39 protein-coding genes and 4 pseudogenes are annotated in these 48555 nt (G+C 70.8%); 24 read left to right on the forward strand and 19 right to left on the reverse strand.

The annotated features are described in order from the left end of the window. A pseudogene (locus tag ACFWP7_RS35650) lies at positions 1-130 on the forward strand (aldo/keto reductase); the annotation flags it as partial. A gap of 108 nt (positions 131-238) precedes the next feature. Here the strand turns inward: ACFWP7_RS35650 and ACFWP7_RS35655 are convergent. The 3 genes and pseudogenes from ACFWP7_RS35655 to ACFWP7_RS35665 all read right to left on the reverse strand — a co-directional run. Further along, positions 239-364: pseudogene (locus ACFWP7_RS35655) on the reverse strand (aldo/keto reductase); the annotation flags it as partial. A 58-nt stretch (positions 365-422) separates the two neighbouring features. After that, a complete protein-coding gene (locus tag ACFWP7_RS35660; RefSeq protein WP_384390411.1) occupies positions 423-1013 on the reverse strand; it encodes a Uma2 family endonuclease in 591 nt (196 codons plus the stop codon). A gap of 160 nt (positions 1014-1173) precedes the next feature. Further along, positions 1174-1848: an SGNH/GDSL hydrolase family protein gene (locus tag ACFWP7_RS35665; protein ID WP_384390414.1), complete on the reverse strand. Its 675-nt coding sequence runs from the start codon at positions 1846-1848 to the stop codon at positions 1174-1176. Between the two features lie 175 nt (positions 1849-2023). Here ACFWP7_RS35665 and ACFWP7_RS35670 point away from each other — a divergent pair, with 175 nt between their 5' ends. Beyond that, positions 2024-2998: a WD40 repeat domain-containing protein gene (locus tag ACFWP7_RS35670; protein WP_384390417.1), complete on the forward strand. Its 975-nt coding sequence runs from the start codon at positions 2024-2026 to the stop codon at positions 2996-2998. 3 nt (positions 2999-3001) lie between these two features. Here ACFWP7_RS35670 and ACFWP7_RS35675 read toward each other — a convergent pair whose 3' ends face one another. Continuing rightward, entirely contained in the window at positions 3002-3760 is a 759-nt protein-coding gene (locus ACFWP7_RS35675) for a TetR/AcrR family transcriptional regulator (protein WP_384390420.1), read from the reverse strand. 97 nt (positions 3761-3857) lie between these two features. On the opposite strand from ACFWP7_RS35675, the gene ACFWP7_RS35680 reads away from it, so the two are divergent. Beyond that, a complete protein-coding gene (locus ACFWP7_RS35680; protein WP_384390423.1) occupies positions 3858-4832 on the forward strand; it encodes an ATP-binding cassette domain-containing protein in 975 nt (324 codons plus the stop codon). Next, entirely contained in the window at positions 4829-5650 is an 822-nt protein-coding gene (locus ACFWP7_RS35685; protein ID WP_384390425.1) for an ABC transporter permease, read from the forward strand. The genes ACFWP7_RS35680 and ACFWP7_RS35685 overlap by 4 nt, the downstream gene beginning before the upstream one ends. Positions 5651-5709: 59 nt before the next feature. On the opposite strand, the gene serC is transcribed toward ACFWP7_RS35685, so the two are convergent. The 6 genes and pseudogenes from serC to ACFWP7_RS35715 all read right to left on the reverse strand — a co-directional run bounded on the left by serC (position 5710) and on the right by ACFWP7_RS35715 (position 11024). Then, on the reverse strand, positions 5710-6828 hold the full coding sequence (gene serC, locus ACFWP7_RS35690) for a phosphoserine transaminase (protein WP_384390428.1): 1119 nt from the start codon (positions 6826-6828) through the stop codon (positions 5710-5712). A gap of 142 nt (positions 6829-6970) precedes the next feature. Continuing rightward, a complete protein-coding gene (locus ACFWP7_RS35695) occupies positions 6971-8323 on the reverse strand; it encodes a cytochrome P450 (protein ID WP_384390430.1) in 1353 nt (450 codons plus the stop codon). 89 nt (positions 8324-8412) lie between these two features. Beyond that, positions 8413-8568, reverse strand: a pseudogene (locus ACFWP7_RS35700) (ATP/GTP-binding protein); the annotation flags it as partial. Next, positions 8549-8896 (reverse strand): DUF742 domain-containing protein, encoded by a 348-nt coding sequence (locus ACFWP7_RS35705; RefSeq protein ID WP_384390432.1) that lies wholly within the window; start codon positions 8894-8896, stop codon positions 8549-8551. The gene ACFWP7_RS35705 and the pseudogene ACFWP7_RS35700, both read right to left, overlap by 20 nt. Next, complete coding sequence (locus ACFWP7_RS35710; protein ID WP_384390434.1) at positions 8893-9300, reverse strand: roadblock/LC7 domain-containing protein; 408 nt, start codon at positions 9298-9300, stop codon at positions 8893-8895. Before ACFWP7_RS35710 ends, ACFWP7_RS35705 begins: the two co-directional genes overlap by 4 nt. After that, positions 9297-11024, reverse strand: coding sequence for a sensor histidine kinase (locus tag ACFWP7_RS35715; protein WP_384390437.1), 1728 nt, complete (start codon positions 11022-11024; stop codon positions 9297-9299). Before ACFWP7_RS35715 ends, ACFWP7_RS35710 begins: the two co-directional genes overlap by 4 nt. 228 nt (positions 11025-11252) lie before the next feature. Here ACFWP7_RS35715 and ACFWP7_RS35720 point away from each other — a divergent pair, with 228 nt between their 5' ends. The 5 genes from ACFWP7_RS35720 to ACFWP7_RS35740 all read left to right on the forward strand — a co-directional run bounded on the left by ACFWP7_RS35720 (position 11253) and on the right by ACFWP7_RS35740 (position 18917). After that, entirely contained in the window at positions 11253-14360 is a 3108-nt protein-coding gene (locus ACFWP7_RS35720) for an FAD-binding and (Fe-S)-binding domain-containing protein (RefSeq protein ID WP_384390440.1), read from the forward strand. Positions 14361-14446: 86 nt separating this feature from the next. Next, entirely contained in the window at positions 14447-15016 is a 570-nt protein-coding gene (locus tag ACFWP7_RS35725; RefSeq protein ID WP_384390443.1) for a TetR/AcrR family transcriptional regulator, read from the forward strand. A gap of 121 nt (positions 15017-15137) precedes the next feature. Beyond that, complete coding sequence (locus ACFWP7_RS35730) at positions 15138-16328, forward strand: GDSL-type esterase/lipase family protein (protein WP_384390446.1); 1191 nt, start codon at positions 15138-15140, stop codon at positions 16326-16328. A 242-nt stretch (positions 16329-16570) separates the two neighbouring features. After that, the gene (locus tag ACFWP7_RS35735) at positions 16571-17695 is read left to right on the forward strand and encodes a lipid II:glycine glycyltransferase FemX (protein WP_384390449.1); all 1125 of its coding nucleotides are present in this window, start codon (positions 16571-16573) and stop codon (positions 17693-17695) included. 256 nt (positions 17696-17951) lie between these two features. Further along, positions 17952-18917 (forward strand): DMT family transporter, encoded by a 966-nt coding sequence (locus tag ACFWP7_RS35740; RefSeq protein WP_384390452.1) that lies wholly within the window; start codon positions 17952-17954, stop codon positions 18915-18917. A 78-nt stretch (positions 18918-18995) separates the two neighbouring features. Here ACFWP7_RS35740 and ACFWP7_RS35745 read toward each other — a convergent pair whose 3' ends face one another. Beyond that, a complete protein-coding gene (locus tag ACFWP7_RS35745) occupies positions 18996-19418 on the reverse strand; it encodes a nuclear transport factor 2 family protein (protein WP_384390454.1) in 423 nt (140 codons plus the stop codon). Positions 19419-19527: 109 nt separating this feature from the next. Between ACFWP7_RS35745 and ACFWP7_RS35750 the strand changes: the two genes are divergently transcribed. After that, positions 19528-20247 carry a TetR family transcriptional regulator gene (locus ACFWP7_RS35750; RefSeq protein WP_384390456.1) on the forward strand — a complete coding sequence of 240 codons (720 nt, stop codon included), beginning with the start codon at positions 19528-19530 and terminating at the stop codon, positions 20245-20247. Here ACFWP7_RS35750 and ACFWP7_RS35755 read toward each other — a convergent pair. Beyond that, the gene (locus tag ACFWP7_RS35755; protein ID WP_384390459.1) at positions 20177-20479 is read right to left on the reverse strand and encodes a DUF397 domain-containing protein; all 303 of its coding nucleotides are present in this window, start codon (positions 20477-20479) and stop codon (positions 20177-20179) included. The genes ACFWP7_RS35750 and ACFWP7_RS35755 overlap by 71 nt on opposite strands. Next, positions 20439-20879 (reverse strand): DUF5753 domain-containing protein, encoded by a 441-nt coding sequence (locus ACFWP7_RS35760; RefSeq protein ID WP_384390462.1) that lies wholly within the window; start codon positions 20877-20879, stop codon positions 20439-20441. The genes ACFWP7_RS35755 and ACFWP7_RS35760 overlap by 41 nt, the downstream gene beginning before the upstream one ends. Positions 20880-21170: 291 nt before the next feature. On the opposite strand from ACFWP7_RS35760, the gene ACFWP7_RS35765 reads away from it, so the two are divergent. From ACFWP7_RS35765 to ACFWP7_RS35800, 8 genes are all read left to right on the forward strand, one after another. Continuing rightward, positions 21171-22013 carry a TIGR03084 family metal-binding protein gene (locus ACFWP7_RS35765; RefSeq protein WP_384390465.1) on the forward strand — a complete coding sequence of 281 codons (843 nt, stop codon included), beginning with the start codon at positions 21171-21173 and terminating at the stop codon, positions 22011-22013. Further along, positions 22010-23818: an acyclic terpene utilization AtuA family protein gene (locus tag ACFWP7_RS35770; protein ID WP_384390468.1), complete on the forward strand. Its 1809-nt coding sequence runs from the start codon at positions 22010-22012 to the stop codon at positions 23816-23818. Before ACFWP7_RS35765 ends, ACFWP7_RS35770 begins: the two co-directional genes overlap by 4 nt. Continuing rightward, a complete protein-coding gene (locus tag ACFWP7_RS35775) occupies positions 23815-25413 on the forward strand; it encodes an acyl-CoA carboxylase subunit beta (RefSeq protein WP_384390471.1) in 1599 nt (532 codons plus the stop codon). The genes ACFWP7_RS35770 and ACFWP7_RS35775 overlap by 4 nt, the downstream gene beginning before the upstream one ends. 53 nt (positions 25414-25466) lie before the next feature. Beyond that, positions 25467-27320, forward strand: a complete 1854-nt coding sequence (locus ACFWP7_RS35780) for an acetyl/propionyl/methylcrotonyl-CoA carboxylase subunit alpha (protein ID WP_384390473.1) — start codon at positions 25467-25469, stop codon at positions 27318-27320. A 249-nt stretch (positions 27321-27569) separates the two neighbouring features. After that, a complete protein-coding gene (locus tag ACFWP7_RS35785; RefSeq protein ID WP_384390476.1) occupies positions 27570-28730 on the forward strand; it encodes an acyl-CoA dehydrogenase family protein in 1161 nt (386 codons plus the stop codon). A gap of 51 nt (positions 28731-28781) precedes the next feature. Beyond that, positions 28782-30347: a 4-coumarate--CoA ligase family protein gene (locus ACFWP7_RS35790; protein WP_384390479.1), complete on the forward strand. Its 1566-nt coding sequence runs from the start codon at positions 28782-28784 to the stop codon at positions 30345-30347. Next, the gene (locus ACFWP7_RS35795; protein WP_384390482.1) at positions 30344-31078 is read left to right on the forward strand and encodes an enoyl-CoA hydratase family protein; all 735 of its coding nucleotides are present in this window, start codon (positions 30344-30346) and stop codon (positions 31076-31078) included. Before ACFWP7_RS35790 ends, ACFWP7_RS35795 begins: the two co-directional genes overlap by 4 nt. Then, on the forward strand, positions 31066-31707 hold the full coding sequence (locus tag ACFWP7_RS35800; RefSeq protein ID WP_384390484.1) for a TetR/AcrR family transcriptional regulator: 642 nt from the start codon (positions 31066-31068) through the stop codon (positions 31705-31707). The genes ACFWP7_RS35795 and ACFWP7_RS35800 overlap by 13 nt, the downstream gene beginning before the upstream one ends. Before the next feature lie 6 nt (positions 31708-31713). Here ACFWP7_RS35800 and pdxH read toward each other — a convergent pair whose 3' ends face one another. Further along, positions 31714-32388: a pyridoxamine 5'-phosphate oxidase gene (pdxH, locus tag ACFWP7_RS35805; RefSeq protein ID WP_384390487.1), complete on the reverse strand. Its 675-nt coding sequence runs from the start codon at positions 32386-32388 to the stop codon at positions 31714-31716. Positions 32389-32710: 322 nt separating this feature from the next. Between pdxH and ACFWP7_RS35810 the strand changes: the two genes are divergently transcribed. After that, a complete protein-coding gene (locus tag ACFWP7_RS35810; protein ID WP_384390489.1) occupies positions 32711-33811 on the forward strand; it encodes a citrate synthase 2 in 1101 nt (366 codons plus the stop codon). Between the two features lie 329 nt (positions 33812-34140). Here ACFWP7_RS35810 and iscB read toward each other — a convergent pair. Continuing rightward, positions 34141-35798 (reverse strand): annotated as a pseudogene (gene iscB / locus ACFWP7_RS35815) (RNA-guided endonuclease IscB). A gap of 403 nt (positions 35799-36201) precedes the next feature. Between iscB and ACFWP7_RS35820 the strand changes: the two are divergent. Further along, the gene (locus tag ACFWP7_RS35820; protein WP_384390492.1) at positions 36202-37593 is read left to right on the forward strand and encodes a PAS domain-containing protein; all 1392 of its coding nucleotides are present in this window, start codon (positions 36202-36204) and stop codon (positions 37591-37593) included. A gap of 75 nt (positions 37594-37668) precedes the next feature. On the opposite strand, the gene ACFWP7_RS35825 is transcribed toward ACFWP7_RS35820, so the two are convergent. Continuing rightward, a complete protein-coding gene (locus ACFWP7_RS35825; RefSeq protein WP_384390495.1) occupies positions 37669-38424 on the reverse strand; it encodes an SIS domain-containing protein in 756 nt (251 codons plus the stop codon). Between the two features lie 419 nt (positions 38425-38843). On the opposite strand from ACFWP7_RS35825, the gene ACFWP7_RS35830 reads away from it, so the two are divergent. Continuing rightward, positions 38844-39536: a metal-dependent transcriptional regulator gene (locus tag ACFWP7_RS35830; protein ID WP_384390497.1), complete on the forward strand. Its 693-nt coding sequence runs from the start codon at positions 38844-38846 to the stop codon at positions 39534-39536. Positions 39537-40402: 866 nt separating this feature from the next. Then, positions 40403-41434, forward strand: coding sequence for an alpha/beta fold hydrolase (locus ACFWP7_RS35835; protein WP_384390513.1), 1032 nt, complete (start codon positions 40403-40405; stop codon positions 41432-41434). Between the two features lie 34 nt (positions 41435-41468). On the opposite strand, the gene ACFWP7_RS35840 is transcribed toward ACFWP7_RS35835, so the two are convergent. The 3 genes from ACFWP7_RS35840 to ACFWP7_RS35850 form a co-directional block, all read right to left on the reverse strand. Next, positions 41469-43082, reverse strand: coding sequence for a transporter (locus ACFWP7_RS35840; protein ID WP_384390500.1), 1614 nt, complete (start codon positions 43080-43082; stop codon positions 41469-41471). After that, positions 43079-43873: an ABC transporter ATP-binding protein gene (locus tag ACFWP7_RS35845; protein ID WP_384390502.1), complete on the reverse strand. Its 795-nt coding sequence runs from the start codon at positions 43871-43873 to the stop codon at positions 43079-43081. Before ACFWP7_RS35845 ends, ACFWP7_RS35840 begins: the two co-directional genes overlap by 4 nt. Positions 43874-43994: 121 nt before the next feature. Beyond that, entirely contained in the window at positions 43995-44663 is a 669-nt protein-coding gene (locus ACFWP7_RS35850; protein WP_384390505.1) for a bifunctional DNA primase/polymerase, read from the reverse strand. A gap of 348 nt (positions 44664-45011) precedes the next feature. Between ACFWP7_RS35850 and ACFWP7_RS35855 the strand changes: the two genes are divergently transcribed. After that, a complete protein-coding gene (locus ACFWP7_RS35855; protein ID WP_384390507.1) occupies positions 45012-46397 on the forward strand; it encodes a transcriptional regulator in 1386 nt (461 codons plus the stop codon). Between the two features lie 200 nt (positions 46398-46597). Then, a complete protein-coding gene (locus ACFWP7_RS35860) occupies positions 46598-48508 on the forward strand; it encodes a hypothetical protein (RefSeq protein ID WP_384390510.1) in 1911 nt (636 codons plus the stop codon). The last annotated feature ends 47 nt before the right edge of the window (positions 48509-48555 follow it).

The raw sequence follows: 48555 nt of genomic DNA on the forward strand, positions 1-48555 counted from the left end.
CCCGCGCACCGCCGAACAGCTTGAGTCCGCGCTGCGCGCCGTCGAGCTGGAGCTGTCGGACGAGGTGCTGGCCGGCCTTGACGAAATCTTCCCGGGCCCCGGTCCTTCCCCGGAGGCCTTCGCCTGGTGATCGGCAGGCTCTCCGAGCCCATGACCGCCGCTCCTCTGCGGGGCGGCGGTCATCGCACACCTAGGTGTATCAAAATGCCTGCTTGGCCGTGTTGAAGTAGTTGATTCACGCGTCCAGTGCCGCGTCCATGATGGCGTGGCTGTCGGCCTCACCGGACTGCGGACCGAAGTTCATGGTGCCGAGGACGAGCCGGCTGACCTTGAGTCCTGTGCGTCCGAGCTGCGTGTACTTCATGACTACCAAGCCAACGACGTGGAGTGCGCTCTGAGCAAGGGCAGCGGGTGGGGTGGGGTCAGTCGCGGGGGAAGTCTTTGGTTTTGAGGGTGAGGCCGACTGTGGTGGCGGTGAGGTCTACGTCGTCTCCGAAGGCGACCTTCGTCTCCGTTGCGTAGTCGCCGTCCTTGGGGTGGGTGTAGACGTGGCACCTGCCCTGGTACGGGTCGGCGACGAGGTAGACGGGGACCTCGGCGAGGGCGTACGCGGTCTTCTTGGGGCCGTAGTCGTTGGCGGCCGTCTTCTTGGAGATGACCTCGGCGACGAACTCGACGTCCTGGTGGCGCCAGTGACCTTCGGAGTCCTTGGTCGAGTTGTCGCGCAGCTTGGCGACGTCCGGGCAGAAGCCGTTCAGATGACCTGGAAAGTCGATGCGCACGTCCGAGAAGACCTTCACCTTCATGCCGAACGTGTCCTCCAATGCCCGTACGATCCAGCGGATGATCTCCCAGTGGATGTCTCGCTGCGGCGACATGAAGATGTTTCCCCCGACGATCTCGACCCTGTATCCCTCGGGGACGGGCATCCTCTCCAGCCACTCGAACATCATGTCGAGCGTGAGTTCGCCGCTGCTGTCGGCCATCTCGATCCTGTCTTCAAGGACGGTCATCGTGGCGCTCCTCCCCGGCCGCAACTCGGTCGAGCGCAGCCGCGCGGTACAACGATACGCACGGTGACTGGCTACGGCGCTTTTCAGTCGAGGGTGGGGAGTTGGCGGGGGCGGGTCGGGGGAAGAGTGCTTGCCGTCGTCGCGGGTGCGGTGGGCCCGGTCAGGTGGTGTAAGGCTCGCCCAGGTCCCAGGACTGGTACATCGCCTCTGCGAAGGCCTCCGCGATGCGGTGTTCGCCGCTCTCGTTGGGGTGCGTGCCGTCGTAGGTGTCGAGGTTGACGTCGTACGGGGACGGGGGCGAGGTCAGGAGGAGGGGGGAGCGGGGTTCGTCGAGGTCGGCGACGGTCTTGGCGAGGAGTTCGTTGAAGGCGGCGACCTCGGTGGCGAAGGCGGCATCGGACTCGGCGCGGACGTTCGGTGTCACCGGGAGTACGACCATGCGGATGCGCGGGTTCGCGGCGCGGGCCTCCGCGACGAAGGCGCGGGCGTTGTCCGCCGTCTGCGTCGCGTTCGTGTAGAAGCCCAGGTCGATCAGGCCCAGGGAGACCAGCAGGATGTCGGCGCGCTGCGAGCGGACCGCCTCGCGGATCAGCGGGGTCATGTGGAGCCAGCCCTCGCCCCAGCCCGCGAGGTGGGCGCGGGGGAAGTCCGGGTCCGCGTACTCGTACGAGTCGGGGGACTCCGTCGCCTTGTCGTAGAGCGTCTCGCGCGGGCCGACGATCCGGAACGGGCCCGCGTACGTCTCGCGCAGGTGCTGCCACATCCGGTAACGCCATGTGTGTTCGCCGGCGCTTCCGATCGTCATGGAGTCGCCGACGGGCATCAACCTGAGCATTCGCTCATCATGGACGATCGGTGCGGGTGCCATCGAGGGTGGGGGTGTGAAGCTGGACACGCCTCACGGGCGGTGGGGGTGCGGGTGCGTGAGGGGGGACATGCCTCGTGGTTGGTCGGGCCGTCGGTCGGGCGCGGGCGATGTGAACGTCGGTCCGGGATGGCAGGCTTGGGGCATGCGCCGACCGCTCGTGTTTCTTGCCGGGGTCCTTCTCATGGGTGCGTTCGCCGCGCCCGTCTTCGCCGCCGACGGTGACGGTGACGAGGGGTTCACGATCAAGGATCCCCGCATCACCGAGTCCAGCGGGCTTGCCGCCTCCCGGCAGCACCCCGGGATCTACTGGACCCACAACGACCAGGACACCGGCGCCTACCTCTACGCCGTCGACAGTCGCACCGGCGAGACCGTCGCGACGATCACCATGACCGGCGTGGGCATGCCGCGCGACGTCGAGGCCATCTCGATCGGGCCGGACAACCAGATCTACGTCGGGGACATCGGCGACAACGACGGCGTCGTCTGGGACTACGTGTGGGTCTATCAGCTGTCCGAGCCCAAGCAGCTCAAGGACCAGACGATCCGCGCCACGCAGTACGTGGTCAAGTACTCCGACGGACCCCGCGACGCCGAGTCGCTCGTCGTGCACCCCACGACCGGGCGGGTCTACATCATCGACAAGCAGGAGGACGGCGGGCACCTGTACGAGGGGCCCGCCAAGCTCTCCGCCTCCGGGACCAACGTCTTCAAGCCCGTCGTCGCCGTCGACCTGTGGGCCACCGACGCCGCCTTCTCCCCGGACGGCACGCGGCTCGCCGTACGCGGATACTTCGGCGGGATCGCGTACGACTGGAACGACGGGAAGATCAAGAAGCTGGAGCGGATCAGCGTGCCCCTCGGGCAGGGGGAGTCCGTCAGTTACACCACCGACGGGACCAAAATCATGCTCGGCAGCGAAGGCGCCGGGAGTTCGGTCGTCGCGGAGGACGCCCCCGGGGACACCGGCGAAGCATCATCCAAGTCGCCGTCCGGGAGCGGGAGTTCAGCGGCACAGGGGGGCGATGACGGTGATGGCTTCAAGGTCGGTGCCCTTGCCGTGGCCGTCGGGCTTGTCGTCGTCATCGGATTCAAGCGGTTGCTGCGACGGTCGTAGCCGTCACCCTTCGCCGCGCTGGGCGACGAACGTTTCGAGGCCGTCCAGGATGCGCTGAAGGCCGAACTCGAAGTGGTCGAAGTCGGGGCTGAAGGCGTCCTCGCTGAGCGCGGCGAGGTAGGGGTGGTTGCCGTCGGTCATGACCTTCTCGAAGACGGGGACGTGGGCCTGCCAGAACTCGGCGTCCGTCAGCCCGGTTCTGCGTTCCGCTTCCTCGTGGTGCACCTGTGTGCGGGCGGCCCCGACGACATATCCGTCGATCATGATGATCGTCGAGACCAGCTCGGGATCGGTCAGGCCCATCGGTTTGATGCGGGAGAGCATCTTCTCCATGCCGTCGAGGGCGCTCGGGCCGAGGATCGGGCGTGACTGGTTGACCTGGAGCAGCCAGGGGTGGCGCCGGTAGAGGGCGAGGGTCGCGCGGCCCAGGGCCTCCAGAGCCGAGCGCCAGCTGCCGTCGCCGAGGTCGGCGGGGTTCTCGGACGGCCGCTGGACCCGGTCCAGCATCAGGTCGAGCAGCTCTCCCTTGCCGGGGACATAGCGGTAGAGGGACATCGCGCCGGTGCCGAGTTCGGTGGCGATCCGGCGCATCGAGACCGCCTCAAGGCCCTCGGCGTTCGCGACCCGGATCGCCGCCTCCACGATTCCCTCCAGCGTCAGGCCCGGCTTGGGGCCGCGGCTGGGGCGCTTGCCGGTGTCCCACAGCAGTTCGAGCGTGCGCCTGATGTCACCGCTGCCGCTGGTCTCCGTGCTGCTCTTCATGGGTGCAGCTTAGTTCCGCGAAGAAAAACTGGGTACGTTGTACGCGTAATAGGGTACGGTGTACTCAGTTAGTGCTCGATCAAGGGGAAGGGGACCCATGAGCGGCGGTTACGCGGTACGGGCCGAGGGCCTGGAGAAGCGGTACGGAGACAAGCGCGCGCTCGACGGCTTCGATCTGGCGGTGCGGGAGGGGACGGTGCACGGCCTGCTCGGGCCGAACGGTGCGGGCAAGACCACCGCCGTCCGTATCCTCGCCACGCTCCTGCGGCTGGACGGCGGGAGCGCGACGGTGGCCTGTCTGGACGTGGCACGGCAGCCGCGGGAGGTGCGGGCGCGGATCGGGCTCACCGGTCAGTACGCGGCGGTGGACGAGGTACTCAGCGGGCGGCAGAACCTGGAGATGTTCGGCCGGCTGTTCCATCTGGGCGGACGCAGGGCGCGGCTGCGGGCCGGGGAGCTCCTTGAGCAGTTCGACCTCGTCGAGGCCGCAGACAAGGGAGTCGGGAAGTACAGCGGCGGCATGCGGCGCCGGCTCGACCTCGCCGCGTCGATGATCCTCACCCCGAGCGTGCTGTTCCTGGACGAGCCGACGACCGGACTCGACCCGCGCGGCCGGGGCGAAGTCTGGGATTCCGTACGGGCATTGGTGACCGGCGGTACGACCGTGCTGCTGACCACGCAGTACCTGGAGGAGGCCGACAAGCTCGCCTCGCACATCACGGTGATCGACCAGGGCCGGGCCATCGCGGACGACACGCCCGACGGGCTGAAAGACACGGTCGGCGGTGACCGTATCGAGGTCGTGGTGAGCGAACGCGCCGACATCCCGCGGGTGGTGAAGGTCGTGGCCCGGGTCGCGGACGGCGAACCGGAGTCGGACGAGACCGAACTCCGCGTCCACGCGCCGGTGACCGACCGGGTGGCCGCGCTCACCGACGTGGCGCGCACCCTCCAGGACGAGGGTGTCTCGGTCGAGGACATCGGGCTGCGCAGGCCGAGTCTCGACGACGTGTTCCTGCGCCTGACCGGACACCGTACGGAGACGGACACGAGTACGAAGGAGGCGGCATGAGCGCGCTGGAGCCGGCCGGGCCGAGCGGTCATGGTCGTACGTACTGGGCAGTTGTCGACTGCTGGAACGTCGTCCGGCGCGGACTGACCCACTACCAGCGCCAACCCATCAACATCGTCTGGCAGTTGGGTTTCCCGATCCTCTCCGTGCTGCTGTACGGGTATGTCTTCGGCAGTGCGATGAAGGTGCCCGGGGGCGGGGACTACAAGGACTTCCTGATGCCGGGCATGTTCGTGATGACGATGGCCTTCGGCTTCATCAACACCGCGACCGTCGTGGTCTACGACGCGACCCGGGGTGTCATCGACCGGTTCCGCTCGATGCCGATGGCGCCGTCCGCCGTGGTCTCCGGTCGCGGGGTGACGGATCTGCTCGGCGCCTGCGCGGAGTTGACGATCCTGATGCTCACCGCGTTCGCGATGGGCTGGCGTCCCGACGGCGGACTCGCCTTCCTGGCGGCCTTCGCGTTGCTGCTCTGGCTGCGCTTCGCGCTGATCTGGCTCGGCGTGTGGCTCGGTCTGATGGTGCCCAACCCGGAGGCGGCGGGCGGGTTGTTCGCGGTGGCCTTCCCGCTGACGATGATCTCCAGCATCTTCGTCGCGCCGCAGCTCATGCCGGACTGGCTCGGCTTCGTCGCGGCCTGGAACCCGATCTCGTCCACGGCGGCCGCCGCGCGTGAGCTGTTCGGAACGCCGGTGGGCAGCGGGGACTCGTGGGTCGAGCAGCACGCGCTGCTGATGGCGGGCGTGTGGCCGGCGATCCTGACGCTGATCTTCCTGCCGCTCGCGGTGCGGCGGTTCAGGAAGCTGAGCCACTGACGAGAGAGGGGCGCGCGGCACGATTCACGTGCCGGGCGCCCCTCTTCACGTAGAGACGGTTACAGCTTCTCGATCACGTAGTCGATGCACTGCGTCAGCGCCTCGACGTCCGCCGGGTCGATGGCCGGGAACATCGCGACGCGGAGCTGGTTGCGGCCGAGCTTGCGGTAGGGCTCGGTGTCGACGATGCCGTTGGCGCGCAGAACCTTGGCGACGGCGGCGGCGTCGATCTCGTCCGCGAAGTCGATCGTGCCGATGACCTGGGAGCGCTTGGCGGGGTCGGTGACGAACGGGGTCGCGTACTTGACGTCCTCGGCCCAGCCGTACAGCGTGCGCGCGGAGGTGGCGGTGCGGCGCACCGACCAGTCCAGGCCGCCCTGGCCGTTGATCCACTCCAGCTGCTCGTTGAGCAGGAAGAGGGTGGCGAGCGCCGGGGTGTTGTACGTCTGGTTCTTGCGCGAGTTGTCGATCGCCGTGGGGAGCGAGAAGAACTCCGGTACGTGGCGCCCGCTCGCGTGGATCCGCTCGGCGCGCTCGATCGCCGCCGGGGAGAAGACGCCGATCCACAGGCCGCCGTCGGAGGCGAAGGACTTCTGCGGGGCGAAGTAGTAGACGTCGGTCTCGGCGATGTCGACGGGGAGGCCGCCGGCGCCGGAGGTGGCGTCCACCAGGACGAGGGAGCCGTCGTCGGCGCCGGCCACGCGCTTGATGGGGGCCGCGACACCGGTGGACGTCTCGTTGTGGGTGAAGGCGTAGACGTCCACGCTCGCCTCGGCCGTCGGCTCGGGGTGTGTGCCCGGGTCGGAGGAGATCACGGTCGGCTCGGCCAGCCACGGGGCGAGCTTGGCCGCCTTCGCGAACTTGGAGCTGAACTCACCGAAGGTGAGGTGCTGCGACTTGCTCTCGATGAGCCCGTGGGTCGCCACGTCCCAGAACGCGGTGGAGCCGCCGTTGCCGAGGACGACCTCGTAGCCCTCGGGGAGTGAGAACAGCGCGCTCACACCCTCGCGCACCTTGCCGACCAGGTTCTTGACCGGGGCCTGGCGGTGGGACGTACCGAGCAGAGAACTGCCGGTCGCCGCCAGGGCGTCCAGCGCCTCCGTACGCACCTTGGAGGGGCCCGCGCCGAAACGACCGTCGGCGGGCTTGATGTCAGCGGGGATCTCGATATCAGCCACCCCGCGAGCCTAGCGGCTTCCGGAAACCTGGGTGAAACCTCGTCCGTCGGGTGAGACGGGGCGAGGGCGAGGAGGCCGGAGTGAGCCGAGGTCGGTGACGAAGGGGCCAGGACGCCACGGGCCTCTTCGGCGTCGGCGGCGCTCATGCGGAGGTCCCGCCGAGGGCCCGGGTGGGGGAGAAGCGCACGGGCAGTTCGGTCAGCCCCCGCAGCCATGGGGAGGGCCGCCGGGCCAGCGACTCGGCGGGCACGGCCAGGTCGATGTCCGGCAGCCGGTCCAGTACGACCTCGATCCCGGTCCGCGCGATGATCTCCGCGATCTCCTGCGCCGGGAACGGACAGCGGTGGGCGCCGTGGCCGAAGGAGAAGTGGGCGCTGTTCCCGCCGGTGAGCGCGGAGACGTCGGTACGGACCTGGGGGTCGGAGTTGGCGCCCTGGAGCCCGAGGATGAGCAGGTCGCCGGAGCGGATGCGGCGGCCGCCGAGCTGGGTGTCGCGGGAGGCCCAGCGGCCGGCGACGTTCTGGGAGGGGGTGTCCTCCCAGAGGACCTCGTTCATGGCCTCGGCGACGCTGTTCCGGCCGCCGAACAGCGAGGCCGCGAACCGGTCGTCCGTGAGCATCAGGCGCAGCGAGTTGCCGATCCAGTCGGCGGTCGGCTGGTGGCCCGCGGCCAGCACGACCATCAGGTCCTGGACGATCTCCTCGTCCGTGAAGCCCGTGCCTGAGCCCGAGCCTGAGGCCGAGCCCGTGCCTGAGCCTGAGGCCGAGCCCGTGCCCGTGCCCGTGCCCGTGCCTGAGCCCGAGCCTGAGGCCGAGGCCGAGCCCGTGCCCTCGGCCTCCTGGGTGAGTGCCGTCGCCAACATGCGGCTGACCACGTCGTCCGCGGGAGTCACCTTCCGGTCGGCGAGCAGCTGCCCCATGGACGCCGCCAGATGCTGCTGCCCCGCCAGTGCGGACGCCGTACCGTTGGTGATGTCGTTGAGGGCGGTGACCAGGCCGGGTCCCTGCTCGTCGGTGAAGCCGTAGAGCGTGGCGAGGACACGGACGGGCAGCAGCGCCGCGTAGTCCCCGATGAGGTCCGCCTCGCCCTTGGCGCTCACCGCGTCGATGAGCTCGTCGGCGAACTTCTCGGCGTGGCTGCGCAGTTCGAAGGGGTCGACGGCTTCGAGGGCGTCGCTGATCATCGCGGCGCGCACCCGGTGACGTTCGCCGACCGTGTAGAGGATGGAGGGCTGCCCGCGGCCGATCATCGGCAGCATCGGCCAGTCGTCGGGGATGCCCGGCCACTGGTTCCACAGGTCGGAGTCCCGGCTGAACAGCACGGGATCGCCGGTGACCTGGTGCAGTTCGCGATAGCCGAGCACCAGCCAGGCCGGTATGTCCCCGTCCAGCGAGACCGGCACCACGGCACCGTGATCGCGCCGCAACTCCCGGTACAGCTCGGCGGGCTCGGTCTGGAACCGGGGCCCACTGAGGGGCACGGAGGCGGAGGTCACAGTGCCAACTCCGGTGATGTGAGGAGGGTTTCGCCAAGAGCTCCGGGTGCGCTCGTGGCGGCGTACAGGCTCTGGAGGTACTCGACCAGCTTGCCGACGCCGAAACCACCGACGACCACGATCTTCAGGCCGTTGTCGGCCGACGCGGACAGCGGCGTACGGGCGTCATTCGCGAGAGGGGCACGGGCGTCGGAGGCCGCGGCGACACAGGCAGACGTACCGGCGTCAGATGTTGCGGAGTCCAACGAGCACCTGCTCCAGGATGTCGTGATCGGGAAGAGTGGCGACGTGCGGGTGACGGGCGCTGACCCGGCCGGTGGCGAGGAGATCGGAGAGCAGCACCTTCGTGATGCTCACCGGCAGCCGCAGTTCGGCCGCGATCTCGACGACCGCCGTGGGCCGCTTGGCCACGCGCAGGATCGCGGCGTGCTCCGACTGCATGCCCGCCGCCGGCTCGCACTCGGCCACCACCAGCGTCACCAGGTCGAAGGGGGTGTCGGGGCCGGACCCGCTGCGCCCTCCCGTGAGGGTGTACAGCCGGTCGGGGGCGTCGTCCCGGCCCGGGCGGCTCATGAGGTACGCGGCGGCGCGCTCAGGTATTCGCCGAGTTGTTCGACGAGTTCGCTCATGTTGTGCCCGACCAGACCGGCGTCCGCCTCCTCGGCGGTGACCACCGCCAGGTGCGCGCCGTCGCCCGCCTCGACGATGAACAGGACTCCGCCGTGGAACTCGGCCATCGCGGACCGTACGCCCCCGCTGCCGTCGCCGAACTCCACCGACGCACCGTGGGACAGCGACTGGATGCCGGCGGCGATCGCCGCGAGCTGGTCGGCCTGGTCGATCGAGAGCTCCGGGGTGCGGCACAGCTTCAGGCCGTCACGCGAGAGCACGAGCGCGTGCCGGGTGCCTGGCGTGCGCTCAAGCAGCCCCTCGATGAGCCAGGAGAGCTTCTCGTCGGCGGTGGTGGAGCCGGTCATGGAGTCGTGTGGCCTTTCGGGTGTGAGTGGTCGGGTGACTGTGAGGGGGCGGGCGCCTGGGAGGGCACGGCGGACACCGCGTCCGTGTCCCGTACCCCCTCCTGTTCCTGTTCGAGGTCTTCTTCGAGTTCTTCCTGGACGTGTACGGCGTCCTCGGCGCCCTGCGCCGCACCGCGTACCGCCTGCCGGAAGCTGCTGAAGCGGTCGCCGCGGGACCTGGACCTGTCGGCGGTACGGGGGTCCGGGTCGGCCGGGTCGGCCGGAGGCGTGGCGCGGGCGCGGCTGCGCTCGGCGTGCGCGAGGGGGCGACCGCGGCGGCGCCTGGGGAGCTCGCCGCTCGACTCGGTGCCCTCCTCGTGCCGGGGCGAGTCGTGGGTGGGGACGGGATCCGGGTCCAGGTCGGCGGGGGCGTGTGCGGCGGCGTACGACGGCTCGCGGAGCGGCGGCTGGACGGCTCCCGGCGCTGACGCGGTCTCGGTCTCGGCCTTGGACTCGGCGGGTTCGTCGTCGAGGGGCAGCGTGAGGGGCAGGAAGGCGAGGAGGTCCTGGGGGATGAGGACCAGGACGCCCGTGCCGCCGCGTGCGGAGGGCCGGAAGGACACCTTCAGGCCGTGCTTGCGGGCGAGCCGGCCGACCACTGCGAGGCCGAGCCGGGTGCCGGTGAGCCTGCCCGGTCCGACGGTGTCGCCGGACACGGCACGTTCGGCGCGGCGCAGCTGGACGTCGCCCATCACCAGCCCGCTGTCCTCGACGGAGACGATGACGCCGGCCGGGACCTCCTCGACGTACACATGCACTTCGGCGGTCGGCGGGGAGAAGTTCGCGGCGTTGTCGAGGAGTTCGGCGAGCGCGTGCATCACGCCCTCGGCGGCGTGCCCGGCGACGGCGGCACCGCTGGTGGAGTGGATGCGGACACGCTGGTAGCCGCCGATGCGGCCCATCGCGCCGCGCAGGATCGACTCCATGACGATGGGCCGCGCCCAGCGGCGGCCGGAGCGCGCGCCCGAGAGGACGGCGACGGAGTCGGCGAGGCGGCCCGCCTGCGCGGTGCGGTGGTCGAGGTGCAGCAGGTCGGCGAGGACCGCCTCGTCGGAGTGCCGCTCCTCCATGGCGCGCAGGTCGGCGAGCATGCCCGTGGACAGGGCCTGCAGCCGGCCGGCCGCGTTGGCGGTCGAGGCGAGTGCGGCGGCGCGGTCACCGGTGGCGTGCCGGGCGCGCTCGGCAAGGCGGGCGTTCTCCGCGGTGAGGCGGTCCCGTTCGTCGGTGAGCTGCTGCCGTTCGGCCGTGAACTCGGCGGTGAGGCGGGCGCGTTCCTGCGCTGTGGTCTCGGTCAGCTGGACGCGTTCCTGTGCCACCGCCTCGGCCAGGCGGCCCCGCTCGCGGGCCACGTCACCGGTCAGCCGGGCCTGTTCCTGGCTGAACTCCTGGGTCAGCCGGGCCCGTTCCTGAAGGAGCCGCCCGGCGTCCTGGGTCACGGTGTCGAGCCGACGGCGCAGCAGCCTCGACTTCTGTACGGCGCGAGTGGCCACGGCGACGGCCACGCACAGCAGCAGGGCGGCGGCGCCCGCGGCCCAGGCGAGGGGGACGCGCACCGAGTCGGGTGCCAGGTGGACGGCGCCGGCGACCGCGACCGCGGCCAGGACGGCGGTGATCAGAGGGACGGGCGCAGTGGCGCGGAGGGTGGGTCGTTCGCCGGAGGGGGTGGGCGCTGTCGGCGCGGTCATGAATCGTGTCCTCGGTCGTGTCCTGGGCGAGGTTCCTGGGGGCGAGGTTCCTGGGCGAGAAGCGACACTTGATGCTCAACTGGCCGTCACTATAGGGGAGTTAGTGATCGTCTTGGGAAGCTTCCGGTTTCCCGGTCTGAGCAATCCCGACCACATTCGACCCTTAGGTCGCGATCTTCGCGTGGTGGCTCGGCGGTCACTGTCAGTGTTCGGGGGCATCCTGGGGACATGACTGATCCAGGGGCACTGCGGGCGGGGTTGCGGAAGGCCGTGCGCGGCGAGGTTGCCTTCGACGTGACCGCGCGGGCGCTGACCACCATGGACGCGTCCAACTACCGGCGTGTCCCGCTGGGCGTCGTGTCCCCGCGCGACGCGGACGACGTGGCGGCGGCCCTCGCCGTGTGCCGTGAGTACGGGGTGCCGGTCGTCGCGCGCGGTGGCGGCACGTCGATCGCCGGGCAGGCGACGGGCACGGGCGTCGTCCTGGACTTCACGCGCCACATGAACCGGATCGTTTCCGTGGACCCCGATGCCCGTACGGCGGTGGTCCAGCCCGGTGTCGTACTGGACCGCCTCCAGGACGCCGCCGCCCCGCACGGCCTGCGTTTCGGCCCCGACCCCTCGACGCACGGCCGCTGCACGCTCGGCGGCATGATCGGCAACAACTCGTGCGGGTCGCACTCGGTCGCCTGGGGCACGACGGCGGACAGCGTGCGGGAGCTGTCGGTGGTCACGGGTCAGGGGGCCGCGGTGCGGCTGGGGCAGGACTGGGCAGGCGCCCCCGACGGCCTCCGTCCCCTGGTCGAGGGCGAGTTGGCGCGCCTGCGCACGGGCTTCCCGGACCTCCCGCGCCGTATCTCCGGGTATGCGCTGGACGCCCTCCTCCCCGAGCGCGGCGCGGACGTCGCCCGGTCCTTCTGCGGCTCCGAGGGCACCTTGGGGCTGCTGACCGAGGCGGTCGTACGACTGGTCGAGGCCCCCCGCGCGCGGGCGCTGGCCGTGCTGGCGTACACGGACGAGAGCGCGGCGGCGGAGGCGGCCGCCGGACTGCTGCCGTACGGCCCGCTGACGGTGGAGGGGATGGCCGCCGACCTCGTACCGGCCGACGCGGGGTTGCCGCGCGGCGGGGCCTGGCTCTTCGTCGAGACGGGCGGGGCGGACACGGCGGAGGCACGCGCGCGCGGCGACGCGATCGTGCGGGCCGCCGACGTCGTCGACTCCCTCGTCGTCACCGACCCGGCCGGGCAGCGCGCCCTGTGGCGGCTGCGTGAGGACGCCAGTGGCACGGCGACGCGGATGCCCGACGGCACCGAGGCCTGGCCCGGCTGGGAGGACTGCGCGGTGCCGCCCGCCCGGCTCGGGCCCTACCTCCGCGACTTCCGGGCCCTGCTGACGGCCCACGGGCTTCGCGGCGCGCCGTACGGGCACTTCGGCGACGGTTGCATCCACGTACGCATCGACTTCGACCTGATGACCGCCGCCGGGATCGGTCGCTTCCGGCGCTTCTCCGAGGAGCTCGCGGACGTCGTCGTGTCCCACGGGGGCTCGCTGTCGGGCGAGCACGGCGACGGGCAGGCGCGGGCGGAGCTGCTGCCGAGGATGTACGGCGCGGAGATGGTCGGCCTCTTCGAGCGGGTCAAGGGCATCTGGGACCCGGACGACCTGCTCAACCCCGGAATGCTGGTGCGGCCGCACCGGCTGGACGAGAACCTGCGGTTCGCGGTGCTGCCGAAAGAGCCGGTGGACGTGGCCTTCGGGTATCCGGCGGACGGCGGGGACTTCTCGGCGGCGGTGCGGCGGTGTGTGGGGGTGGCGAAGTGCCGTACGACGCCTGTGGCCGGCGCGGACGTGATGTGCCCCTCCTTCCGGGCGACCGGCGAGGAGGAGCACTCCACGCGAGGACGGGCGCGGCTGCTCCACGAGATGCTCGCGGGCGAGGTCGTGACGGACGGGTGGCGTTCGACGGAGGTCCGCGACGCGCTGGACCTCTGCCTGTCCTGCAAGGGATGCCGGTCCGACTGCCCGGTCGGCGTCGACATGGCCACGTACAAGGCGGAGTTCCTCCACCACCACTACGAGGGTCGCCGTCGCCCGGCGGCCCACTACGCCATGGGGTGGCTGCCGGTGTGGCTCGGGTTCGTCGCCGGCACCCGCATGGCAAGGGTTGTCAACTCCCTTGCCGGCGTGGGGTTTTTGGCGGCGGTGGCCAAGCGGCTGGGCGGGATCGCGCCCGAGCGGGGGATTCCGACGGTGGCGCGGGAGACCTTCAGCCGGTGGTGGTCGCGGAGGTTCCGGGCGCGGGTGCGGGGGTTCGTACGGGGCGTCAAGCGGGGGGTACAGGGGCCGTTTCCGGGGTTCGGTACAGGGGCCGGATCCGGCTCGGGCTCGGGCTTTGGCTCCGGTGGGCAGGTCGTTGTCGTGTGGCCCGACACCTTTACGGAGTACCTCTCGCCGTCCGTGGGCAAGGCCGCCGTACACGTCCTGGAGGCGGCGGGGCTGACGGTGCTGCTGCCGCCGACGAGGGCGATGAGGTTCACGCCGGCGGGGATGCCTGAAGAGGCTGGGGGGATTCCGGGACCGGACGGGGCGGCGGGGGTCGTGCGGGGTCCCGGCGGGGACGGGCCGTCACGGGGCCCGATCGGGGATGGCGTGGCGAAGGGGCCGATCGGTTTCGGCGGGGGTTTCGGTGCGGGTTTCGGCGCGGTCCTGCCGCGTCGCCGGCACCGCGTCTGCTGCGGCCTGACCTACGTCTCCACCGGCCAGCTCGACCGCGCCCGCACCGTGATGCGCCGCACGCTCGACCTGATGGAGCCGTACCTGGAGGCGGGCACCCCGGTCGTCGTCCTGGAACCGAGCTGCGCCGCCGCCCTCCGCACCGACCTGCCGGAGCTGCTGCACGACGACCCGCGTGCGGCACGTCTGGCGGCGGCGGTGACGACGTTCGCGGAGGCCCTGGAACGGCACGCCCCGCACTGGACCCCACCCCGGCTGGATCGCCCGGCCACCGGCCAGACCCACTGCCACCAGCACGCGGTCCTCGGCGACGCCGCCGACCGCCGCCTGCGCGAGGCCGCGGGCCTCACCGGCCCCCTCGCCGGCGGCTGCTGTGGCCTCGCCGGCAACTTCGGCTTCGAGAAGGGCCACTACGAGGTGTCGACGGCCTGCGCCGAGGAGCAACTCCTCCCGGCCGTACGGGCCGCCACGGACAACACGGTGATCCTGGCGGACGGCTTCTCCTGCCGTACGCAGATGGAGCAGCTGGCGGGCCGGAGGGGGCGGCACTTGGCGGAGGTGCTGGCGGAGGGGATGACGGAGAGAGCTGACGAAGAGAGCTGACGGAGAGCACTGACTGAGGGGCCGACTATCTTGCCTAAAGGTATTAGGTAAATGCATAATAGCCATCGGTGATTCGGAGGATGGTTATGGTTCGAGTGGGGCTGACCACGGAGCGTCTGACCCGCGCGGGGGCGGAGTTGGCAGATGAGGTCGGCTTCGACCAGGTGACCGTCTCGGAGCTTGCCCGGAGGTTCGACGTCAAGGTCGCGAGTCTGTACTCGCACGTGAAGAACTCCCAGGACCTCAGGACGAGGATTGCCCTGTTCGCGCTCGAGGAACTCGCCGACCGGGTCGCCGCCGCCCTGGCCGGTCGCGCCGGCAAGGACGCCCTGGCCGCCTTCGCGGATGCCTACCGCGACTACGCCCGGGAGCACCCCGGTCGGTACGCCGCCATGCGGCTCCGGCTCGACCCCGAGACCGCGGCCGCCAGTGCCGGCGTCCGCCACGCGCAGATGACGCGGGCGATCCTGCGCGGTTACGACCTGACGGAGCCGGACCAGACGCACGCGGTCCGGATGCTCGGCAGCGTCTTCCACGGCTACGTCAGCCTGGAGATGGCCGGAAGCTTCAGCCACACCGCCGTCGACACTCAGGAGTCCTGGACCTGGACCCTCGACCGCTTGGACGCCCTCCTGCGCAACTGGACCACGCCTTGAGCGGCCGCGGCCGCGGCCAGAGCCACAGCAACAGTCACCGCCCCACACCCCCACCGCCCCACCGCCCCACACCCCCACCGCCCCACCGCCCCACACCCCCACAGCCCCAGGACCATGAGCAATGAACGCTGAGCACGACTGGATGACCACACCTGTCACCACGCCCGTCACCGCCGACATGCTGCGCGGCTTCCTCGACGTGGAGCCGACCGCGTACGGCCTGCTGCCGCACCGTCTGCCCGCTCGGGCTCGCCGACAGATCCCCGACGACCGACTGGCCGCAGCCGAGGCCCAGCCCTCCGGCGTGCGGTTGGTCTTCCGCACCCGGGCCACCGCCATCGAACTGGACACGCTGCCCACCAAGCGGGTTTACCGAGGCTTCCCGGCCCCCGCGGACGGCGTGTACGACCTGTTGGTCGACGGCCGGCTCGCTGCCCAGACCACGGTGCCCGGCGGTAACGTCCGCACGATCGTCGACATGGTCACCCAGTCCTCCGAACTGAGTGAAGGGCCCGCAGGCACCGCCCGGTTCACCGGGCTTCCGGCGCATGACAAGGACGTCGAGATCTGGCTTCCGCACACGGAGATCACCGAGCTGCTCGCCCTGCGCACCGATGCCCCGGTCGAGCCGGCGCGGGACAACGGGCGCAAGGTGTGGCTCCACCACGGCAGTTCCATCAGCCACGGCTCGAACGCCGCCCACCCGACCGCCATCTGGCCGGCCCTGGCCGCCGCGCAGGGCGAAGTGGAGCTGGTCAACCTGGGATTCAGCGGCAGCGCGCTGCTCGACCCGTTCACCGCCCGTGCGATGCGGGACACCCCCGCGGACCTGATCAGCCTCAAGATCGGCATCAATGTCGTCAACGCCGATGTGATGCGTCTGCGCGCCTTCACCCCCGCGGTCCACGGCTTCCTGGACACGCTCCGCGAGGGGCATCCGACGACACCGTTGCTGGTCGTGTCCCCCATCCTGTGCCCGGTCCAGGAGGACACCCCCGGCCCCCTCGCGCCCGACTTCGCCGACGGCATCCTGCGCTTCAAGGCCACGGGCGACCCTGCCGAACGGGCCGCCGGGCGCCTGACGCTCAACGTCATCCGCGAGGAACTCGCCCGGACGGTCGAACAGCGGGCGGCCGACGACCCGAACCTGCACCACCTCGACGGCCGTGACCTCTACGGCGAGAGGGACTACGCCGAACTGCCCCTGCCCGACGAGGTCCACCCCGATCCCGCGGGACACCGCCGCATCGGCGAGAACTTCGCGCGGCTCGTGTTCGGAGATGGCGGCCCTTTCGCCACCGGGACCGGCTGACGGAGTTGCATCGCGGTCAGCGGCGGGCAGTCATGTGGGCGAGGGCCTGTTCGGCACTGTCGGAGGCGAAGGCGCCGTCGATGCCCTCGGCGGCTCCTTCGGCGGCTTCGATGGACCGGGGGGGGCAGTCCCGGGGCCTCTCGGCCTGGACGCCTCGCTCATCCGAACGCGCCGATCGGAACCGGTACGACCCCCGTCAGTACGCTGGCAGATCCACCTACCCCCCATGAGGAGTGCCGCGTATGAGTCTCCGCCTGCAGGCCATCACCCGCGAAGAACATCTGGCGTTCGTGAGCACCCGTCCGTCCGCCAGCCATATGCAGGTGCCGTCCTGGGGTGATGTGAAGCCGGACTGGCGGGCGGAGAGTCTGGGCTGGTTCGACGGGGAGGGGCGGCTCGTCGGGGTGGGTCTTGTGCTGCTGCGGCCGTTGCCGAAGGTCAAGCGGTATCTCGCGTACCTCCCCGAGGGGCCGGTCATCGACTGGCGCGCGGCGGATCTCGAACGCTGGCTCGATCCGATGCTGGCCCACCTCAAGGCGCGGGGCGCGTTCTCGGTGAAGATGGGTCCACCTGTGGTCGTACGACGGTGGAGTGCGGACGCGGTCAAGGCGGCGATCGCCGATCCGGCGGCGCGGCGGCTGGGAGACGCGGAGGCGACGACGTACGAGCCGGCGGCCTTCGAACTCGCGGAACGGCTCCGGCGGATGGGCTGGCGGCGGACCGAGCCCGACAGCGAGGACGGATTCGCGGCCGGGCAGCCGCGGTACGTGTTCCAGGTGCCGTTCGCCGGGCGGTCGTTGGAGGAGATCCACCAGGGCCTCAACCAGCAGTGGCGGCGCAACATCAAGAAGGCCGAGAAGGCCGGCGTGAAGGTGGTGCGGGGCGGTTACGACGACCTGCCCGCCTTCTACGAGCTGTACGCGGAGACGGCCGGGCGCGACCGTTTCATCCCGCGCCCGCTGCCCTACTTCCAGCGCATGTGGGCCGCGCTCACGGCCGAGGACCCGGACCGTATGCGCCTCTACCTCGCCCACCACGACGGCGACGTCCTTGCCGCCGCCACGATGCTGACCGTCGGCGGACACGTCTGGTACTCCTACGGCGCCTCCACCAGCCGCAAACGTGAGGTCCAGCCGAACAACGCCATCCAGTGGCGCATGATGTCCGACGCCCACGAACTCGGCGCCTCCGTCTACGACTTCCGCGGGATCACCGACACCCTGGACGAGACCAACCACCTCCTCGGTCTCCTCCGCTTCAAGGTCGGCGCGGGCGGCGAGGCCGCCGAGTACCTCGGCGAATGGGACTTCCCCCTCAACCGAGTCCTCCACAAGGCGCTGGACCTCTACATGGCCCGACGTGGGTGAGCATGCATGGCCCGACGTGGGTGAGCCATGCACGGCCCGACGCGGGTGACCCATGCACGGCCCGACGCGGGTGACCCATGCACGGCCCGACGCGGGTGACCCATCGCACCTTGCGGTCAGTGGCAAAAGAGGTTCACAGTCCTGACGTAGTCCATTACCCTGGACTGGCAAGTGCAGCAGGATAGACGATCATCAGTGAACCTCGACCCGAACTTCCTGGACGGCTCCCGTGAACCTCCCCGGCGCTGAAGCGGCCATGGCGACCGCAGAGCCCGCTGTCGCCGCAGCGGCAGCGTCAGCCGTTTCTGCGGAAGGGTCCCCGGAAGGTTCCGCGAAGGGCTCCGGGCGACGGGATGCCCTGGGCCCGCTGGGCCTGGTCCTCGCCGGCGGGATCTCGGTGCAGTTCGGCGGCGCGCTGGCCGTGACGCTGATGCCGCGTGCCGGGGCACTCGGGGTCGTCACCCTGCGGCTCGCGGTGGCCGCGATCGTGCTGCTGGTGGTCTGCCGGCCCAAGGTGCGCGGGTACTCGCGCGCGGACTGGGGCACCATCGTCGTCTTCGGCGTCACGATGGCCGCGATGAACGGGCTGTTCTACCAGTCGCTCGACCGCATCCCGCTGGGCACCGCCGTCACCCTCGAAGTGCTCGGCCCGCTCGCCCTCTCCGTCCTCGCCTCCCGTCGCGCCCTGAACCTCGTCTGGGCGGGCCTCGCCCTCGCCGGCGTCTTCCTCCTCGGCGGCGGAGGCTTCAGCAGCCTCGACCCCCTCGGCGTCGCCTTCGCCCTGTCGGCAGGCGCCATGTGGGCGACGTACATCATTTTCAGTGCCCGTACGGGGCGACGCTTCCCGCAGGCCGACGGGCTCGCGCTCGCCATGGTGGTCGCGGCGGTGGTGTTCCTGCCGCTGGGGATCGTGGAGTCGGGCTCGAAGCTGCTGGCCCCCACGACACTCGCCCTGGGCGCCTCGGTGGCCGTACTCTCCTCCGTCCTCCCCTACACCTTCGAACTCCTCGCCCTGCGCCGCCTCCCCTCCTCCACCTTCGCCATCCTCATGAGCCTCGAACCGGCCCTCGCCGCCACCGCCGGCTTCCTCATCCTCGACCAGTCCCTCTCCGCCATGCAGGCCCTCGCCATCGCCCTCGTCATCGCGGCGAGCATGGGCGCGGTGCGGACGCAGGTGGGGCGGGGGAAGGCGCGGGGGCTGGAGGCCGAGAAGACGGCTTGAGGCAGGGCCGGTTTCCTTGTGCCGACGGTTGTCGCCGGGCCGGCCAGGGCGCGGCGACAACCGTCGGTGTCGGGCCGGCTAGGGCGCGGTCAGCTGTGCGGCGATGACCGCCCCGTCCATCCAGACGTTCTCGCGGGAGATCCGGCCGTTCGTGAACTCGAAGACGTGCAGGAGCCGGAAGGTGATTCGCCGGCCGTTGCCGGGGATGCCCAGCATCGAGCCGGTGACCACGCCGGTGATCAGGTCCTCCACCGTCGCGGCGTTCTCCCCGTAGTACGTGTGGGTGCGCTCTTCCTTCTCGGACCGGAAGTCCTTGAGCAGCTGGCGGTAGCGGTCCAGCGCCTCCGCCGTGCCGCGGGCCGGGGGTCCCGGCCAGCCGACCACGTCGTGCTCGATGTCGTCCGTGTACATCGCCACGGCCGCTTCCGCGTCCCCCTTCCCCTCGGCCTCCACATGGGCCTGGATCAGGGCTTCCATTTCCTCGGGTGTCATGGCGCTCATGGAGCACCACCCCTTTCGTCATGCCGCGCGCCCGAAGGCGGGCGGCCCCCGTTTGGTGAGACAGTGCTAGCGTAATGAGAAAACTCTCTCACGAATAGAGGCGACTCGCATGACGGAGGGGCGCACCGGAAGCGCGACCGGCGCGCGTGGGCCCGGCGCGGTCGACGCGCGTGAGCCCGGCGCGGACGCCGCGCGGGGCCAGGTGAGCGAGGGGGGCCGCCGGAATCAGAAGATGCGGACCCGGCGGGCGCTCATCGACGCCGCGGCCGCCCTGATCCGCGAGGGCCGGTCGATCACGATCTCGGAGGTCGCCGAGCGGGCCCAGGTGTCCGTGGCCACTGCCTACCGGTACTTCTCCACCCCCCAGGACCTGGTGGTGGAGACCAGGACCGTGGTGCGCGGCCCCGAGTTCCTCGCCGACCTGCCCGCGGACCCGGCGGAACGCCTCGACACGGTCGTCTCCCGGACCGCCGACGCCCAACTCGGCGACGAGGCGCTGTGGCGGACCCTGCTGAAGACCTCGATGGAACGCTGGTTCGAGCAGCAGGCGGCCGGTGTCGACGAGCCCGACGGACAGCACCCGATCCGCAGCCGCTCCCGCTTGGACCTCACCCGTACCGCCCTGGAGCCGCTCGCCGACACCCTGCCGCCCGAACTGCACCGCAGGCTCACCATGGCCGTCACCCTGGTCTACGGAGTGGAGGCCGTGATCTCCGCCCGGGACGCCTGCGGTCTCGATCCCGAGGAGGCGAAGGACGTCATGCGCTGGGCGGCGGGCGCCTTGCTGGAGCAGGCCGTGCGGGACGCCCCGGACGTCCCCGACGCGTGACCGGCCCGCCCCACCCGCACCGTCCCTGGTCGAGTACGCCGGTGGCTGCCGCCGCCACGAATGCGGCGAAAGCCTGCGGCGTGACCGTAAGGGCCCCGCGACCGGGGTTCTTGGGGTCGCGGACGGCTATGTGGGGGGTGAGGTGGGCGACCTCGACGCACTCGCCGCGGGTGCCCCCGCTGTACGTCGACTTACGCCACCGCGCGCCCGTCAGATCCTGGCTGTTCCGCATAGCGTTCCTCCCGTACGCGGGCGATCAGTGCCGCCGAGTCCTCTACGGAGAGGGCGGCGGCCGGCAGATGACCGTAACGGTGGGAGCAGTCCCCGACGAGGTCTGGGTTGGCGGTCATGCAGCCGGAGTCGTAGTTCTCGGAGTACGTGATGTCCGGGTCCGTATCGAAGCGCATAACGGTGAACGAACCAGCTGTAGCTGGGTGTTGGCCCGCCGCGAAAGGGAGCACCTGTATGCGCACCTGGCGCCTGTCGCGCAGGTTCAACAGGTGCGTGAGCCGCTCGCGCATGACCTGCTGGTCGCCGAACGGCCGGTGCGACACGGCCTCGTCGAGGACTACCCAGACCAGCGGAGGCTTCTCGCGCGCGAGGATCCGCTGCCGTTCCAGGCGGGCCGCCACTGGGCCTGCTTCAGCCCCGCCGACTCCCGAAAGCGCCGCAACTCGCTCCCGAAGTAGTCCAACGGGGAAGCGCTGGGGTCGAGTTCGCGGATGTTCACCATGGGACGGCCTCCCCGGGTCGAAACGCAGCACGGCGTTGACTTCGACCTGTTGCTGAGAGTGATGACTCACACGCACCGCGTGGCGTAAATCAATAATGCAAGCACGCTTGCTTGTTTCCATGGTCGCTGCCATGCTCCAGAACACACCGCACCACCCCGCACTCCGTCGTGCCCCGAGGGGAGCGCCATCGTGTTCGACCCGTCGTCCGTGATCGACGATCTGCATCGGGAGAGTGAGGAACTCGACCAGCTGGTGGGGAAGTTGGAGGAGGGGGACTGGGCCCTTCCGACGCCCGCCGAGGGGTGGAGCATCGCCCACACGGTCGCGCATCTCGGCTGGACCGACCAGGCGGCACTGCTGGCGGTGACGGACGCGGAGGCGTTCGGGCGGGCGACCGAGAAGGCGTTCGCGGCGGCCGGTTCCTTCGTGGACGAAGGCGCGGAGACGGGGGCGCGCGTGGCGCCGGCGCGCTTGCTCAGCGCCTGGCGTGTGGGGCGCGGGGAGCTGGAACGCGCGCTGCGCGCCGCGCCCCTGGGCGTGCGCTTCCCCTGGTACGGGCCGCCCATGTCCGCCGCTTCCATGGCCACCGCGCGCGTCATGGAGACCTGGGCCCATGGACAGGATGTGGCCGACGCGTTGGGTGTGGTGCGCGCACCTACGGACCGGCTCCAGCATGTGGTGCGCATCGGTGTGCGGACACGGAACTTCGCCTTCGGGGTACGAGGGCTCGCCGCCCCGAGTGAGGAGTTCCGCGTGGAACTCGTCGGCCCGTCGGGGGAGTTGTGGGCACACGGGCCCGCGGACGCCGCCCAGCGTGTCACCGGCCCCGCGCTCGACTTCTGCCTGCTGGTCACCCAGCGGGCCAACCGCGCCGACCTCGCCGTACGGGCGGAAGGGCCCGACGCCGACCGGTGGCTGCACATCGCGCAGGCGTTCGCGGGGCCGTCCGGCGCCGGGCGCGCACCGAAGTCTGGTACCAGCCGTTCACCGAAGTCCGGTACCGGGCGTTCACCGAAGGGGGATGCGCGATGACCGTCGCCCCCCTCCGTATCGGCAACGCCTCCGGCTTCTACGGCGACCGCTTCGACGCCATGCGCGAGATGCTCACCGGCGGCCCACTGGACGTCCTCACCGGCGACTACCTCGCTGAGCTGACCATGCTCATCCTGGGGCGGGACCGCCTGAAGGACCCCCGGCGCGGATACGCCAAGACCTTCCTGGGCCAGTTGGAGGAGTGCCTCGGCCTCGCGCACGAGCGTGGCGTACGTGTCGTCGCGAACGCCGGTGGTCTCAACCCGGCCGGACTCGCCGACTCCGTACGGGAGTTGGCGGACCGGCTCGGCATCCCGGTACGGGTCGCGCATGTCGAGGGCGACGAACTCGGATCCAGGTATCCGGAGAGCCTCGCCGCGCACGCCTACCTCGGCGGCGCCGGAATCGCCGCCTGTCTGCGCGAGGGCGCGGACATCGTCGTCACCGGGCGGGTGACGGACGCGGCGCTGGTCACCGGGCCCGCCGTGGCCCACTTCGGCTGGGGGCCGAGGGAGTACGACCGGCTTGCCGGCGCCGTGGTCGCCGGGCACGTCCTGGAGTGCGGCGCCCAGGCCACCGGCGGCAACTACGCCTTCTTCGCCGAGCACGACCCCGCTGTTCTCCGCCACCCCGGTTTCCCGCTCGCCGAACTCCACGAGGACGGCACGAGTGTCATCACCAAGCACGACGGCACCGGCGGACTCGTCGACCTCGGCACGGTCACCGCGCAGCTCCTGTACGAGACGTCGGGCGCCCGGTACGCGGGGCCCGACGTCACCGCCCGGCTCGACACCGTCAGGCTGACCCAACAGGGCCCCGACCGGGTACGGATCGACGGCGTGCGCGGCGAGGCGCCGCCCCCCACCCTCAAGGTCGGCCTCAACCGGCTCGGCGGCTTCCGCAACGAGGTCGTGTTCGTGCTGACGGGGCTCGACATCGAGGCGAAGGCCGCCCTCGTCCGGGACCAGATGGACACCGCGCTGGCCTCGGCCAAGTCCCGCCCCGCCGACGTGCGTTGGGAACTCGCCCGCACCGATCACCCCGATGCCCTCACCGAGGAGACCGCGAGCGCGTTCCTCCGGCTCGTCGTACGGGACCCCGACCAGCACGCGGTGGGCCGGACGTTCAGCGGCGCCGCCATCGAACTCGCCCTCTCCGGCTACCCCGGATTCCATGTGATGGCTCCACCTGGGACGGGCGCCCCCTATGGGGTCTTCGAGGATGTGTACGTCCCCCATGGCGACGTGGACCATGTGGCCGTCCTCCACGACGGACGCCGCATCCCTGTGGCCCCGGCCCACGAAACCCTCGTACTCGAAGGACTCGAAGGACTCGAAGGACTCGAAGGACCCGAAGGACCCGAAGGACCCGAAGGACCCGAAGGATACGAAGACGCGACGGAACCGCCCCTGCCCGAGCCGTCGCCGTCACCGTCGCCGTCACCGTCGCCCTCGCCGTCACCGTCGGTGGAACCCACCCGCCGCGCCCCCCTCGGACTCGTCGCCGGAGCCCGCAGCGGCGACAAGGGCGGCAACGCGAACGTCGGTGTGTGGGTCCGTACGGACGCGGCCTGGCGATGGCTAGCGCACACCCTCACGGTCGACCGGTTCCGCGAACTCCTCCCGGAGACGGCCGACCTGACCGTCGTACGCCATGTGCTGCCGAACCTGCGCGCCCTCAACTTCGTCGTCGAGGGAATCCTCGGCGAGGGCGTGGCCTCGCAGGCCCGTTTCGACCCCCAGGCCAAGGCGCTGGGCGAATGGCTCCGCTCCCGCCACCTCGACATCCCGGAGACGCTCCTGTGACCGTCATCTCCTCGGCGCTCGACACGCGGAGCCCCGACTACGCCGCCAACCGCGAGGCCATGCTCAGCAAGCTCACGGAGCTGGACACCGAGCACGCCAAGGCTCTCGCGGGCGGCGGCGAGAAGTACGTCGCCCGGCATCGCAAGCGGGGCAAGTTGCTCGCCCGCGAGCGCATCGAACTGCTCGTGGACCCCGACACACCATTCCTTGAGCTGTCGCCGCTCGCGGCCTGGGGGAGTGACTTCGCGGTCGGTGCCTCGCTGGTCACCGGGATCGGTGTCGTCGAGGGCGTGGAGTGCCTGATCACGGCGAACGACCCGACCGTGCGCGGCGGTGCCAGCAACCCGTGGAGTCTGAAGAAGGCCCTGCGGGCCAATGACATCGCCCTCGCCAACCGGCTGCCCTGCATCAGCCTCGTCGAGTCCGGCGGCGCCGACCTGCCGTCCCAGAAGGAGATCTTCATCCCCGGGGGCGCGATCTTCCGCGACCTCACGCGGCTGTCGGCGGCCGGAATCCCGACCGTGGCCGTCGTGTTCGGGAACTCCACCGCCGGAGGCGCGTACATCCCTGGTATGTCCGACCACGTGATCATGGTCAAGGAGCGGGCGAAGGTCTTCCTGGGCGGGCCGCCGCTGGTGAAGATGGCCACCGGTGAGGAAAGCGACGACGAGTCGCTGGGCGGCGCCGAGATGCACGCGCGCGTGTCGGGGCTCGCGGACTACTTCGCCGTCGACGAGCAGGACGCGATCCGGCAGACCCGGCGCGTGGTGGCCCGCCTCAACCACCGCAAGGCGTACGTCGATCCGGGCCCGGCCGCACCGCCGAAGTACGACGAGGACGAGCTCCTGGGGACCGTCCCGGGAGACCTGAGGCACCCCTTCGACCCGCGCGAGGTCGTCGCCCGCCTCGTCGACGGCTCCGACTTCGACGAGTTCAAGCCCCTCTACGGGACGAGCCTCACCACCGGCTGGGCGACCCTGCACGGCTATCCCGTCGGCATCCTCGCCAACGCCCAGGGAGTGCTCTTCAGCGCCGAGTCGCAGAAGGCCGCCCAGTTCATCCAGCTCGCCAACCAGCGCGACATCCCGCTCCTCTTCCTGCACAACACCACCGGTTACATGGTCGGCAAGGAGTACGAGCAGGGCGGCATCATCAAGCACGGCGCGATGATGATCAACGCGGTGAGCAACAGCCGCGTACCCCACCTCTCCGTGCTGATGGGTGCCTCCTACGGAGCGGGCCACTACGGCATGTGCGGGCGCGCCTACGACCCGCGCTTCCTCTTCGCCTGGCCCAGCGCCAAGTCCGCCGTCATGGGCCCCCAGCAGCTCGCCGGCGTCCTCTCGATCGTCGCCCGGCAGTCGGCCGCCGCCAAGGGACAGCCGTACGACGATGACGCCGACGCCGGGCTGCGCGCCATGGTGGAGCAGCAGATCGAGTCCGAGTCGCTGCCGATGTTCCTGTCGGGGCGGCTGTACGACGACGGGGTCATCGACCCGCGCGACACCCGCACCGTCCTCGGCATGTGCCTGTCCGCGATCCACACGGCGCCCTACGAGGGCGCGCGCGGTGGCTTCGGCGTCTTCCGGATGTGAGATACCCAATGAACCCAGTGAAGCCAATGCATTCAGTGGACTTGGCGGACCCCGTGATTTCGACGCTCCTTGTCGCCAACCGTGGCGAGATCGCCTGCCGCGTCTTCCGCACCTGTGGTGAGTTGGGAGTCCGGACGGTCGCCGTGTTCTCGGACGCCGACGAGAACGCCCTCCACGCGCGCGTGGCCGACGCGGCGGTACGGCTGCCGGGTGCGGCGCCCTCGGAGACGTATCTGCGCGGCGACCTGATCGTGAAGGCGGCCCTGAGCGCCGGCGCGGACGCCGTGCACCCCGGGTACGGATTCCTCTCCGAGAACGCCGACTTCGCGCGGGCCGTGCTCGACGCCGGGCTCCTCTGGATCGGACCGCCGCCCGAGGCGATCGAGGCGATGGCGTCGAAGACGCGCGCCAAGAAGCTGATGGGACTCGAACCCCTGTCGACGGTGACGGAGGGGGACCTCCCCGTGCTGGTGAAGGCGGCCGCGGGCGGCGGCGGGCGCGGTATGCGCGTCGTACGGGAACTCGTGGACCTGGACGCCGAGTTGACGGCCGCCCGCGCCGAGGCCCTCAGTGCCTTCGGCGACGGGGAGGTCTTCGTCGAGCCGTACGTGGAGGGCGGCCGGCACGTCGAGGTGCAGATCCTGGCCGACACGCACGGCATCGTGTGGGCGCTCGGCACCCGCGACTGCTCGCTCCAGCGGCGCCATCAGAAGGTGATCGAGGAGTCGCCGGCGCCCGGCCTCGCACCCGTGCTGGTGGCGGAGCTCCACGAGCTGGCCGTGCGTGCCGCGCGCGCCGTCGACTACGTGGGCGCGGGCACCGTCGAGTTCCTGATCGCCGACGGCAAGGCCCACTTCCTGGAGATGAACACCCGCCTCCAGGTCGAACACCCCGTCACGGAAGCCGTCTTCGGCATCGACCTCGTGGCGCTCCAGCTCCAGGTCGCCGAGGGCGCCGTACTCGAGAAGGAGCCTCCACGCGCGCGTGGCCACGCCATCGAGGCCCGCCTCTACGCCGAGGACCCGGCCCGCGCCTGGGCCCCGCAGACCGGCACCCTGCACCGTCTCGCCGTCCCCGAAGGCATCCGCCTGGACACCGGCTACACCGACGGCGACCCCATCGGCATCCACTACGACCCGATGCTCGCCAAGGCCGTCGCCCACGCCCCCACGCGCGCGGAAGCCCTCCGCAAGCTGTCCGGCGCCCTGGAGCGGGCGAGCATCCACGGCCCCGTCACCAACAGGGACCTTCTCGTACGGTCCCTGCGGCACGAGGAGTTCGTGTCGGAGCGGATGGACACCGGCTTCTACGAGCGCCACCTGGAGGAGCTCACCGGGGCGGCCCCGGACCCGTACGCGCCCCTCGCCGCGGCCCTCTCCGACGCGCACGGTCGCTCCCGGTTCGGCGGCGGCTGGCGCAACCTGCCCTCCCAGCCGCAGACCAAGCGCTACCTCGTCGACGGCACCGAGCACGAGGTCCACTACCGGCACACCCGCGACGGCCTCACCGCCGAAGGGGTACGCGTCGTGCACGCCGCCGCCGATCGCGTCGTACTCGAAATCGACGGCGTACGGCGCAAGTTCGAGGTCAGCCGCTACGGCGACCGGATCCACGTCGGCCCCACCACCCTCACCGCGCTGCCCCGCTTCCCCGACCCCGCCGCCCAGCAGGCGCCCGGCTCGCTCCTGGCCCCCATGCCGGGGACCGTCGTCCGCGTCGCCGAAGGCCTGGCAGCCGGAGCCGCCGTGACGGCCGGACAGCCCCTCGTCTGGCTGGAGGCGATGAAGATGGAGCACAAGATCTCCGCGCCCGCCACAGGCACGCTCAGTGCCCTTCACGCCGCCCCGGGCCAGCAGGTCGAGGTCGGCACCCTTCTGGCCGTGGTCGAGCCGGACGAACCCCTTTAGGCCCTGTCGTCACATTCCCGTCTGCCTCGCGGCGCCATGCACGCCCTCTCGCCGCGCCGGGCGCAGACCCAAGTACGTCCAGTACGAGGGTCCACGCCCGGCACACCGAGAGCACGCACCTACTGCGACACAGGCTGCTGCCGCAGCGGGCGCGAGGCCGCCCTCCGGGCGACGACGGGAACGTGACGACAGGACCTAGGGCCGCCCGCGCGACCAGCCACGACCCCGCCGCACCCTCCAGGAGACCCCATGAGCCCGATAGCAGAGACCGACGAGCACACAGCCCTCCGAGCAGCCGTGGCCGCGCTCGGCAAACGCTACGGCCGCGACTACATCAACAAGGTCATCGCCGACGGCGCCCACCCCGACGAACTCTGGTCCGAGGCGGCCAAGCTCGGCTACCTCGGCGTCAACCTGCCGGAGGCCTACGGCGGCGGAGGCGGCGGTATCTCCGAACTCTCCATCGTCCTGGAGGAGTTGGGTGCAGCCGGCTGCCCCCTGCTGATGATGGTCGTGTCACCGGCGATCTGCGGCACGGTGATCGCCCGCTTCGGCACGGACTCGCAGAAACAGGAGTGGCTTCCCGGCCTCGCCGACGGCACCCGCACCATGGCCTTCGGCATCACCGAACCCGACGCGGGCTCCAACTCCCACCGCATCACCACCACCGCCCGCCGCGACGGCGACGCATGGGTCCTCAACGGCCGCAAGGTGTTCATCTCCGGAGTGGACGTCGCCGATGCCACCCTCATCGTGGGCCGTACGGAGGACGCGCGCACCGGCCGCCTCAAGCCCTGCCTGTTCATCGTCCCGCGCGACGCCGAAGGCTTCGGGCGGCGGCAGATCGACATGGAACTCCACGGCGCGGAGAAGCAGTTCGAGCTCACGCTGGACGACGTGACGCTGCCCGCCGACGCACTCGTCGGCGACGAGGACGCGGGCCTGCTCCAGCTCTTCGCGGGCCTCAATCCCGAGCGCGTCATGACGGCCGCGTTCGCGATCGGCATGGGCCGCTACGCCCTCTCCGTGGCGATCGCCTACGCCAAGGAACGCACCGTCTGGAAGGACCCCATCGGCGCCCACCAGGCCATCGCACACCCCCTCGCGCAGGCCCACATCGAGCTCGAACTCGCCCGCCTGATGATGCAGAAGGCGGCCCACCTGTACGACGCGGGCGACGACGTCGGCGCGGGAGAGGCCGCCAACATGGCCAAGTACGCGGCCGGAGAAGCCTGTGTGAAGGCCGTCGACCAGGCCGTGCACACCCTCGGCGGCAACGGCCTCACCCGCGAGTTCGGCCTCGCCTCGCTGATCACGGCCTCGCGCGTGGCCCGTATCGCACCGGTCAGCAGGGAGATGGTCCTCAACTACATCTCCCACCAGACCCTCGGCCTGCCCAAGTCTTACTGAGCCGTGCTAGGCAATGGGATGCCAGTCGCCCAGTCGTCGCCAGGAGGAACCGTGTTCCGCAGCCCGTACGAAGACGTCCCGGCCGTCGAGGAACCCATCCACGACGCGGTCCTCGGCCGCGCCGCCGAACGCGGTGACACACCCGCGCTCATCGACGGGGTCGACGGCACCACGCTCACCTACGGCCAACTCGACGTGTTCCACCGCCGACTGGCCGCCGGGTTCGCCGAGGCGGGCGTCAGCAAGGGCGACGTACTGGCCCTGCACAGCCCGAACACCATCGCCTTCCCGACGGCCTTCTACGCGGCCACGCGCGCGGGGGCCTCGGTCACGACCGTGCACCCGCTCTCCACACCCGAGGAGTTCGCCAAGCAGCTCCGCGACTGCGCCGCGAGGTGGATCGTGACCGTCTCGCCCCTCCTGGAGACGGCACGCCAGGCCGCCGAACTCGCGGGCGGCGTACGGGAGATCTTCGTCTGCGACCAGGCGCCCGGACAACGCTCACTGATGGACCTGCTGGAATCCGAGGCGCCCGAACCGCAGATCGACATCGACCCCGTGGAGGACGTCGCGGCCCTCCCGTACTCCTCGGGCACCACCGGCATCCCCAAGGGGGTGATGCTCACCCACCGGTCCATCGCCACCAACCTCGCGCAGCTCCGGCAGTCCGTCCCGATGGGCCCCGGCGACCGCATCCTCGCGGTGTTGCCCTTCTTCCACGTCTACGGGCTGACGGCCCTCATGAACGCGCCCCTCAAGCATGGCGCTACGGTCGTCGTCCTCCCCCGCTTCGACCTCGAAACCTTCCTCGCGGCCATCCAGAAGCACCACATCAACGCCCTGTACGTGGCCCCGCCGATCGTCCTCGCCCTCGCGAAGCACCCGGCCGTCGCGCAGTACGACCTGTCGTCCCTGAAGTACATCATCAGCTCGGCGGCCCCCCTGGACGCCGCTCTGGCAGCCGCCTGTTCACGACGGCTCGGCCTGCCGCCCATCGGCCAGGCGTACGGCATGACAGAACTCTCGCCCGGCGCCCTCGTCGTCCCCCTGGGCGCCGAAAACCCGCCCCCCGGGACCGTCGGCAAGCTCATCGCCGGCACGGAGATGCGCATCCTGTCCCTCGACGACCCCGCCGAGGACCTGGAAGTCGGCGAGGCGGGCGAGATCGCCATCCGCGGACCCCAGGTCATGAAGGGCTACCTCGGGCAGCCCGACGCCACCGCCGCGATGATCGACCCGGAAGGCTGGCTGCACACCGGAGACGTCGGCTACATCGACGCCGACGGCTGGCTCTTCGTCATCGACCGCGTCAAGGAACTCATCAAGTACAAGGGCTTCCAGGTCGCCCCCGCCGAACTCGAAGCCCTGCTGCTCACCCACCCCGGCATAGCCGACGCCGCCGTCATCGGCGTCTACAACGAGGACAGGAACGAGGTGCCACGCGCGTACGTGGTGCGTCAGCCGTCCGCCACCGACCTCTCCGAAGGAGAGGTCATGATGTACGTCGCCGAACGCGTCGCCCCGTACAAGAGGGTCCGCGAGGTCACCTTCATCGAGGGCGTGCCCCGAGCGGCCTCCGGGAAGATCCTTCGCCGCCAACTCCGGGAGCTCCAGTGACCCTTGTGCACACGGCACACGACCGCGCCGTCACCACCCTCACCCTCGACTCACCCGCCAACCGCAACGCCCTGTCGGCGGCACTCGTGGGCGAACTCGCGGACGCCCTCACCCACTGCGGCAAGGACAGCGACGTACGCGCGATCGTCCTCACCCACACCGGGAACACCTTCAGCGCGGGCGCGGACCTGCGCGACCCCTCGCACCCGGACGCCCTCGTCGCACTGCTGCGGCAGCTCGTCGCACTGCCCAAGCCGGTGGTGGCCCGGGTGACCGGACACGTACGTGCGGGCGGCCTCGGCCTGCTCGGCGCCTGCGACATCGCGGCCGCCTCCCTGGAGGCCACCTTCGCCTTCACGGAGGTACGCATCGGCGTCGCCCCCGCCGTCATCTCCCTCCCGATCCTGCCCCGCGCCGACCCCCGCGCCCTCGCCCGCTACTACCTCACCGGCGAACGCTTCGACGCCACCGAGGCCGTCCGCACCGGGCTCCTGACGACGGCCGGCGACGATGTCGACGTAACCCTGGCGCCCGTCCTGGACGGACTGCGCCGGTCGTCCCCGCAAGGTCTCGCCGAGACGAAGGCGCTGCTCACGGCTAGGGTGCTGGAGGCCTTCGACCGGGACGCGGCCGACCTGACCGCGCTCTCGGCCCGGCTGTTCTCCTCCGCTCAGGCCCGCGAGGGAATGACGGCCTTCCTCGAAAGACGGGATCCCGCATGGGTGGTGTGACCACGACCGACAGCGCGCCGGAGGGAGCGAAGGAAGCCGCCGTGCGTGCGCCGCACGTTCCCAAACAGGACCGCAGCCGGGCCACCCGGCAGCGGCTCCTGGCCGCAGCCGTGGCCTGCCTCGCCGAACACGGCTGGGCGGGCTCCACCGTTTCCGTCGTCGCCGAACGCGCCGGCGTCTCCCGGGGCGCCGCCCAGCACCACTTCCCGACCCGCGAGGACCTCTTCACGGCGGCCGTCGAGTACGTCGCCGAGGAACGCTCCACAGCCCTGCGCGCCCTCTTCCCCCAGGGCGCCGCCGACCGCCACGAGGTCGTCACCGCCCTGGTCGACCTCTACACCGGCCCCCTCTTCCGCGCCGCCCTCCACCTCTGGGTCGCCGCCTCCAACGAGGAACAACTCCGCCCCAGGGTCACGGAACTGGAAGCCCGCGTCGGCCGCGAGACCCACCGGATCGCCGTGGAACTGCTGGCCGCCGACGAGTCCCGCCCGGGGACACGGGAGATCGTCCAGGGCCTCCTCGACATGGCCCGGGGCCTCGGCCTCGCCAACCTGCTCACCGACGACGGAGGGCGACGGGGGAGGGTGGTCGCGCAGTGGAGCAAAATCCTGGACGGGATCCTCACCTGAGGTGGCTCACGGACTGAGCCGCTCCACCTTCCAGCTGCCGTCCGCCTCCGCCACGTACCGCAGGCGGTCGTGCAGCCGGTTCTCGCGGCCCTGCCAGAACTCGACCGTCTGCGGGGCGATCCGGAAGCCGCCCCAGTGCGGAGGCACCGGAACCTGCTCGCCCTCCGGGTAGCGGGCGCTCAACTCCGCGTAAGAGACGTCTAGTTGGGCACGGGAGTCGATCACCGAGGACTGGACACTGGCCCACGCGCCGAGCTGGGAGCCGTGCGGGCGGGTCCGGAAGTACGCGGCCGTCTCGTCGCGTCCCGTACGCCGCGCCGTGCCCGTGACGATGACCTGGCGGGCCATCGGGTGCCACGGGAAGAGCAGCGAGACGTACGGACTGGCGGCCAGGTCGCGGGCCTTGCGGGACTCGTAGTTGGTGTAGAAGACGAAGCCCTGCTCGTCGTACTGCTTCAGCAGCACCGTGCGCGAGCTGGGCCGGCCCTCCGCGTCCGCGGTGGACACCACCATGGCGTTCGGCTCGTACACCGCCCCCCGCTCCGCGGCCCGCACGGCCTGACCGAACCAGCGTGCGAACTGCTCCATGGGCCGGCCGGCCAGCTCGGTCTCGGCGAGCCCCTCGGCCCGGTAGTGCGCGCGCATCGCGGCGGGGTCGAGAGTGGGGTCACGGTCGGTCACATGGTCATCCTGCCCTATCCGCGCCCTCGCCCGGCGGGGTGTGACGGATCGCGGAACGGCATCTGCATGGCACTGAGTGCCGCGCGCCCTCCCCAAAGGTGGCACTCAGAGATATCGTGCTCATGTCGCAACGGCCGCGTGGCCGCCGACCGCACGGGGCATCACCGAAGTGACGTACAGGACCGCGAGTCCACGAGGAGACCGCGGAACCAGACGTACGCCACCCATCACGGACATATGGTCACGAGAACTGCCCGAGCCGTCCATAAAGCATTCATCGCACACCAAAACATTCGTCGCACACATCATGAGGAGCCGCCTGATGTCCGACTTCGTACCCGGACTCGAGGGAGTCGTCGCTTTCGAGACGGAGATCGCCGAACCGGACAAGGAGGGCGGCGCTCTCCGGTACCGAGGCGTCGACATCGAGGATCTGGTCGGTCACGTCTCCTTCGGAAACGTCTGGGGACTCCTCGTCGACGGAGCCTTCAACCCCGGCCTGCCGCCCGCCGAGCCGTTCCCGATCCCCGTCCACTCCGGCGACATCCGCGTCGACGTACAGTCCGCGCTGGCGATGCTCGCCCCCGTGTGGGGCCTGCGCCCCCTCCTCGACATCGACGAGCAGCAGGCCCGCGACGACCTCGCCCGCGCCGCCGTCATGGCGCTGTCCTACGTCGCCCAGTCCGCCCGCGGCCAGGGCAACGCCATGGTCCCGCAGCGCGAGATCGACAAGGCACAGTCCGTCGTCGAGCGCTTCATGATCCGCTGGCGCGGCGAACCGGACCCCAAGCACGTGGCAGCCGTCGACGCCTACTGGACCTCCGCCGCCGAACACGGCATGAACGCCTCCACCTTCACCGCCCGCGTCATCGCCTCCACCGGCGCGGATGTGGCCGCGGCCCTCTCCGGAGCCGTCGGCGCCATGTCGGGACCGCTGCACGGCGGCGCACCCTCCCGCGTCCTCGGCATGATCGAGGAGATCGAACGCACCGGCGACGCCGACGGGTATGTCAGGCAGGCCCTCGACAAGGGCGAACGACTCATGGGCTTCGGCCACCGCGTCTACCGCGCCGAGGACCCGCGCGCGCGCGTGCTCCGCCGCACCGCCCGCGACCTCGGCGCCCCCCGCTTCGAGATCGCCGAAGCCCTGGAGAAGGCCGCCCTCGCCGAACTCCACTCCCGCCGCCCGGACCGCGTCCTGGCGACGAACGTCGAGTTCTGGGCCGCCATCGTCCTCGACTTCGCCGAGGTCCCGGCGCATATGTTCACCTCGATGTTCACCTGCGCCCGCACCGCCGGCTGGTCCGCCCACATCCTGGAGCAGAAACGCACGGGCCGGCTCGTCCGCCCCTCCGCCCGCTACATCGGCCCCAGCACCCGCGGCCCCCAGGAGATCGCGGGCTACGAGGGCATCGCGCACTGAGCCCTGTGCCCTGTGCCGTACGCCGCCGGTCATCACGCGGGAGCCAGCAGCCCGGCGTGATGACCACGGAACGCAGGCGACCCGCGAGCTCTGGTCCCTCCGCCTGAGGCGAAGGAGCCGGCCGGACGTACCGGCGAGCCCGCGGGTCGGGTGACTGCTGGAGATTGGGCCGGCTGCACGCACAGAACACGCGCTGGTCCGGCACCGCACTGGGTGTGGTGACGGGCTACTAGCCCGCAGCCACCTCGCTTGTCCGGTTGTCATACATCTACCGGATCACCTCCTTTTCCTTAGCGTGCGGCCCACTTTAGGAACCGATCGATCGCGGCTCAACCGGTTTTTCGAAAAGGTTGTGGCAGGAGTTCTCGCCGGGTGGAGTATCCGTATCCGTCGCCCCGCTGCACGAGTCGTAGGTTCCAGTGGGAGACGTTGAAGCGCCCTGCCGGTGTGGTGAGACTGTGCTGCCCTCTGGCTCGTACGGAGATACGCCCCGTCCATATGCCTGTCCACTTGCCGGAGGGCACGTTGGCACGTACGAGATCTCCAGTGACATACCCGAAGTGCTGCTTCACCCGGGCCCGGCTGAGGCGGGGGAACCCGAACCGGTCTGGAGTGGTGCGGGCGTATGAGCCGCGCCCGGTGGCTTTGGCGACGAGGACCTCTTCCGGCAGCCGGACGATGGCGTCGCCGTCCTCGTGATTCAGGCGTCCGACGGACAGGGCGTCCAAGGTGTGAGTCTTGTTGAGCCCCATAGCCGTGCGGTTCCACTTGGTGCGGCCGCCCGACCATGTGTGGATCGGTCTGCCTAGCAGTTCCAGGGCCGCTGTGAGCCGCCAGCGGGTCGTGTTCATGACTGCGGCGTCATGGAGTGGCGTCTTGGCCTGCTGAAGGATCTTCGCGAGGCGATCGGGCCGGTCGGCCAGGAAGACGGCGACGGGCGTGCTGCCTTTGGCCTGGTTGCAGGGAACGCAGGCGAGGACGAGGTTCGAGATGCGGCCGGAGCCGCCACGGCTCCGGGGCCGGAGGTGGTCGATGTTCAGCGGTACGCCGATTGCGTCGCAGTAGGCGCAGGCTCGGTTCCACTTGGCGTGGAGGTAGACGCGGGCTTCGGTTCCGGCGAGCGTGCCCTGTTGGTACTCGGCTCTGGTGAGGGGCTTTCCCGCGCTCATGGAGTGCGTGTCGAAGGCGGCGCGCTCTACGTGGATCTCGGTGATGGGTGCGTATCGACACATGCGCTTCGCCAGGGACAGAGTCGTGTCGACGCGATGGCGCAGCGAGGGAGGCAGCCAGTCTTGTGGGTGGGTGCGGTTGTCTGAACGGGGTTGTCGGTAGCGGCAGTTGGCTGGGCGTCGCCTGTTTCGGTTTCCGGCGCGCTGCTGCATGCTCATGTGGATCTGGGGGCCCCGGTGCTGGAGTTCGATGGAGACCAGTCCGCGCCTGACGGTGGCGGTGGCGCCGCGCCCGTCGGTCTCTTTCTTCTCGTCGGTGAGGGCGAGACCTGTGCCTTTGGAGCCGGGGCGATGCGTAACTGCACGCCGTCGACTTCCGATTCGGCGAGCGTGCGGTCTCTCAGTCGGATGGTGAAGGGGACCTGTCGCGCGACCACGGCCCGCCCCTTGCGGAGGAGTTCGCGTGCGCGGGCGGGGTGGCAGGGCATCAGGGGCTGTCCCTCGTTGGACAGGACGAAGACCCTGCTTGCGCCGATGCCGCCCGCGTAGGTGTGCTCGTCCGGGGGAACGTCACCGTTCCCGTTCTCTGCCGTTTCCGCTCCCGAGGGGGCGGTTTCGGCGTGACGCCGACGGGTTCTGGTGCCGTGCCCGTCGGTCTCCCCTCGCCCATGTTCCCTGCCGGCGCCCCGCGCGGTGGCAGGGTGTCCGTGAGCCGTTTCGTCCCTGCTCCCAGGGGTGTCTGCTCCCACGGATTCCAGAGCCTGGCGCTGAGGAAGCACGCCAGGGTGGGTCTGCTGGCCCACAGGAAACGTAGTCATCGAGGGCACCTCCCCGATCTTGCGGATCGTGATGACTTGGGCTGGTCACTCGGCCTGTCCGTCACACGGCACAGGCTTCGGCTTGCGGCCGAGGAGCGAGTGACCTCCTTTCGTAGCGTGAATATGACGCTAGCGATCAAGCGCCTGTGGAGAGCCGAACGCCCTCGAAAACGCCCATCCGTGCGAATAATTCCAATTTCCCGAACGCGCAGCCGATCTTGGTGCTATCTGGGCCACCCCAGCAGCCGCAGCTCAGGAGCAGGTGGCGCGGGAATGTGGTGTACAACGATTTCGTCCAATCTTTGGGGAAGCAGGTGTGTGCTGGGTCACGTTCGAGTTGAATGGGGGGTGAGTGAGCGAACTGTCGCGTCGTACGTGCGGACGCAGCCTGCAGGGGGTCCAGGTGAGTGCTTCCCGGCGTAGTGGGACCACCGATGAGCTGGGGCCGGATGAGCCCGAGCGGGATGGTTCGGATCTTCTTGCCGCGCTGCTCGACGGGATGGACGCGGCGCTGTGTGCCTTTGACGCCGATGGCGTCGTGACGCACTGGAATCGTGAGGCCGAGCGGATTCTGGGCTGGACGGCCGCCGAGGCCGTGGGGCGGCCGGGGTTCGCCGGGTGGGCCGTGCGGACCGCCGACGCGGCGGAGGTCGAGGGGCGGCTGCTGTCCGCCATGGAGGCGCCCGGCCGGCAGGTGAACGAGTTCGCGCTGCTGACCAAGGACGGCGGGCGGGTGCTCGTACGGACCCAGTCGGCTGCCGTGCGCGGGCCCGACGGGAAGCCCGCCGGGGTGTACTGCGCCTTCAGTGAGGTGCACGCGCAGATCGATCTGGAGCGGTCCATCGCCCTGAGCGAGGCGTTGTTCGAGGACGCGAGCTGGGGTGTGGTCCTCGTGGACGTGGATCTGCGCCCCGCCGTCGTGAACGCGCACGCGGCCCGTGCGCTCGGGATCGGGCGTACGGCGGTGCTCGGGCGGCCGCTGGGGGAGTTGCTGTCCCAGGGCGTCGAGGAGCTGGAGAGCGCGCTTACACATGTGCTGGCCGAGGGCGCGCCGCCCGCTCCCGCCGAGATGTGGGTGAGCGTGCGGACGCAGGAGGGCGAGACGCGGCGGTGCTGGCGGAGCGGTTTCCTGCGACTCGCCTCGCCGCTCACCGAGGAACCCGTCCCGCTGGGCGTGGGGTGGCTCTTCCTGGACGTGACCGAGGCCAAGCAGACCGAGCAGGAGGCGTCGCTGCTGCGGTTCCGGGCCAACCAGTTGCACCGGGCGGCGCGGGCGGCGGCCGAGTGCGAGGACCCGGCCGAGGCGGCCACCGTACATCTGGACTTCTCGCTCGCCGGGTTCGCCGATCACGCGCTGGTCGACCGGGTGGCGGGGGGTTCGGTGGGGGACGGCGAAGGGCCTGTGCGGCTTGTACGGGCCGCCGCCACGCCCTCCGGGGCGCCCGGGCCGAGTATGCCGGGCGGTAAGGCGGGGCTGCCGGTGCGGTATGCGGACGGGCATCCGGCCTTGCAGTGTGTGGAGCGGGCCGGCTCGGTGCGCGCGAGTGCGCGGGAGACGGAGCCCGCGCGGGCCCGGGAGTGGGCCGTGACGAGGCAGTGGCCGGCGGATTCGGTGCACGCGCTGTGCGCGGTGCTGCGCAGCCGGGGCCGGACGCTGGGCGTCGTGACGTTTCTGCGGGGCGCGGGGCGCAGCCAGTTCGAGCGCGCTGACGCGACGTACGCGGAGGACGTGGCCGTACGGATCGCGATGGCGCTGGATCTGGAGGATCTGCGGGACCGGGCGGGGCGCGGCTGACGGGCGGGAGCTTCCCCTACCGCCTCCGCGGCCCCCGGGATGCCCCCGCCGGCTCAGTACGCGTAGAACGCCGGTTCACTGCTGGTAGAAGATCCGGTCCCCGTACTCCGTCATCACCCGGTTGTTCCACTCGGGGCCGCCGTCCACGTTGCCCGAGCGCAGCAGCGGGGGCTCGATGCCGCGAGCGGCCAGGGCGCCCGCCGCGGTGGCCATGACGGCCTGGAGGAGGGCCGAGGTGACGACCGTGGAGGCGGGGGCGAAGGGGGCCTCGATGGTGTCCAGGGTGAGTTCGGCGTCGCCGACCGGGATCCTGGAGTCGAGGACGATGTCGCAGTGGTCCTTGAGGTAGGTCCCCGAGGTGTGCCGGGACTTCGTCTCCGTGGTGTACGCGACGGAGGTCACGCCGATGACTTTGAGGCCCAGGGCGCGAGCGCTCAGGGCCATCTCGACGGGCATCGCATTGCGGCCGGAGAGGGAGATGATCACGAGGAGGTCGCCGGAGCGCGCCGGGCTGGACTCCAGGACGACGGTCGCCAGGCCGTCGACCCGTTCCAGGGCCGAGCCCAGGGTCGCCGGCATGACGTCGACGCCCAGGACGCCCGGTACGACGAGCAGGTTCATCAGGGCGAGGCCGCCCGCGCGGTAGACGACGTCCTGGGCGGCGAGCGAGGAGTGTCCGGCGCCGAACGCGAAGAGGCGTCCGCCGGCGGCGACGGTGTCGGCGATCAGCGTTCCGGCCGCCTCGATCTCGTCGGCGTCCTCGTCCCGTACCTGCTGGAGCAGGCCGATCGCGGCGTCGAAGAACTGCCCGGCCAGCTTGCCTTCGCTCATCGGCTGAGACCCTTCGAAGTCGCGCGCGGTCGCGCCGGCGTCGACGCGTCGCGGATCACGGTGCGGTCTGGACCAGTGCGCTGTCAATACGGCAGGGGATACGGCGGGCAATACGGTCGGCAGTATGGCGAGGGGCTTTTATACGAGGTTTTCGCCCCCGGTATACGGGTCTCTCTCCCCCCGTATACGGGTCTCCCCTCGGTATACGGGTCTGTGCCCCCGGATACGGGGTTCTCGCCTCCGGATACGGAGTTTTCGCCTCCGGGCCCGTGCCGCCCGGAGGTGCTCGTAGGCACTTGAAACCAGGTGGTTCCACCGGCGAGGCACGCTTGTCAGTGGTATGCGTCAGAATTGACTCCAGGGCCAGCGCACAAGCCGGTGAGCCACCGAGCCTCCGGCAAGCTAATCGAGGGGCACACATGTCCGGACTGATCGACACCACGGAGATGTATCTCCGCACCATCCTCGAGCTGGAGGAGGAAGGCGTCGTCCCCATGCGCGCCCGGATCGCGGAGCGGCTGGACCAGAGCGGGCCGACGGTCAGCCAGACGGTGGCGCGGATGGAGCGCGACGGTCTGGTGGCGGTGGCCAGCGACCGGCATCTGGAGCTCACCGGCGAGGGGCGGCAGCTCGCCACGCGTGTGATGCGCAAGCACCGGCTCGCGGAGTGTCTCCTCGTCGACGTGATCGGTCTGGAGTGGGAGCAGGTGCACGCCGAGGCCTGTCGCTGGGAGCACGTGATGAGCGAGGCGGTGGAGCGCCGGGTTCTGGAGCTTCTGCGCCACCCGACGGAGTCGCCGTACGGCAACCCGATTCCGGGTCTGGAGGAGCTGGGCGAGAAGGACAGCGCCGATCCGTTCCTGGACGAGGGCATGGTGTCGCTGGCGGAGCTTGACCCGGGTGTCGACGGCAAGACCGTGGTCGTACGGCGTATCGGCGAGCCGATCCAGACGGACGCGCAGTTGATGTACACGCTGCGGCGGGCAGGCGTGCAGCCCGGTTCTGTCGTGAGTGTGACGGAGTCCGCGGGCGGGGTCCTGGTGGGCAGCGGCGGCGAGGCCGCGGAGCTGGAGGCGGAAGTCGCCTCCCACGTGTTCGTCGCCAAGCGCTGAGGTGCTTGTTGCTGAGCGCTGAGGTGCTCGTCGCCATGCGCTGAGGTGCCTGTTGCTGAGCGCTGAGGTGTTTGCCGCCGAGCGCTGACGTGTTCGTTGCTGAGCGCTGAGGTGTTTGCCGCCGAGCGCTGACGTGCTTGTTGCCGAGCGCTGAAGGGTTTGGCGCAGAGTGCTGAGGTGCCTGGCGCAGGGCGCGCGCCCCGGCACCCGGAGTTCGCCGCCCGGCATTGGCGTGTCAACTACCGCGGCCACAGAGGCAGTTGTGATGCCCGCGTGACCTCACCGAAACCAAGATTCAGTGCGCGGAATCGCAGCGCTGGGGCCATTTGCGTGCGAGGCTGTCGCGTGAGGCATATGACCTGAGGGCTCTTGACCGTGTCCGAGAGCGACGGTGCGCGGTCGGGGAGGGGGCGGAAGGATGTGCCGCAGACGTGGAGAGGGCCCCGGCACCGCATGGCGCCGGGGCCTGTCCTCCCCTGTGCTGACCCGGAGCCCCGAGCTCCCAGGGTCATTCCCTTCGGACCGGCTTCCCCGAGCGGCCCGCCCCCCGTTGAAGATCTCCCCTTGGTGGCGGCGGTCAATCCTTGAGGCCGGTCACTCGAATGAGGGGTGTTGCGCCCGAGAAGGGTGTTCTCGAATCCTCATTCGATAACGTGACGGCGTAGGCGCGGTACCAGGGGGACACGTACATCATCAGTCAGCGGCAACCGGTAACAATCAGCACCAGCCGGGCGGCAATCCAGTGCCGGCGGGCAGTAGAAGCAGCAGGAGCAGCGGTACGACAGCGGTAGGAATCGGTACGAGTGGACCGGTCGGCTCGAGCGGGAGCGAGGCGGTCCGAGCGAGCTAGGGGGGTGCCATTACCTGTGGTGCGGCGCATCGACGTGACGGGAGCGGGGGGCGTACGCCTGGCCGCCTGGGAGTTCGCCGATCCTCCCAAGCCCAAGGCGGATCCCTCCAGGACCGGCCCTCCCAGGATCGCCCCTCCCAGGTCCGAGATCGGGACCGGGGCCGGGACCGGGACTGCGGCCGAGATCGGGACCGAGACCGCGACCGCGGCCGGGATCGGAGCCGGGACTGAGACCGCGGCCGGGATCGGGATCGGAGCCGGGCACGAGGAGGCCCCCCGCGCGCCCGGCGTGCTCTTACTGCACGGCCTCATGGGCCGCGCCTCCCACTGGGCCTCGACCGCCCGCTGGCTCTCCGAACGGCACCGCGCCGTCGCCCTCGACCAGCGGGGCCACGGCCAGAGCGACAAGCCGCCCGAGGCCGCCTACACCCGCGAGGCCTACGTCGAGGACGCCGAGGCCGCTCTCGAACAGCTCGGCCTCGCCCCGGCCGTCCTCATCGGTCACGCCATGGGCGCGCTGACCGCCTGGCAGCTCGCCGCCAAGCGCCCCGATCTCGTCTGCGGCCTGATCATCTGCGACATGCGCGCGTCGGCGCTGGGCGCCGCCTCGCAGCGCGAGTGGGAGGACTGGTTCAAGGCCTGGCCCGTCCCCTTCGCCACGCTCGCCGACGTACGCAAGTGGTTCGGCGAGGACGACCCCTGGGTGGAGCGCCCCAACCCGTCCCGCGGCGAGTTCTACGCCGAGGTGATGCACGAGTCCGGCGACGGCTGGCGTCCGGTCTTCGAACCCGCGCAGATGCTCAAGTCCCGCCAGACCTGGGTGTACGACGCCCACTGGGAGGAACTCACCCAGGTCAGGTGCCCCGCCCTGGTCGTACGAGGTCTCGACGGCGAGCTCGGCCGGGCCGAGTCCCAGGAGATGGTGCGGGTCCTGCCGAACGGCCAGTACGCGGAGGTGGCCGACGCGGGCCACCTCGTGCACTACGACCAGCCGGACGCCTGGCGCGGGGCGATCGAACCGTTCCTGGACGGGGTCCTCACCGGCTAGCCGGTACCCACCTCTGCTCCTTGACCTCCGGCGGTCAGCCCTTGCTGACCGCCGTCAGGATCTCCGGCAGCCGCCCGGCCGTCCGCGGCGCCGCCATCCGCAGCCCTGCCGCCGTGATCAGGGCCCCGTAGGCGGCGCCGAACGGCAGCAGCAGCCAGGTCCACTCGTTCCCGTCCGCGGACACGTTCAGCCAGATCGTCAGGGCGATGACGGGGGCGCACAGCAGGGCCGCCGCGACCATTCCGCCGAAGATCGCGATCCAGGCGAGCCCGGCCTGCCCGGGGGCCACGTTCTTGTAGCCCTCCTGGGGTATCGAGTAGGGGAAGCGGGCCGACGACCACGCGCCGGTCGCCAGCATCGCGCCGAGCAGGGCGAAGGAGAGGCCGAGCGCCTCGGGCAGTCTGGGCCAGTCGCCGAGCAGCGCGGTCGTCAGGACGGTCACGAGGGTCGCGTACGGGAGGGTGATGAGCAGCAGTGCCAGCGCGCGCCCGCGCAGTTCGACGTATGCGTCGCGCGTGGACGAGATCGTCATCGCGACCATCCAGAACGCGGACGTGTCCTGCCCGAACTGGTTGTACATCTGGATCCCGAGCATTCCGGCGGCGAAGCAGGCGAAGTAGATGGAGCCGGTGCCCTGCAGGGCGTTGAACACGGGCACGATCAGCCCGATGGCGAGTGAGGTCACCCAGGCCGCCTTGGTCTTCGGGTCGCGCCACACGTACCGAAGGCTGCGTTCCATGACGGTCCCGGTGCGGCCGGCCGGCAGCAGTCGGCTCAGGCCCGAGGATCCCCGTTCCCGCGCCGCAGGCTCGGCCGCCTGGAGGGTCGACCCGTCCGGTGAGGTCATCAGCCGGGTCAGGTGGTGGGTCCAGAGCGCCAGCAGCCCCGCCAACGCGGCCGCGCTCAAGGCAAGTTGGACGACCCCGATCCCGTACGACCCCTCGCTCACCGAGTGCACCGCGCCGATCGCGGAGGCGGGCGGCAGCCAGCTCAGCACATCGCCCAGTGCGTGGAGCTCCGAGAGCCCGCCGGACGAGTTGAGCCGCTGCGCACCGAAGTTGACCACCTGTGCGCCGACCGCGATGACCAGGCCGCTCAGCACCGCGAGGTCGCGGCCCCTGCGGCTGGTCAGCAGGCGGATGTTGGCGGCGGCGACGGCGCGCGCGAGGGCCACGCAGACCAGGAGCCCGAGGACCACGGCGAGGACGCCGGTGACGTACGCCGCCGTACCGTGCGCTACCGCGATCACGGATCCGACGAGCAGGCACAGCGTGAACAGCGGCCCGATACCGACGAGTGAGGACGCGAGCAGCGCCCGTACCAGCGGGCGTGGCCGCAGCGGCAGCATCACCAGACGGGTCGGGTCGAGCGTCTCGTCGCCGCTGGCGAAGAACAGCGGCATCACGGTCCAGCCGAGCGCCAGGAGCGCCACGAGCAGTACGGCGAGGGCGGTGGCGTGTGCGTTGCCGCGCAGGGCGATCAGGCCGAGCAGTTGGAGGGCGGCGAAGAGGAGGACCAGGACGGCGGAGGCGACGTACGCCGCCCGTCGTCCGGCCGACTGCCGCAGCCCGTTGCGCAGGAGCGACAGCTTCAGGCGTACGACGATGGGGGTGATCGACGCGGCGGAGACACCGACACTGGTGCTCATCGTGCGCCACCGCCCAGCCAGTCCAGGTCGGCGCCGGCGGCGCGGCCGTTCGCGCCGACGAGTTCCAGGAAGGCCTGTTGGAGGGAGGGGGCGCTGCCGCGTACGTCCGCGAGGGGGCCGTGTGCGCGGATCCGCCCCGCGGCCATGACGGCGACCCAGTCGCACAGCGACTCGACCAGTTCCATGACGTGGGAGGAGAAGACGACGGTGGCGCCCGAACCCGTGTACCGCTCCAGGACGCCGCGGATGGTCTGCGCGGAGACCGGGTCGACGCCCTCGAACGGTTCGTCGAGGAAGAGGACTTCGGGGTTGTGGAGGAGAGCGCAGGCCAGGCCGATCTTCTTGCGCATGCCCGTGGAGTAGTCGACGACGAGTTTGTGCTGGGCGCCCGCGAGGTCGAGTACGTCGAGGAGCTGAGTGGCGCGTTTGTCGACCTCGGCGCCCGGCAGGCCCCGCAAGCGGCCGGTGTAGCCGAGGAGTTCGCGCCCGGAGAGCCGCTCGAAGAGCCGGAGTCCCTCGGGCAGGACGCCGATCCGCGCCTTCACCTCCGCCGGGTCGCGCCACACGTCGCGCCCGACGACCTCGACGGTGCCCTGGTCGGGCCTGAGCAGCCCGGTCACCATCGAGAGGGTGGTGGTCTTCCCGGCTCCGTTCGGCCCGACGAGCCCGATGAACTGCCCCGCCGGCAGCTCCAGATCGATCCCGGCGACAGCGACCTGCTCCCCGAACCGCTTCCAGAGCCCCCGCACACGTACGGCGGGGACGGTGGCGGCCTCTGCTCCCTGGGTCATGGGAGCACCCTAAGGGGCAACCAGCCGCTTGTTAGGGGCGCGGGGCTCTGCCTTCATGCGGCTCCGCCGCGGGGCGCGACCAGCCACAGCGGACCCGCAGCCGAAGAACGACCCGCGGGAGCTATCGGCGCCCTTCTCGCCCGCAGGCGTAGGCGAGCGGCGAGATCAACTCCTCCGCATCGGGCAGCCACCGGTTCGCGGGCGTGGGCCGGCAGGCCCACTGCACCGCCCCCCGCGACCCGAACCGTGTAGGCGGCGCCGCAACATACGCTCCCTCGCCCAGGGTGACCAGGTCGAGGGACGCGGGCGGCCAGCCCGCCTTCCGCACCAGGTCGGGGACCTTCGCGGCGGCACCCGGAAGCACGAAGAAGTGCATGCGCCGGTCCGGGGTGCAGGTGACGGGCCCGAGGGTCAGCTCCATGCGTTCCATCCGGGCGAGGGCGAGGAACCCGGCGGTCTCGGGCACGTCGATCGCGTCGAACGTACGCCCGGTGGGCAGCAGGATCGACGCCGTGGGGTGCTTGGCCCACAGCCGGCGCGCGACGGTCGCACTGCCCGTGGCCTGCGTCGCCCAGTCCTCACGCGTCGGGTGCGCGCCGGGCGTGGGGCACGCCGCCTCGCCGCAGGAGCAGTGATGCACCCCGTCGACGGCTTCCAGCCAGGTGCCGGGGAACACGTCCCAGTGGCGCTCCTCGGCATAGCGCACGGCGGTGTCCTGCAGCGATTCGCCGCGCTGCTGGGGGATCTGGGCGGTCTCGGTGCCTGCGATGGTCTCGTCCACGTGGAACACAACTCCCGCGTCCACCTCGGGTTACGGGGGACGCGCGCGCGGGGGAGGGGCATCGATTCCGCATGTGGGGCGCATGGATGCACGGGTGGGGGCGCGCAGGGGGAAGGGCGGCGGGGGCTGGGTAACCACGTGAGGGGCTGGGCGCCGCCTTTACCCCGGCAATCCTCACATGTCTCGCATCTTCACTGTGTCTGCGGGGCATTGATCTTCATGGCCGAGTTCTTTCGTTGTTCCTGTTCCTTCGCTGGTTCTGCTTCTTTCGTTGTTTCCTTCCTGAGTTCGGCCGCTGAGGACACGTCAACTCGGTGCGTGGGCAGGCACCGCAGCACAGTCACAGGGGGTACGCCAATGGCCGCAAGGCCGCTCGTCGCGCGGCAGCCGAACGAACGACTGCAGGCGCTCATCCAGGAAGCCGGTTGCTCGAACGCCGGGCTGGCCCGCAGGGTCAACATGTGTGGCGCGGAGCACGGTCTCGACCTGCGGTACGACAAGACGTCCGTGGCGCGCTGGCTGCGTGGACAGCAGCCGCGTGGACGGGCTCCGGCGATCATCGCCGAGGCGCTCGGCCGCAAGCTGGGGCGGACGGTCACGATCGACGAGATCGGCATGGCGAACGGCAAGAACCTCGCGTCCGGCGTCGGTCTCCAGTTCTCGCCGACCGTCCTGGGAGCCATCGAGCAGGTCTGCGAACTGTGGCGCAGTGATGTCGGCCGCAGGGACTTCCTCTCCGGCTCGTCCGTCGCCGCCTCCGCGCTCGTCGAGCCCAGCCGCGACTGGCTGATCTCCTCACCGGACTCCCAGGTGGCGCGTTCGGCCGGCCCGCGGGTCGGGGTCTCGGATGTCGAGGCGGTCCGCGCGATGACGCAGGCGCTGGTGGACCTGGACCACCAGTACGGCAGCGGGCATGTACGCCCGGTCGTCGTCCACTATCTGAACAGCGTGGTCTCCGGGCTGCTCGCGGGCTCCTACCGGGAGGCGGTCGGGCGCGAACTGTTCGCCGCGGTGGCCCGGTTGACGGAACTCGCGGGCTACATGGCCATCGACACCGGCCAGCCGGGCCTGGCCCAGCGCTACTACATCCAGGCGCTGCGGCTCGCCCAGGCGGCCGGGGACCGGGGATACGGCGGTTACGTACTGGCCGCGTCCATGAGTCACCTGGCGGCTCAGCTCGGAAACCCGCGTGAGATCGCGCAGTTGGCGCGCGCGGCGCAGGAGGGGGCGCGAGGGCGGGTGACTCCGCGCGCGGAGTCGATGTTCCACGCCGCTGAGGCGCGCGGGCACGCGCTACTGGGTGATGCGCGCGCCGCCCAGGCGGCGTCGGGACGGGCCCTCAGCGCACTGGAGGCGGCCGACTCGGCCGCCGGGGACGATCCGACATGGATCGTGCACTTCGACGAGGCCTATCTGGCCGACGAGTTGGCGCACTGCCATCGGGACCTCGGACAGGCGGAGGCCGCCGCGCGCTGCGCGGAGGAGTCCCTTGCCGGGCTTCCCGAGTCGAAGGCCCGGCGGCGCGCGATCGGCTACGTACTGCTGGCCACCGCGCAGGTCCAGCAGCGCGAGATCGAACAGGCGTGCCACACCGGGCTGCGCGCCGTCGAGTTGCTCGGCACGCTGCGCTCCAACCGGGGCGCCGAGTACCTGGAGGACTTCCAGCAGCGCCTGGAGCCGTATCAGGACGAGCCGGTGGTACGGGAGTTCGGGGCGCGGATGGAGTTGCGGGCGGCGGCGTGAACGCTCGCCGGTCCGGGGCGTGAACGCAGAGGAAACGATCAAGGGAGTTGCGGGGAGAGGAACATACAGCAGAAAGGGAGCGGTTTTGTTACCGCGGTCACAGGGGTGGAGGTCTCATTCTGTGCTGCGTGGCACCGGGTTGTGGGGACCCGGTAGCGTGAGCCGATGATTCCGAAGGTCCCCCATTCGTAGGAGTCCCGGTGACGCAGAGTGGACAGGGCGAAGACCCCTCGCCGCGACCCGCGCGCGAAGGCATCGTGCTGCCCTCCGACGGCGGTGCGCCCCTGCTGCCAGGTACGACGGGCGACCGTACGGCCCCGGCGGGCGGCCAGGCCTGGGACCGGCCGTGGGGTCCCGAGCAGCAGGCCGCGCCCGCCCCGCCGCCGGATCAGGGCTGGGGAGCGCCGATGAACGGTACCCAGACCTGGGGAGCCGCCCAGCCGCCTGCCCCGGACTGGGGCACTCCCGAGGCCCCCCAGGGCTGGACTCCGCCGGAACCGAGGCCGGGCTGGGGCGACAGCCCGGCCCAGCAGCGGCCACTGCCGGACGTACCGCCCGGTCCTGGTGGGTACGGGGATCAGGAGCTGCCGGGTTCGCAGGGGGCTCAGCAGCCGCAGGGCTTCACGCCGCAGCCGGCGCCCGGGGCCGGGCCACTGCCGCCGGAGGGTGCGTCGTACGGGGGCGCCCAGGCTCCGTCGTACGGGGGCGCGTCCACTCCGTCGTACGAGGGTCATCACGGCGTCGCGTCGTACGAGGGTCATCACGGTGCCGCGGCATACGGTGCCGCCCCGCCCTCGCCCGCGTCGCCTTTGCCGTCCGCCGCGCAGCCGTTGCCGCCGGAGGGTGTGGGCGTGGGGATGGCGGCGGGTGCGCCACTTCCGCCTGTCGCCGACGAAGGCGCGACGCAGTACATACCGCACATTCCACCCGCTCCGGTCGGCGCCGACGGTGCGACGCAGTACATACCGCACATCCCGCCCGCACCCTCCGCACCCTCCGCGCACTCCGTGCCCGACGAGGGTGCCACCCAGTTCATCCCCCCGGTGGGCCCGGGGGCGCTGCCTCCTGAGGTGCACGCCGGCGCCACCCAGTTCCTGGGGCGGCAGTCGCAGGGCGGCACAGGATCGTTGCCTCCCGCCGAGTACCCGGACGCTCAGGCCACGCAGTACATCGCTCCCGTTCCCGCCCAGCCGAGCGGGCCGTCCTACGGGATGAGTCCGGGCGAGCCGGAGGACCGGCAGCCACCGGCCGAGTTCGACAACCTGTTCCGCAGCGAGCCCGAAGGGCCCCCGGGGACGCAGCAGTTGCCGCGGTTCGACCCGTCGGCGCCGCACGGCGCACAGGCCCCGCAGGGGGCTCGCGCGCCGTACGGGGCGCAGGCTCCCGGCGCGTACGGTGCGCAAGCCCCGGGTGGGCCAGGAGCGCCGGGCGGGCGAGCCGCCGCACGGCGTTCGGGCGCGAATGACGGCGGTGGCGGGGGGCGCAGCGGTTCGCGTGTCCCCCTGATCGCCGCGGTCGGTATCGGCATCGCCGTGCTCGGCATCGGTGCCGGCGCCATGCTCAGCAGCGGCGGAGGCGACGACAGCGGAGACGACAGTGCGACCGTGTCGGCGACGGCTCCCGCCGCCGAGGGCTCGGCGTCGGCGTCCACCGACACGGCCAAGGCGCAGGCCGTCGAGCTGGACAAGCTTCTCGCGGACGCCAATGCCAGCCGCGACTCGGTGATCAACGCCGTGGCGGACGTGACGGCGTGCAAGAACCTCGGCCAGGCGGCCAGTGATCTGCGGGACGCGGCCGGTCAGCGGGGCGAGCTGGTCACCCGGCTCGACGCCCTCACGCTGGACCAGCTCCCGAACCACGCCGAGCTGACGACCCAGCTCACCAACGGCTGGAAGGCCTCCGAGTCGGCCGACAACCACTACGCCGCCTGGGCCGACCAGGCAGCCGGCAAGAAGGGCTGCAAGGACGACCGGGCCGTCGGAACGGGCGAGAGCCAGGCGGGCAACAAGGACAGCGGCACGGCGAGCGCGGCGAAGGAGAAGGCCGCGAAGCTGTGGAACTCCATCGCGTCGACGTACGGACTGACGGAGCGGACGCGGACGCAGCTGTAAGTCGTGAGTCCCGGTTTCGCGTTGATCCGCGCGGCGCCTTCCGGGAC

This window comes from Streptomyces sp. NPDC058470, assembly GCF_042721055.1.
In the GTDB taxonomy this organism is placed as follows: domain Bacteria; phylum Actinomycetota; class Actinomycetes; order Streptomycetales; family Streptomycetaceae; genus Streptomyces.

What these genes read in the sequence shown, in the direction of transcription:
- ACFWP7_RS35660 (WP_384390411.1), bottom strand. Translation starts at nt 1,013, where the DNA reads ATGACCGTCCTTGAAGACAGGATCGAGATGGCCGACAGCAGCGGCGAA.
- ACFWP7_RS35665 (WP_384390414.1), bottom strand. Translation starts at nt 1,848, where the DNA reads ATGCTCAGGTTGATGCCCGTCGGCGACTCCATGACGATCGGAAGCGCC.
- ACFWP7_RS35670 (WP_384390417.1), top strand. Translation starts at nt 2,024, where the DNA reads ATGCGCCGACCGCTCGTGTTTCTTGCCGGGGTCCTTCTCATGGGTGCG.
- ACFWP7_RS35675 (WP_384390420.1), bottom strand. Translation starts at nt 3,760, where the DNA reads ATGAAGAGCAGCACGGAGACCAGCGGCAGCGGTGACATCAGGCGCACG.
- ACFWP7_RS35680 (WP_384390423.1), top strand. Translation starts at nt 3,858, where the DNA reads ATGAGCGGCGGTTACGCGGTACGGGCCGAGGGCCTGGAGAAGCGGTAC.
- ACFWP7_RS35685 (WP_384390425.1), top strand. Translation starts at nt 4,829, where the DNA reads ATGAGCGCGCTGGAGCCGGCCGGGCCGAGCGGTCATGGTCGTACGTAC.
- ACFWP7_RS35705 (WP_384390432.1), bottom strand. Translation starts at nt 8,896, where the DNA reads ATGAGCCGCCCGGGCCGGGACGACGCCCCCGACCGGCTGTACACCCTC.
- ACFWP7_RS35710 (WP_384390434.1), bottom strand. Translation starts at nt 9,300, where the DNA reads ATGACCGGCTCCACCACCGCCGACGAGAAGCTCTCCTGGCTCATCGAG.
- ACFWP7_RS35715 (WP_384390437.1), bottom strand. Translation starts at nt 11,024, where the DNA reads ATGACCGCGCCGACAGCGCCCACCCCCTCCGGCGAACGACCCACCCTC.
- ACFWP7_RS35720 (WP_384390440.1), top strand. Translation starts at nt 11,253, where the DNA reads ATGACTGATCCAGGGGCACTGCGGGCGGGGTTGCGGAAGGCCGTGCGC.
- ACFWP7_RS35725 (WP_384390443.1), top strand. Translation starts at nt 14,447, where the DNA reads ATGGTTCGAGTGGGGCTGACCACGGAGCGTCTGACCCGCGCGGGGGCG.
- ACFWP7_RS35730 (WP_384390446.1), top strand. Translation starts at nt 15,138, where the DNA reads ATGAACGCTGAGCACGACTGGATGACCACACCTGTCACCACGCCCGTC.
- ACFWP7_RS35735 (WP_384390449.1), top strand. Translation starts at nt 16,571, where the DNA reads ATGAGTCTCCGCCTGCAGGCCATCACCCGCGAAGAACATCTGGCGTTC.
- ACFWP7_RS35740 (WP_384390452.1), top strand. Translation starts at nt 17,952, where the DNA reads ATGGCGACCGCAGAGCCCGCTGTCGCCGCAGCGGCAGCGTCAGCCGTT.
- ACFWP7_RS35745 (WP_384390454.1), bottom strand. Translation starts at nt 19,418, where the DNA reads ATGAGCGCCATGACACCCGAGGAAATGGAAGCCCTGATCCAGGCCCAT.
- ACFWP7_RS35750 (WP_384390456.1), top strand. Translation starts at nt 19,528, where the DNA reads ATGACGGAGGGGCGCACCGGAAGCGCGACCGGCGCGCGTGGGCCCGGC.
- ACFWP7_RS35755 (WP_384390459.1), bottom strand. Translation starts at nt 20,479, where the DNA reads ATGCGGAACAGCCAGGATCTGACGGGCGCGCGGTGGCGTAAGTCGACG.
- ACFWP7_RS35770 (WP_384390468.1), top strand. Translation starts at nt 22,010, where the DNA reads ATGACCGTCGCCCCCCTCCGTATCGGCAACGCCTCCGGCTTCTACGGC.
- ACFWP7_RS35785 (WP_384390476.1), top strand. Translation starts at nt 27,570, where the DNA reads ATGAGCCCGATAGCAGAGACCGACGAGCACACAGCCCTCCGAGCAGCC.
- ACFWP7_RS35800 (WP_384390484.1), top strand. Translation starts at nt 31,066, where the DNA reads ATGGGTGGTGTGACCACGACCGACAGCGCGCCGGAGGGAGCGAAGGAA.
- ACFWP7_RS35810 (WP_384390489.1), top strand. Translation starts at nt 32,711, where the DNA reads ATGTCCGACTTCGTACCCGGACTCGAGGGAGTCGTCGCTTTCGAGACG.
- ACFWP7_RS35825 (WP_384390495.1), bottom strand. Translation starts at nt 38,424, where the DNA reads ATGAGCGAAGGCAAGCTGGCCGGGCAGTTCTTCGACGCCGCGATCGGC.
- ACFWP7_RS35830 (WP_384390497.1), top strand. Translation starts at nt 38,844, where the DNA reads ATGTCCGGACTGATCGACACCACGGAGATGTATCTCCGCACCATCCTC.
- ACFWP7_RS35840 (WP_384390500.1), bottom strand. Translation starts at nt 43,082, where the DNA reads ATGAGCACCAGTGTCGGTGTCTCCGCCGCGTCGATCACCCCCATCGTC.
- ACFWP7_RS35845 (WP_384390502.1), bottom strand. Translation starts at nt 43,873, where the DNA reads ATGACCCAGGGAGCAGAGGCCGCCACCGTCCCCGCCGTACGTGTGCGG.
- ACFWP7_RS35855 (WP_384390507.1), top strand. Translation starts at nt 45,012, where the DNA reads ATGGCCGCAAGGCCGCTCGTCGCGCGGCAGCCGAACGAACGACTGCAG.